The organism is Flavobacterium ammonificans (genome assembly GCF_020886115.1).
Lineage (GTDB): Bacteria > Bacteroidota > Bacteroidia > Flavobacteriales > Flavobacteriaceae > Flavobacterium > Flavobacterium ammonificans.
In genome coordinates this window covers 2,249,189-2,306,859 of sequence record NZ_AP025185.1, presented here as the reverse complement: position 1 = coordinate 2,306,859, position 57,671 = coordinate 2,249,189, and the positions used below count along the sequence as shown (strand labels likewise).

At 35.0% G+C, this 57,671-nt stretch carries 58 protein-coding genes, 2 tRNA genes and 3 rRNA genes (2 of these 63 running past the window's edge); 38 read left to right on the top strand and 25 right to left on the bottom strand.

Annotated features, from left to right (window positions below; genetic code table 11):
• The 6 genes from LPC20_RS10280 to LPC20_RS10255 all read left to right on the top strand — a co-directional run.
• A protein-coding gene (locus LPC20_RS10280; protein ID WP_420827827.1) for a YfhO family protein crosses the window boundary here: on the top strand, positions 1 to 1,633 show its 3' portion. It extends 782 nt beyond the left edge of the window; only the last 1,633 of its 2,415 coding nucleotides appear in the window; the start codon falls outside the window, past its left edge; the stop codon is at positions 1,631 to 1,633.
• Positions 1,634 to 1,672: 39 nt separating this feature from the next.
• Positions 1,673 to 1,831, top strand: a complete 159-nt coding sequence (locus LPC20_RS10275) for a hypothetical protein (RefSeq protein WP_229325098.1) — start codon at positions 1,673 to 1,675, stop codon at positions 1,829 to 1,831.
• Between the two features lie 3 nt (positions 1,832 to 1,834).
• Positions 1,835 to 2,299: a hypothetical protein gene (locus LPC20_RS10270; protein WP_229325096.1), complete on the top strand. Its 465-nt coding sequence runs from the start codon at positions 1,835 to 1,837 to the stop codon at positions 2,297 to 2,299.
• Between the two features lie 4 nt (positions 2,300 to 2,303).
• On the top strand, positions 2,304 to 3,599 hold the full coding sequence (locus LPC20_RS10265; RefSeq protein WP_229325094.1) for a glycosyltransferase family 4 protein: 1,296 nt from the start codon (positions 2,304 to 2,306) through the stop codon (positions 3,597 to 3,599).
• A gap of 15 nt (positions 3,600 to 3,614) precedes the next feature.
• Entirely contained in the window at positions 3,615 to 5,078 is a 1,464-nt protein-coding gene (locus LPC20_RS10260; protein ID WP_229325092.1) for a lipopolysaccharide biosynthesis protein, read from the top strand.
• A 106-nt stretch (positions 5,079 to 5,184) separates the two neighbouring features.
• The gene (locus tag LPC20_RS10255) at positions 5,185 to 5,478 is read left to right on the top strand and encodes a hypothetical protein (protein WP_229325090.1); all 294 of its coding nucleotides are present in this window, start codon (positions 5,185 to 5,187) and stop codon (positions 5,476 to 5,478) included.
• Between the two features lie 9 nt (positions 5,479 to 5,487).
• Here the strand turns inward: LPC20_RS10255 and uvrA are convergent, their stop codons facing one another.
• On the bottom strand, positions 5,488 to 8,271 hold the full coding sequence (gene uvrA / locus LPC20_RS10250) for an excinuclease ABC subunit UvrA (protein WP_229325088.1): 2,784 nt from the start codon (positions 8,269 to 8,271) through the stop codon (positions 5,488 to 5,490).
• Positions 8,272 to 8,549: 278 nt separating this feature from the next.
• Between uvrA and LPC20_RS10245 the strand changes: the two genes are divergently transcribed.
• The gene (locus tag LPC20_RS10245) at positions 8,550 to 9,134 is read left to right on the top strand and encodes a sigma-70 family RNA polymerase sigma factor (RefSeq protein WP_229325087.1); all 585 of its coding nucleotides are present in this window, start codon (positions 8,550 to 8,552) and stop codon (positions 9,132 to 9,134) included.
• A 50-nt stretch (positions 9,135 to 9,184) separates the two neighbouring features.
• Positions 9,185 to 9,328 carry a hypothetical protein gene (locus LPC20_RS10240; RefSeq protein WP_229325085.1) on the top strand — a complete coding sequence of 48 codons (144 nt, stop codon included), beginning with the start codon at positions 9,185 to 9,187 and terminating at the stop codon, positions 9,326 to 9,328.
• A gap of 39 nt (positions 9,329 to 9,367) precedes the next feature.
• Here LPC20_RS10240 and LPC20_RS10235 read toward each other — a convergent pair whose 3' ends face one another.
• Entirely contained in the window at positions 9,368 to 10,009 is a 642-nt protein-coding gene (locus tag LPC20_RS10235; protein ID WP_229325083.1) for an endonuclease III domain-containing protein, read from the bottom strand.
• A 58-nt stretch (positions 10,010 to 10,067) separates the two neighbouring features.
• Between LPC20_RS10235 and bcp the strand changes: the two genes are divergently transcribed.
• Positions 10,068 to 10,520 (top strand): thioredoxin-dependent thiol peroxidase, encoded by a 453-nt coding sequence (gene bcp / locus LPC20_RS10230; protein WP_229325081.1) that lies wholly within the window; start codon positions 10,068 to 10,070, stop codon positions 10,518 to 10,520.
• Between the two features lie 46 nt (positions 10,521 to 10,566).
• Here the strand turns inward: bcp and LPC20_RS10225 are convergent, their stop codons facing one another.
• The 9 genes from LPC20_RS10225 to LPC20_RS10185 form a co-directional block, all read right to left on the bottom strand.
• Entirely contained in the window at positions 10,567 to 11,355 is a 789-nt protein-coding gene (locus LPC20_RS10225; RefSeq protein ID WP_229325079.1) for a PhzF family phenazine biosynthesis protein, read from the bottom strand.
• 80 nt (positions 11,356 to 11,435) lie between these two features.
• Positions 11,436 to 12,389, bottom strand: a complete 954-nt coding sequence (locus tag LPC20_RS10220) for a transketolase family protein (protein ID WP_229325077.1) — start codon at positions 12,387 to 12,389, stop codon at positions 11,436 to 11,438.
• Between the two features lie 14 nt (positions 12,390 to 12,403).
• Complete coding sequence (locus tag LPC20_RS10215; protein ID WP_229325074.1) at positions 12,404 to 13,252, bottom strand: transketolase; 849 nt, start codon at positions 13,250 to 13,252, stop codon at positions 12,404 to 12,406.
• Between the two features lie 184 nt (positions 13,253 to 13,436).
• Complete coding sequence (locus LPC20_RS10210; protein WP_229325072.1) at positions 13,437 to 13,751, bottom strand: rhodanese-like domain-containing protein; 315 nt, start codon at positions 13,749 to 13,751, stop codon at positions 13,437 to 13,439.
• A 5-nt stretch (positions 13,752 to 13,756) separates the two neighbouring features.
• Positions 13,757 to 14,035, bottom strand: a complete 279-nt coding sequence (locus tag LPC20_RS10205; protein WP_229325070.1) for a rhodanese-like domain-containing protein — start codon at positions 14,033 to 14,035, stop codon at positions 13,757 to 13,759.
• A 156-nt stretch (positions 14,036 to 14,191) separates the two neighbouring features.
• A complete protein-coding gene (locus tag LPC20_RS10200; RefSeq protein ID WP_229325068.1) occupies positions 14,192 to 14,890 on the bottom strand; it encodes an SGNH/GDSL hydrolase family protein in 699 nt (232 codons plus the stop codon).
• Between the two features lie 13 nt (positions 14,891 to 14,903).
• On the bottom strand, positions 14,904 to 15,791 hold the full coding sequence (gene cysM, locus LPC20_RS10195) for a cysteine synthase CysM (protein ID WP_229325066.1): 888 nt from the start codon (positions 15,789 to 15,791) through the stop codon (positions 14,904 to 14,906).
• A gap of 1 nt (position 15,792) precedes the next feature.
• A complete protein-coding gene (gene epsC, locus LPC20_RS10190) occupies positions 15,793 to 16,548 on the bottom strand; it encodes a serine O-acetyltransferase EpsC (RefSeq protein ID WP_420827826.1) in 756 nt (251 codons plus the stop codon).
• 197 nt (positions 16,549 to 16,745) lie between these two features.
• Entirely contained in the window at positions 16,746 to 17,009 is a 264-nt protein-coding gene (locus LPC20_RS10185) for a DUF2752 domain-containing protein (protein ID WP_229325063.1), read from the bottom strand.
• Between the two features lie 118 nt (positions 17,010 to 17,127).
• Here LPC20_RS10185 and LPC20_RS10180 point away from each other — a divergent pair, with 118 nt between their 5' ends.
• Both LPC20_RS10180 and LPC20_RS10175 read left to right on the top strand, forming a co-directional pair.
• On the top strand, positions 17,128 to 17,316 hold the full coding sequence (locus LPC20_RS10180) for a hypothetical protein (RefSeq protein ID WP_229325061.1): 189 nt from the start codon (positions 17,128 to 17,130) through the stop codon (positions 17,314 to 17,316).
• Positions 17,306 to 17,860: a Smr/MutS family protein gene (locus LPC20_RS10175; RefSeq protein WP_229325059.1), complete on the top strand. Its 555-nt coding sequence runs from the start codon at positions 17,306 to 17,308 to the stop codon at positions 17,858 to 17,860. The genes LPC20_RS10180 and LPC20_RS10175 overlap by 11 nt, the downstream gene beginning before the upstream one ends.
• 98 nt (positions 17,861 to 17,958) lie before the next feature.
• On the opposite strand, the gene LPC20_RS10170 is transcribed toward LPC20_RS10175, so the two are convergent.
• Positions 17,959 to 18,921 (bottom strand): hypothetical protein, encoded by a 963-nt coding sequence (locus LPC20_RS10170; RefSeq protein ID WP_229325057.1) that lies wholly within the window; start codon positions 18,919 to 18,921, stop codon positions 17,959 to 17,961.
• Positions 18,922 to 19,013: 92 nt separating this feature from the next.
• Between LPC20_RS10170 and LPC20_RS10165 the strand changes: the two genes are divergently transcribed.
• The 6 genes from LPC20_RS10165 to rrf all read left to right on the top strand — a co-directional run bounded on the left by LPC20_RS10165 (position 19,014) and on the right by rrf (position 26,330).
• Positions 19,014 to 20,138 (top strand): cysteine desulfurase family protein, encoded by a 1,125-nt coding sequence (locus tag LPC20_RS10165; protein ID WP_229325055.1) that lies wholly within the window; start codon positions 19,014 to 19,016, stop codon positions 20,136 to 20,138.
• Between the two features lie 944 nt (positions 20,139 to 21,082).
• A 16S ribosomal RNA gene (locus tag LPC20_RS10160) occupies positions 21,083 to 22,596 on the top strand.
• A gap of 129 nt (positions 22,597 to 22,725) precedes the next feature.
• Positions 22,726 to 22,799: transfer RNA gene (locus LPC20_RS10155), tRNA-Ile, on the top strand.
• Between the two features lie 103 nt (positions 22,800 to 22,902).
• Positions 22,903 to 22,976, top strand: a tRNA-Ala gene (locus tag LPC20_RS10150).
• A 187-nt stretch (positions 22,977 to 23,163) separates the two neighbouring features.
• Positions 23,164 to 26,044, top strand: a 23S ribosomal RNA gene (locus LPC20_RS10145).
• Positions 26,045 to 26,220: 176 nt separating this feature from the next.
• A 5S ribosomal RNA gene (gene rrf / locus LPC20_RS10140) occupies positions 26,221 to 26,330 on the top strand.
• The 16S, 23S and 5S rRNA genes sit together here with 2 tRNA genes alongside, the layout of an rRNA operon.
• A 512-nt stretch (positions 26,331 to 26,842) precedes the next feature.
• Here rrf and LPC20_RS10135 read toward each other — a convergent pair.
• Complete coding sequence (locus LPC20_RS10135; protein WP_229325053.1) at positions 26,843 to 30,010, bottom strand: type ISP restriction/modification enzyme; 3,168 nt, start codon at positions 30,008 to 30,010, stop codon at positions 26,843 to 26,845.
• Positions 30,011 to 30,398: 388 nt separating this feature from the next.
• On the opposite strand from LPC20_RS10135, the gene LPC20_RS10130 reads away from it, so the two are divergent.
• The 3 genes from LPC20_RS10130 to LPC20_RS10120 are packed head-to-tail and all read left to right on the top strand — an operon-like array spanning position 30,399 to position 31,596.
• The gene (locus tag LPC20_RS10130) at positions 30,399 to 30,710 is read left to right on the top strand and encodes a hypothetical protein (RefSeq protein WP_229325051.1); all 312 of its coding nucleotides are present in this window, start codon (positions 30,399 to 30,401) and stop codon (positions 30,708 to 30,710) included.
• A complete protein-coding gene (locus LPC20_RS10125; protein WP_229325049.1) occupies positions 30,707 to 31,144 on the top strand; it encodes a helix-turn-helix domain-containing protein in 438 nt (145 codons plus the stop codon). The genes LPC20_RS10130 and LPC20_RS10125 overlap by 4 nt, the downstream gene beginning before the upstream one ends.
• Positions 31,145 to 31,146: 2 nt before the next feature.
• Positions 31,147 to 31,596 (top strand): hypothetical protein, encoded by a 450-nt coding sequence (locus LPC20_RS10120; protein WP_229325046.1) that lies wholly within the window; start codon positions 31,147 to 31,149, stop codon positions 31,594 to 31,596.
• Positions 31,597 to 31,913: 317 nt separating this feature from the next.
• Here the strand turns inward: LPC20_RS10120 and LPC20_RS10115 are convergent, their stop codons facing one another.
• From LPC20_RS10115 to LPC20_RS10080, 8 genes are all read right to left on the bottom strand, one after another.
• Positions 31,914 to 32,213 carry a helix-turn-helix domain-containing protein gene (locus tag LPC20_RS10115; protein ID WP_229325044.1) on the bottom strand — a complete coding sequence of 100 codons (300 nt, stop codon included), beginning with the start codon at positions 32,211 to 32,213 and terminating at the stop codon, positions 31,914 to 31,916.
• Positions 32,200 to 32,544, bottom strand: a complete 345-nt coding sequence (locus LPC20_RS10110; protein WP_229325042.1) for a type II toxin-antitoxin system RelE/ParE family toxin — start codon at positions 32,542 to 32,544, stop codon at positions 32,200 to 32,202. The genes LPC20_RS10115 and LPC20_RS10110 overlap by 14 nt, the downstream gene beginning before the upstream one ends.
• Positions 32,545 to 32,977: 433 nt before the next feature.
• A complete protein-coding gene (secA, locus tag LPC20_RS10105; RefSeq protein ID WP_229325040.1) occupies positions 32,978 to 36,322 on the bottom strand; it encodes a preprotein translocase subunit SecA in 3,345 nt (1,114 codons plus the stop codon).
• An 88-nt stretch (positions 36,323 to 36,410) separates the two neighbouring features.
• A complete protein-coding gene (locus LPC20_RS10100) occupies positions 36,411 to 36,632 on the bottom strand; it encodes a DUF2795 domain-containing protein (protein WP_007138072.1) in 222 nt (73 codons plus the stop codon).
• A 148-nt stretch (positions 36,633 to 36,780) separates the two neighbouring features.
• Positions 36,781 to 37,350: a cob(I)yrinic acid a,c-diamide adenosyltransferase gene (locus LPC20_RS10095; protein ID WP_229325038.1), complete on the bottom strand. Its 570-nt coding sequence runs from the start codon at positions 37,348 to 37,350 to the stop codon at positions 36,781 to 36,783.
• Positions 37,351 to 37,365: 15 nt separating this feature from the next.
• Positions 37,366 to 38,052 (bottom strand): ABC transporter ATP-binding protein, encoded by a 687-nt coding sequence (locus LPC20_RS10090; protein WP_229325036.1) that lies wholly within the window; start codon positions 38,050 to 38,052, stop codon positions 37,366 to 37,368.
• A gap of 109 nt (positions 38,053 to 38,161) precedes the next feature.
• Complete coding sequence (locus tag LPC20_RS10085; protein ID WP_229325034.1) at positions 38,162 to 38,713, bottom strand: hypothetical protein; 552 nt, start codon at positions 38,711 to 38,713, stop codon at positions 38,162 to 38,164.
• Positions 38,714 to 38,725: 12 nt separating this feature from the next.
• On the bottom strand, positions 38,726 to 40,588 hold the full coding sequence (locus LPC20_RS10080) for an ABC-F family ATP-binding cassette domain-containing protein (protein ID WP_229327157.1): 1,863 nt from the start codon (positions 40,586 to 40,588) through the stop codon (positions 38,726 to 38,728).
• A gap of 177 nt (positions 40,589 to 40,765) precedes the next feature.
• Here LPC20_RS10080 and LPC20_RS10075 point away from each other — a divergent pair, with 177 nt between their 5' ends.
• From LPC20_RS10075 to LPC20_RS10020, 12 genes are all read left to right on the top strand, one after another.
• Entirely contained in the window at positions 40,766 to 42,061 is a 1,296-nt protein-coding gene (locus LPC20_RS10075) for a dihydrolipoamide acetyltransferase family protein (protein WP_229325032.1), read from the top strand.
• A gap of 112 nt (positions 42,062 to 42,173) precedes the next feature.
• Entirely contained in the window at positions 42,174 to 42,944 is a 771-nt protein-coding gene (locus LPC20_RS10070) for a 3'-5' exonuclease (RefSeq protein WP_229325030.1), read from the top strand.
• Positions 42,945 to 42,962: 18 nt separating this feature from the next.
• Positions 42,963 to 43,574, top strand: a complete 612-nt coding sequence (locus LPC20_RS10065; protein ID WP_229325028.1) for a fumarylacetoacetate hydrolase family protein — start codon at positions 42,963 to 42,965, stop codon at positions 43,572 to 43,574.
• On the top strand, positions 43,574 to 43,918 hold the full coding sequence (locus tag LPC20_RS10060; RefSeq protein ID WP_229325026.1) for an Hpt domain-containing protein: 345 nt from the start codon (positions 43,574 to 43,576) through the stop codon (positions 43,916 to 43,918). The genes LPC20_RS10065 and LPC20_RS10060 overlap by 1 nt, the downstream gene beginning before the upstream one ends.
• A gap of 12 nt (positions 43,919 to 43,930) precedes the next feature.
• Complete coding sequence (locus LPC20_RS10055; protein WP_229325024.1) at positions 43,931 to 45,184, top strand: CinA family nicotinamide mononucleotide deamidase-related protein; 1,254 nt, start codon at positions 43,931 to 43,933, stop codon at positions 45,182 to 45,184.
• A 73-nt stretch (positions 45,185 to 45,257) separates the two neighbouring features.
• Positions 45,258 to 45,494, top strand: coding sequence for a 50S ribosomal protein L28 (gene rpmB / locus LPC20_RS10050; protein WP_229325022.1), 237 nt, complete (start codon positions 45,258 to 45,260; stop codon positions 45,492 to 45,494).
• 27 nt (positions 45,495 to 45,521) lie between these two features.
• The gene (rpmG, locus tag LPC20_RS10045) at positions 45,522 to 45,704 is read left to right on the top strand and encodes a 50S ribosomal protein L33 (RefSeq protein ID WP_007805817.1); all 183 of its coding nucleotides are present in this window, start codon (positions 45,522 to 45,524) and stop codon (positions 45,702 to 45,704) included.
• A gap of 71 nt (positions 45,705 to 45,775) precedes the next feature.
• The gene (locus tag LPC20_RS10040; RefSeq protein WP_066310049.1) at positions 45,776 to 45,928 is read left to right on the top strand and encodes a DUF4295 domain-containing protein; all 153 of its coding nucleotides are present in this window, start codon (positions 45,776 to 45,778) and stop codon (positions 45,926 to 45,928) included.
• A 128-nt stretch (positions 45,929 to 46,056) separates the two neighbouring features.
• Positions 46,057 to 47,037, top strand: a complete 981-nt coding sequence (gene ftsY, locus LPC20_RS10035) for a signal recognition particle-docking protein FtsY (RefSeq protein WP_229325020.1) — start codon at positions 46,057 to 46,059, stop codon at positions 47,035 to 47,037.
• Positions 47,038 to 47,043: 6 nt separating this feature from the next.
• Positions 47,044 to 47,220 (top strand): hypothetical protein, encoded by a 177-nt coding sequence (locus tag LPC20_RS10030; protein ID WP_229325018.1) that lies wholly within the window; start codon positions 47,044 to 47,046, stop codon positions 47,218 to 47,220.
• A 1-nt stretch (position 47,221) separates the two neighbouring features.
• Entirely contained in the window at positions 47,222 to 47,665 is a 444-nt protein-coding gene (locus LPC20_RS10025) for a lipocalin family protein (RefSeq protein WP_229325016.1), read from the top strand.
• Positions 47,646 to 47,942 carry a DciA family protein gene (locus LPC20_RS10020; RefSeq protein WP_229325014.1) on the top strand — a complete coding sequence of 99 codons (297 nt, stop codon included), beginning with the start codon at positions 47,646 to 47,648 and terminating at the stop codon, positions 47,940 to 47,942. The genes LPC20_RS10025 and LPC20_RS10020 overlap by 20 nt, the downstream gene beginning before the upstream one ends.
• A gap of 162 nt (positions 47,943 to 48,104) precedes the next feature.
• Here the strand turns inward: LPC20_RS10020 and LPC20_RS10015 are convergent, their stop codons facing one another.
• The 4 genes from LPC20_RS10015 to bshC form a co-directional block, all read right to left on the bottom strand.
• Positions 48,105 to 48,524 (bottom strand): nucleoside-diphosphate kinase, encoded by a 420-nt coding sequence (locus LPC20_RS10015; protein WP_229325012.1) that lies wholly within the window; start codon positions 48,522 to 48,524, stop codon positions 48,105 to 48,107.
• A 99-nt stretch (positions 48,525 to 48,623) separates the two neighbouring features.
• Positions 48,624 to 49,304 (bottom strand): ABC transporter ATP-binding protein, encoded by a 681-nt coding sequence (locus LPC20_RS10010; RefSeq protein ID WP_229325011.1) that lies wholly within the window; start codon positions 49,302 to 49,304, stop codon positions 48,624 to 48,626.
• Positions 49,301 to 50,218: an ABC transporter permease gene (locus LPC20_RS10005; RefSeq protein WP_229325009.1), complete on the bottom strand. Its 918-nt coding sequence runs from the start codon at positions 50,216 to 50,218 to the stop codon at positions 49,301 to 49,303. Before LPC20_RS10005 ends, LPC20_RS10010 begins: the two co-directional genes overlap by 4 nt.
• An 84-nt stretch (positions 50,219 to 50,302) precedes the next feature.
• Entirely contained in the window at positions 50,303 to 51,892 is a 1,590-nt protein-coding gene (gene bshC, locus LPC20_RS10000; RefSeq protein WP_229325007.1) for a bacillithiol biosynthesis cysteine-adding enzyme BshC, read from the bottom strand.
• A 114-nt stretch (positions 51,893 to 52,006) separates the two neighbouring features.
• Between bshC and LPC20_RS09995 the strand changes: the two genes are divergently transcribed.
• The 6 genes from LPC20_RS09995 to accC all read left to right on the top strand — a co-directional run.
• Entirely contained in the window at positions 52,007 to 53,284 is a 1,278-nt protein-coding gene (locus LPC20_RS09995; RefSeq protein WP_229325005.1) for an MFS transporter, read from the top strand.
• Positions 53,285 to 53,362: 78 nt separating this feature from the next.
• Positions 53,363 to 53,617, top strand: coding sequence for an autorepressor SdpR family transcription factor (locus tag LPC20_RS09990; RefSeq protein WP_229325003.1), 255 nt, complete (start codon positions 53,363 to 53,365; stop codon positions 53,615 to 53,617).
• Positions 53,618 to 53,621: 4 nt separating this feature from the next.
• Positions 53,622 to 54,278 carry an SdpI family protein gene (locus LPC20_RS09985; RefSeq protein WP_229325001.1) on the top strand — a complete coding sequence of 219 codons (657 nt, stop codon included), beginning with the start codon at positions 53,622 to 53,624 and terminating at the stop codon, positions 54,276 to 54,278.
• 61 nt (positions 54,279 to 54,339) lie between these two features.
• Positions 54,340 to 56,538 (top strand): B12-binding domain-containing radical SAM protein, encoded by a 2,199-nt coding sequence (locus tag LPC20_RS09980; protein WP_229324999.1) that lies wholly within the window; start codon positions 54,340 to 54,342, stop codon positions 56,536 to 56,538.
• A gap of 110 nt (positions 56,539 to 56,648) precedes the next feature.
• Positions 56,649 to 57,134, top strand: a complete 486-nt coding sequence (locus LPC20_RS09975) for an acyl-CoA carboxylase biotin carboxyl carrier protein subunit (RefSeq protein WP_229324997.1) — start codon at positions 56,649 to 56,651, stop codon at positions 57,132 to 57,134.
• Positions 57,135 to 57,137: 3 nt separating this feature from the next.
• A protein-coding gene (accC, locus tag LPC20_RS09970; protein WP_229324995.1) for an acetyl-CoA carboxylase biotin carboxylase subunit crosses the window boundary here: on the top strand, positions 57,138 to 57,671 show its 5' end (the start). The gene runs 909 nt beyond the window's last position; 534 of the gene's 1,443 nt are visible here — the first part of the coding sequence; its start codon is at positions 57,138 to 57,140; its stop codon lies beyond the right edge, outside the window.

Below are 57,671 nucleotides of genomic sequence, written 5' to 3'. Positions count from 1 at the left end.
GGATGGTTCCAAATTAACTGAAAACACTGCATTATCTAGAGACTATATTACGGAATACAGTTATGGTATAGCTGAAAGTTTCAATTTAGTTGCGCCAAGACTTTTTGGAGGTTCTAATAATGAAACTTTAGGAACTGAAAGTAGCATGTACCAATTCATGATTAGTCAAGGAGTGCCGGCAACTCAAGCAGAGGATTACGTACAAGGAATGCCGACGTATTGGGGCAACCAACCCATAGTTGCTGCTCCAGCATATATTGGAGCTGTTGTTTTCTTTTTGGCTTTTTTGGCATTATTGATAGACAAAAGAAGAATAAAATATGTGTTTTTTGGAGGTGCTATGATTGCTTTAGTGCTTTCTTGGGGAAAGAATCTTCCAACAGTTACTAACTTCTTTATTGATTATATTCCTTTGTATGATAAATTTAGAGCAGTTTCCTCAATACAAGTCCTATTAGAATTGTGTTTTCCAGTATTGGCAGTAATGGGATTGCAATCTTTTTTTCAACTGGATCAAATTCAACAAAAGAAAGCCTTGTTACAATCTACTTTGTTTGGAGTAGGAGTCATGTTAATTTTATTTTTGTTTAAAGGAACTTTTAACTTTTCGGCTGCTAGTGATGACTATTTTATTAAAAACTATGGTCCTGCTTTTGTGGATGCATTGAAATCAGATAGAAAAACAATGTACAGCGCTGATTTATTACGTTCAGCTTTCTTTATTCTTATTGTAGCAGGGGCTTTATGGTTATATATCAAAAATAAATTCGCCCAAAATACTACGATCATTCTGATTGGTTTAGTAATGATTTTTGACTTATTCTTAGTAGATAAAAAATACGTCTCAGCTAAAGATTTTGTAAGTAAAAGAGAGATTGAAGTCCCTTTTCAGGCAACTCCAGTTGATTTACAAATTTTGCAAGACAGTAGTAATTATCGAGTTTTCGAAATCAATGGTAATTTATCGAGTGCAAGAGCTTCATTCTTTCATAAATCAATTGGGGGTTATCATGCGGCTAAACCAAGACGTATGCAACAACTGTTTGATTATCAAATTGCCAAAAATAATTTAGAACCTTTGAATTTTTTAAATGTAAAATATTTAATTCAAACCGATAAAGAAGGCAAAGAATTCCCAATTGCCAATCCAGAAGCGAATGGAAATGCTTGGTTTGTAAATCAAATACAATTAGTTAGTACCGCTGATGAAGAGATGAAAGCCCTAGATAAACTTGATTCTAAAAAAGTAGCGGTAATTAATTCGAAAGAATTTAAGTTTAGAAAAACCGCTTTTGTGAAAGATAGTTTGGCTTCAATAACTTTAGATTTGTATCAACCCAATCATTTGAAATACACATCCACAAATACAAGTGATGGTTTGGCAGTTTTTTCTGAAATGTATTATAATAATGGTTGGAATGCCTATGTTGACGGCAATAAAGTAGAACATCTTCGAGCTAATTATGTATTAAGAGCGCTACCAATACCTGCAGGAAAACATACAATTGAATTTAAGTTTGAACCCAAAGTTGTTAAAACCGGAAGTACTATTGCATTACTAAGCTCCATTGGAATGGTATTGTTGTTAGTAGCTGGAATTTATTTTGAGAGAAAGAAAGAAACCCAATTGTAGCAATTAATTTGTAAATTTGATTGTAAATTGATGTAAGTAATGAATGAATCAAAATTAAATCATGACCACCCTTCCAAAATGGAAGCCCGTTACATTAATGAAGTCAAAAAAATGACTCCACAGCAACGTTATGAAAAATTGATGGCAATAATTCAGCTTTCCTATATTTTAAAAAAGGCCAAACAGAAATCTATTTAATGTATGGATAGTCAAATAATAGAAATCTGGAAGTACCTCGCTTTGAATAATGTAAAGTATTTGACTATTGGAGGGTTTGCTGTAAGTATATATGGTTATGGAAGAAATACAGGCGATATAGATATATTTATTGAAGACTCAATTGAAAATAGAGTAAATTTAAGGGAAGCATTAAAACAACTTGGGATTGGCGATTTTGAAGCAATTAATACAATGCAATTTATTCCAGGCTGGACAGATATTACTTTAAATTTTAATTTACGATTGGATATTATGACCTCTGTTAAAGGTTTAGAAAATAGTTCTTTTAACCAACTTTTTGAACAAGCTTATGTTGTTGAGATTAGCGAAACACCCGTCTATTTTTTAGATTATAATAGTTTAATTAAAGCTAAGAAGGCATCAAATCGTCCAAAAGATATTTTAGATATTGAGGAATTAGAAAAAATCAATTCTAAAATCAATTAATATTTTGAAATTAAATCACAAAAAACTTTTAATCATTACCTATTATTGGCCGCCAGCAGGTGGGCCAGGGGTACAACGTTGGTTGAAGTTCGTGAAGTATTTACCAGATTTTGATGTACAACCTATAGTCTATGTACCTGAAAATCCAACTTATCCAATTATTGACCAACATTTAGAAAGTGAGGTTTCAGATAGAGCCATTATTCTAAAAAATCCAATATTTGAACCGTATCAATTGGCTTCTTTTTTATCGAAAAATAAGACCAAAAAAATCAGTTCTGGAATTATTCCGAATCAGAAAAAGCAGTCCTTTTTAGAAAAGGTTATGCTTTGGGTACGCGGTAATTTATTTATTCCTGATGCACGTGTTTTTTGGGTAAAACCTTCCGTTTCCTATTTGGAGAAATACATTCGAGAGAATGAAATTGATACTATTGTAACTTCAGGGCCACCTCATAGTTTGCACTTAATTGGATTGGAGTTAAAGCAAAAAATGAATTTAAAGTGGTTAGCTGATTTTCGTGATCCTTGGACAACGATTGGTTATCACAAATCATTACGACTGTCGGATTACGCTGCAAAAAAGCATAAAAAACTGGAGAGTCAAGTTTTAAATTCGGCAGACACCATTATTGTTACAAGTAAGACAACTAAAGCTGAGTTTCAAGCTTTAACTAATAAACCTATTGCGGTAATTACGAATGGATTTGATGTTGAGAAAGTAGAAAAGCAAACGTTAGATACCAAATTTAGTCTAGCGCACATCGGTTCCTTTTTGTCTGAACGAAATCCTAGAATTTTATGGGAATGTTTGGTTGAACTTTGTTCAGAAATACCGGAATTTAAATCGCATTTAGAAATTAAATTAATTGGTGCAGTAAGTCAAGAAGTATTGGGAACAATCTCAGCATTTGGATTGAATTCCTATTTGAATAATCTAGGATATGTTTCACATGCAGAAGCAGTTGCACATCAACGAAAATCTCAAATTTTATTGTTAATTGAAATAAATTCTGAGGATACCAAAAGTATTCTCCCTGGGAAATTGTTTGAATACCTGGTTTCAGAGCGACCTATTATAGCTATTGGTCCAAAAGACTCTGATTTTGAGGAGATTATTACGAATACTAATACAGGTGTATTTTTTGACTATTCTGAAAAAGTGAAATTAAAGAATACCATTCAAAATTATTATGACCTATTTTTGGAAGGGAAGTTGCAATCTCAAGGAGTAGGGCTTCAACAATATTCTCGAAAAAATCTAACTCAACAACTCGTTGAATTGCTTGATCAACATTAATATTCAAATTTACCTATGGGAATTGTTTTAAATCAGTCTTTGAAAAATACTATCATTACCTACATTGGTTTTGGAATTGGTGGTATTAGTACGATTTTTTTATTCCCTTCCATTTTAGGAAAAACCTATTATGGTTTATCTAATTATATTTTGTCTTGCGCTAATGTTATTATGCCCTTGTTTGCTATTGGTATGCAAAATTCGTTGGTTAAATTTTATTCGCAATGTAAAACCGAGAAAGAACAAAATCAATTTCTTTCTTTTTCAGTAATTTTTCCATTAGTATTTACAATTCCGATTTTACTTTTAGGTTTGTTTTTTTATGATGAAATTAGTTTTTTCGTTACTAAGAAAAATCCAATTGTTAAAGAGTTTATTTATTTAATTCCGTTTATTGGATTATGTATGGCCTACTTTGAAATCTTTTATGCTTGGGCAAGAGTACATATGCATTCAGTGTTTGGAAATTTTATTAAAGAAGTAGGACTGCGTTTGTTTTCACTAGTAGCTTTAGTAGGAATGTATTTTGGTTGGATTACTGCGGTTGAATTTGTTTACTTAACGGCGGGTATTTATTTTTTCGCTTTGTTAATTACTATGTTGTATGCTTTCAGGGTAAAAAAGCCTGATTTTCAACTTTCACTTCCACACAATGTCAAGGGAATCTTAGAATATACTTTTTATATCATTTTATCTGGAAGTGTAGCTAATTTACTTTTAGATGGAGATAAAATAATGTTAAACCAGTATATGGATATTGGTAACATAGCGTTTTATTCTGTTGCAACTTACATTGCCTTAGTAATTTCAGTACCAAGTCGTGCTATGCATCAAATCGTATATCCCATTACAGCAAAACTAATGCACGATAACAAATACGATGAATTAAACGATTTATACAAGAAAACATCAATCAATCTTCAAATTGTTGGTGGCTTTGTGATGCTATGTATTTTTGTTAATATTAATCAATTATATGATATGTTGCCTAAAGAATATGCTGGTGGTATTTGGATTGTTTTCATCATTGGGATATCCAAATATTTTGATTTAATTCTAGGTAACAATAATGCGATTATTTTTAATTCGAAGTACTACCGTATGGTATTGTTCCTTGGTTTAATGCTCGTTTTTTTTACGATTGTACTGAATGCGATATTTATTCCTTTATATGGAATTACGGGATCAGCAATTGCAACATTATTATCAATTACTATTTACAGTGTTGCTAAATTAATGTTTGTGGTTAAACGCATGCATTTGTATCCTTTTACCATTCAAACAGTATATTCAATTGCTATTACAGCTTTTTTGTTTGTCTTGTTTTATTTTTGGGAGTTCCCTTTTCATCCAATGATTGGAATAGTATTGAAATCATTTCTAGTTTCAATTTCTTATTTGTATTTAAATTATAGGTTTGCTATTTCAAAAGAAATAAATCAAATTATTACTAAATATGTAGTGAAAATAATTAAATAGTTCATCAAAGTGATATTTTTAGTTCAAAATCACTAAATGTTGGTATTGTAGGAATTAGTTATTAGGTTTAATTTTGTTAAACATAAACCTCAGATCCCAATATCGTATGAATAATAATTATGTAATTACTGAAAAAAGTCTTCAAGATTTTTACAACAGAATAAGTAGCCGAATTCGCTCAGGATTTATAGTCAAAGAAAAAAATGACAAGCTTCCATTTGCTATTTTAACAAGAGAACCTAAAATAGTGAATCACTCCTTTAACTTAGTTTTATGTTGCCTCACTTTTGGTTTGTGGTCCATCATTTGGATTTATCAAACCCTTTCTTATGGAAGAGAAAAACGAATCCTAATTTCTATTGACGAAGATGGTAAAACATTTGAAGAAACATGCTACTAATTATTCGTTTTATAATTTCTCTTGTAAGTAGGTTGCTGTACTAGATTTTTTCATTTTCACCAAGTCTTCAGGTGTTCCTGCACCAAGTAACTTTCCACCATTTTCACCACCCTCTGGCCCCAAATCAATTACCCAATCTGCGCATTTGATAAGGTCTAAGTTGTGTTCTATAACAATAATTGAATGTCCTTTTTCGATTAAAGCGTCGAAAGAAGCTAATAATTTTTTGATATCGTGAAAATGCAAACCAGTTGTAGGTTCGTCAAATACAAACAGCGCTTTGTCTTTAGTAGCTCCCTTAACTAAGAATGAGGCCAACTTAATTCGCTGTGCTTCACCACCAGAGAGAGTGGAAGAAGACTGTCCTAACTGAACGTATCCCAATCCAACATCTTGTAAGGGTTGTAATTTTTGATTGATTTTATTCTGATTGTATTTTGCAAAAAAGGCAATGGCATCATCAATTGTCATTGTTAAAATATCGTGGATGTTTTTGCCTTCAAAAGCCACTTCCAATACTTCTTTTTTGAAACGTTTTCCGTTACAAGTTTCACAATGCAATTGTACATCGGCCATAAAAACCATTTCTACATTAATTGTACCTTCTCCTTTACAAGTTTCACAACGACCCCCATCTACATTGAAAGAAAAATGTTTGGCTTGGTATCCTCTAACTTTAGAAAGTTTTTCTTTGGCATACAAATCCCGAATATCATCATAAGCCTTGATATAAGTCACAGGATTCGAACGCGAACTTCTTCCTATGGGATTTTGATCTACATATTCAATATGTTTGATATGCGAAAACGAACCTGTCATTTCGGTAAATTGCCCAGCTTTTTCACCAATATTATCTAGCTTCTTTTGCATTGCAGGAAACAAAATCTTTTTAACCAAAGTACTTTTGCCACTACCAGAAACACCTGTAATTACAGTTAATACGTCAAGTGGTAAAGTAACATCTATATTTTGTAAATTATTTTCACGGGCGCCTTTGATTTCGATGAAATTCTTAAAAGGTCTGCGTTTTTTGGGAACCGAAATTTCTAAATTTCCATTCAAATATTGAGAAGTTAAAGAATCCGATTGTAGAATTTCATTATACGTTCCTTGTGCTACTAAATTTCCTCCATGTGTTCCAGCTTCAGGTCCGATATCGATTATCATATCTGCAGCTTTCATTATATCTTCATCATGTTCTACCACAATTACAGTATTGCCTAAATCTCGTAACGACAACAGAACTTTAATTAGGCGTTCAGTGTCTTTAGGATGTAAACCAATACTTGGCTCATCTAATATATACATTGATCCTACCAAACTACTTCCTAGTGAAGTTGCTAAATTAATACGCTGTGATTCTCCACCAGAAAGGGTTGCTGAATTTCTATTTAGCGTTAGATAATCCAAACCAACTTCAGTTAAAAAAGACAAACGATTATTGATTTCGATTAAAAGTCGTTTGGCAATTTGTTTTTCGTATTCGTTGAGTTCGATGTTTTTAAAGAATTCAACCAAATGGCGAATAGGTAAATCGACTAAATCTGAAACAGTCTTACCATTAATTTTAACATAGGAGGCTTCAATTCGTAAACGTTTTCCTTTACAAGAATTACATTTGGTTTTTCCTCTATAACGTGACAACATCACGCGATTTTGAATCTTATAATTTTTCTCTTCTAATTCTTTAAAAAAGTCATTAAGTCCCTGAAAATATTGATTTCCTGTCCAAACTACTTCTTTTTGCTCTTCGGTCAATTCGAAAAAAGGTTTGTGGATTGGAAAGTCAAATTTGTACGCATTTTTGACTAATTCATCTCTGAACCAACTCATACTTTCGCCTCGCCAAGGAAAAATAGCATTTTCAAAAATAGAAAGACTAGTATTGGGTACAACCAATTCAGAGTCAATACCAATGATGTTTCCATAACCTTCGCATACCGGACAAGCTCCGTAAGGGTTATTAAAGCTAAACAAATGCACATTGGGTTCTAAAAAAGAAATGCCGTCTAGCTCAAAATTATTGGAATAGGTAAAACGTTTATCTGAGTTTAATTCTTGCAAATAGCATTCGCCTTTACCTTCAAAGAATGCCGTTTGAACCGCATCGGCTAATCGGTTATAAAACTCTTCTTCGTCTTTAACTACAATTCGATCAATTATAAGAAAAAGTTCTTTTTTGTTCAAACCTTTTGGTAAATCGTCTAAACGAACCATTTCGCCATCGACTAAAATTCGAGAAAAACCTTGCTGTAACAAGACGTTCAGTTTGTCTTCTAGTTTTCGGCCTTTTTCTAAATGAATAGGAGCAAGGAGTAACCATTTGCTATCTAAATCAAATTGTTTGACATCTGAAACAACATCAGTTACCGAATTTTTTTTGACTTCATTTCCAGATATTGGAGAAAAAGTTCGCCCTACACGTGCATATAATAATTTGATGTAATCGTAAATTTCCGTAGAGGTCCCAACAGTAGAACGGGCATTAGTTGTGTTAACTTTTTGTTCGATAGCAATAGCGGGTGCAATTCCTTTAATATATTCAACTTTAGGTTTGTCCAATCGACCAAGAAATTGACGTGCATAAGAAGATAAACTTTCTACATAACGACGTTGTCCTTCTGCATACAAAGTATCAAATGCTAAACTTGATTTTCCAGATCCGGAAAGCCCTGTTATTACTACTAATTTGTTTCGTGGAATAGCAACATCTACATTTTTGAGATTATGTACTTGTGCTCCTTTTATGATGATATTTTTCTTTGGATCTAGTTTGGCAATGTCAATTGGCATACGACTTTAAATTTTAACAAAAGTAAGCATTTTTCAACTTAGTAATACTACTTCCACTAGAGCTAATTAGCTATTTTTATGAGCAATAATGCAATAGTTTTCTCAGATCTAAACGCCTTCATGGAAAGCTACTTTTTAAATTATCACCTTTTATTTGGATATTCTGACAAAAATAAATTAAATTTGAAAATTAAATCATTGATAAAACAAAACGCCTATTTAACAATTTTACTTTTTAGAACATTTTTTAAAATTACAAACCCTCTAAAAGGTAAAATATGGCTATTCCCACTATTGATGATGCTGCATTGGTTAATTCCTACATTTCTGGCAATGAAGCTGCTTTAGAAACACTAATTAAAAGACACCAATCTCGAATTTTTGGTTTTATCTATTCCAAAGTTGGAGATCGAGACTTAGCTGACGACATTTTTCAAGATACATTTATTAAAGTGATTCGAACTTTGAAATCGAATGCTTACAACGAAGAAGGTAAATTTCTTCCTTGGGTGATGCGAATTGCTCACAATTTGATTGTAGATCATTTTCGTCATAATAAAAAAATGCCGTTGTATAGAGAGACCGAAGAGTTTTCTATTTTTTCAGTAATGACAGACGATTCATTAACAATAGAGAATAAGTTGATTTCAGATCAGGTTACAAAAGATTTACGTCAAATAGTAAAGGAATTACCCGATGATCAAAAAGAAGTTTTGATGATGCGTTTGTACCAAGATATGAGTTTTAAGGAAATTTCAGAAGCCACTGGAGTGAGTATTAATACCGCTTTAGGAAGAATGCGGTATGCAGTAATTAATTTGCGAAAAGTCATCGATAAACATCAAATAATTTTAACTAACTAAATACTATTTTGTAGTTTTTGTCGTTATATTTTAAATTGTAAATGTAAACTATGGCAAAAATCTACTCTAAAAAAACATTTGTTGCTCCAAAAATGAAACCAAAGAAAGAAGTTATTTCTTTCTTGTTGAACTACTCAAAAGCTTTAAAAGTTATCCAAACGGAGCAGCTTGCTTTTGAAATTATAGCTAACTAAATTAAAAACACTTTTACGAATACAATAGTAAAAGTGTTTTTACTTTTTACTAAATACGGATTTACGTCCAATAGTTTTAGTAATGATATCTTTTTCGATATCCCAACCTCTTGCAGGCGAATATTCTCTTCCGTACCAAATAATCTGTAAATGCAAATCATTCCATAATTCCTCAGGGAAAATACGTTTGGCATCTTTCTCCGTTTGTACTACATTTTTTCCGGTGGTTAAATTCCAACGGTACATCAAGCGATGAATGTGTGTGTCCACAGGAAATGCTGGTACACCAAAAGCTTGAGACATCACTACACTAGCTGTTTTGTGTCCAACAGCTGGGAGCTCTTCTAAATCTTCAAAACTTTGAGGAACTTCTCCATTGTACTTTTCAATTAGTATTTGCGATAAGCCATAAATGCCTTTAGATTTCATAGGCGATAAGCCGCAAGGACGAATGATTTCTTTAATCTCTTCTACAGTTAATTTCACCATATCGTAAGGATTATCTGCTTTTGCAAATAAAAGAGGCGTGATTTGGTTTACCCGAACATCTGTACATTGTGCTGAAAGTAAAACGGCTATTAATAAAGTGTAAGGATCTTTATGATCTAGCGGAATTGGAATTGTTGGATATAATTCTTTTAACGTATTTATAACAAATGTTACCCGTTCCTGTTTGTTCATTTTTGTACTTTTATTCCTGTAAAAATAACACAATTTGAATTATTCAACACAATTAAATATGACAACATTAAAGATTGGAGATCAAGCACCACAATTTTCTGGTGTAGATCAAGATGGGAAATCACATCAATTAACAGATTATAAAGGTAAAAAATTAGTAGTTTTCTTTTATCCAAAAGCCAATACACCAGGTTGTACAGCTGAAGCTTGTGATTTGAGAGATAATTTTGAACGTTTTCAAGCCAATAATTATGCTCTTTTGGGAGTTAGTGCTGATGCTCAGAAAGCACAGGCTAAATTCAAAGAAAAATATGATTTTCAATTTCCGCTTTTAGCTGATGAAGATAAATCAGTAATTCAAGCTTTTGGAGTTTGGGGTCCAAAGAAATTCATGGGTAAAGAATATGATGGAATTCACAGAACTACATTTGTTATTGATGAAAATGGTATTATCGAAGATGTAATTTCTGAGGTTAAAACCAAAGCACATGCTGCTCAAATATTGAAGTAAATACTTAAAGATAAAAAGGCTAAGAGTAATAATCTTAGCCTTTTTATTAGTCTATCCAGAAATGGCCCACAGAATACGTCTTGGCTTGACCGCTTATTTTTACTCGATTTCCATGGTATTCGCAATACAAATGTCCAACCCGATCTGATAGTTGGAATGCTTCTAAATTTGTTTTATTCAATTCTTTAGCCCAATAAGGTATTAAACTACAATGTGCCGATCCCGTTACTGGATCCTCAAAATGTGTAGATTGTGGTGTAAAAAATCGTGATACAAAATCAGAATTTGTCCCTTTTGCAGTTATAATTAATCCTCCTGGATCCAAGTTAATTTGGTCAATAATGGAACGATTGATATGGATGTTTTTAATATCCTCTTCCGACTCAAACACTAATACATAATCTCTTGATTTTAAAACTTCCTTAGGTTGTATACTCAATGATTGAGAAATGATTTGTGGTAATTCATCAGGTATAGGCATTCTGGAGGGGAAATCTAAGGTGTAAAACTCTCCTTCAACCGTTACTGTTAAGTCTCCACTTAATGTCTCAAATACAATGCTATTCTCTTTATGATTTAAAATAGTTTTCAATGCATGGGCAGTTGCCAAAGTAGCGTGTCCACACAAATCCATTTCGATATCAGGAGTAAACCAACGTAATTGAAATTGGTTGTCTTTCGGAATAAAAAAAGCAGTTTCAGCCACCGCATTCTCTTTTGCAATTTGCAACAAAACGGCATCAGGTAACCATTCTTGTAAGGGGACTACACAGGCTGGATTTCCACCGAAAATTTGATTGGTAAAAGCATCTATTTGGTAAAGTTCGAGTTTCATTTTAAAATTATTTGTAATTAAAAATACAAAAAAAATCCCTAGTTGATTTAACTAGGGATTTAAATATAAATAGGATTGATTTATTTTCTCTTGATCACTTTCTCAACAGCAGCAACAATAGCTTGATTGTTTAGCTTGTATTTTTCCATTAATTGCTCAGGAGTTCCTGATTCTCCAAAACTATCATTTACTGCAACAAATTCTTGAGGAGCAGGGTGGTGTAAGGCTAAGACTCTAGAAACACTTTCGCCTAAACCTCCTAAAATATTATGCTCTTCAGCAGTAACGATACATTTTGTTTTTGCCAATGATTTCAAAATCGCTTCTTCATCTAATGGTTTAATTGTATGAATGTTGATTACTTCGGCAGAAATTCCTTTAGCTTCTAAAGCCTCAGCTGCAACTAATGCTTCCCAAACTAAGTGACCTGTTGCAACAATAGTTACATCTGTACCTTCATTTAAAAGTATAGCTTTGCCAATAACAAATGGTTCGTCAGCAGGAGTAAAATTAGGTACTACTGGACGTCCAAAACGCAAGTAAGCAGGACCATGATGATCGGCTAAAGCTAATGTAGCTGCTTTCGTTTGGTTGTAATCACAAGTGTTGATTACGGTCATTCCAGGCAACATTTTCATTAATCCAATATCTTCTAATATTTGGTGAGTTGCACCATCTTCCCCAAGAGTTAATCCAGCATGTGAAGCACAAATTTTCACATTTTTATCTGCATACGCTACTGATTGACGAATTTGATCGTAAACACGTCCTGTAGAGAAACTAGCGAAAGTTCCTGTAAAAGGAATTTTACCTCCAATGGTTAATCCCGCTGCAATTCCAATCATATTGGCTTCTGCAATTCCAATTTGGAAAAAACGTTCTGGATGATTCTTTTTGAAATCGTCAAATTTTAATGATCCAATTAAGTCAGCACAAAGTGCCACAACATTTTCATTTTTTTGACCTAGTTCAGTCATTCCCGCTCCAAAACCTGAACGAGTATCTTTACTTCCTGTATTTGTATATTTCTTCATTTGTTGTGTAGTTATTAGTAATCAGCTAGTGTTGAAGTATTTTGAGCTAATGCTTGCTCTAATTGGGCATCATTTGGAGCTTTTCCATGCCAAGCATGTGTATGCATCATAAAATCAACGCCATTCCCCATTTCGGTATGCAATAAAACACAAACTGGTTTTCCTTTTCCAGTTCTAGATTTTGCATCATTCATACCCGCAATAATTGCTTCTAGATTATTTCCTTCTTTGATTTCTAGTACATCCCAATCAAAAGCTTCAAATTTAGCTTTCAAACTACCCATACACAACACTTCGTCAGTAGTACCGTCAATCTGTTTTCCATTAACGTCAATGGTAGCAATAAGGTTATCTACTTTTTTAGCAGAAGCATACATGATTGCCTCCCAGTTTTGGCCTTCTTGTAATTCACCATCTCCGTGCAGTGTGTAAACAAGATGTTTGTCATTGTTAAGTTTTTTGGCCTGAGCCGCACCAATACCAACTGATAATCCTTGTCCAAGAGAGCCAGATGCCATGCGAATACCAGGTAAGCCATCATGAGTGGTTGGGTGACCTTGCAATCTGCAATTGATTAAACGGAAAGTAGCTAATTCAGCTACAGGGAAATATCCACTTCTAGCTAAAACGCTATAAAAAACAGGAGAAATATGTCCGTTAGAAAGGAAGAAAAGATCTTCTCCAATTCCGTCCATATTAAAACCTTCTTTTCGTTCCATTAAATTTTGGTACAAGGCTACTAAAAATTCAGTACAACCTAAAGATCCTCCAGGATGACCTGAATTGACAGCGTGTACCATTCGAAGAATATCTCTTCTAACTTGGATAGTTAAATCGTTTAATTGTTGTGTGTTAGGCTTCATTTTAAGTGTAAAAGTTAAACTATTGCAAATGTAATTTTAATTTAGGGTTGCTACAAACGTTTTTATGAATTGTTCACCTTGTTTTATCAAGAATAATGGTTAATTATCAACAAAAATCTAATTGTATATTAAAAACAAAAAAAGCCTCCCAATTTGGAAAGCTTTAATTTTTGAAAAGTAGGGGTTACAATTTAGATTGTAAACTAGACCAACCGCCACCGTTATGAACCGATGTAAATCCGTTCGACTTTAAAATGCTTTTTGCAGATGCACTTCTCATACCAGAAGCACAACAGGTGATAATCGTTTTGTTTTTGTCTTTCAATTGACCTAGTTGATTGCTCAAAACATTTACTGGAATATTGATTGCACCTTTAATATGTCCGCCTGTAAACTCAGCTTTTGAACGTACGTCTATAATAATAGCACCTTGTTGTACCAACTCAGCATAATTTACAGTTGGTCCTAATCCGAAAATCTTTTTTAATAATGAGATCATATTTCTTATTTTGATTGATAGTAATTTACTTCGAGCCAAGAACCTCCATTATGGCAATCTAGCCCATGTTGAGAAAGAAAATATTGCGCTTGACCACTTCTGTTTCCTGAGGCACAACATAGTACTAAAGGAGCATTTAAACCTTTCAATTCTTCGATTCGTGCCGGTATCGTTTGTAACGGAATGTTGATTGAATTAGCAACATGTCCACCCATAAATTCTTCGTGAGAGCGCACATCTACAATAGTGCAATTCGTCTCTTTAATGATTTTCTCCAAAGTCATGCTATTAAACTTAAATAAAGTAATTTTAATTTTAATGCAAATATAGAATTTGTTGTAAACAGCTACAGTAACATTTGTTACACAAGGTTCGAATAAAGAAAAAAGCGAAACTTTAAAATTTCGCTTTTTTAATATAAATTTAATATTATACTGAAATTAACTTTTTAAAACATCATTTATTGCTTTTTCTAACAAAGGCGACATCGTTTGGTAGCCCTTCAAATTAGGATGAACACCATCCTCAGAATATTCTTTTGGAAGGCCATTTTGAGTGTCAGCCATAATGGTATGGTAATCAACATAAGGAATAGTATTTGTATTGGCATAATTAGCAATAAGCTGGTTCAATTCCACTATGGTTTGTGCCGCTTTGTCATTAGGTCTCCAATTAAAATTAGCTGCAGGTAAAACAGAACAAAGGATTACTTTTATTTTATTGGCATGAGCTAATTCAATCATCGAAATAATATTTCCCACAATTTTTTCATTGGTTGTAGGTCCTGTATTTCCAGCAATATCATTTACCCCAGCTAAGATTACCACCACATCGGGTTGTAAATTGATGACATCTTGCCTAAAACGAACCAACATCTGCGGTGTAGTTTGTCCACTAATACCTCTACCAATATAATAAGGTTTGTTACTAAAAAAATCAGACTGAATTTTCAACCAAAATTCTGTAATTGAATCCCCCATCAGAACAATCCTTTTTTCTCCAGATTTCTTTGGTTGTAAACTTTTGTTTTCTGATTCGTATTTGGATAAGTTGGCCCAATCTTGAGCGATTGATTTTTCTGTCATACCAATTAGTAATAAAAGAAGTAAATAATGTGAAACTAATTTTTTAATTTTCATTTGCTTTCAAAAGTTAATCAAATAAATCGGATGATAAATAACGATCGCCACGGTCACAAATTATTGCTACTACAACACCGGATTCTAATTGATTGGCAATTTTAATTGCTGTAGCAACAGATCCTCCGCTACTCATTCCTGCAAAAATACCTTCTTCTTTGGCAAGACGTTGAGTCATTTCTCGGGCTTCCAATTCGCTTACTTCCATTATGGTATCCACTTTTGAGGCGTCATAAATTTTTGGTAAATACTCTTGCGGCCACTTTCTAATACCGGGAATTTGCGAACCTTCACTTGGCTGAACACCAATAATTTGAATGTTGTTATTTTGTTCTTTTAAATAAGTTGAAGTACCCATAATGGTTCCGGTGGTTCCCATTGTAGCTACAAAATGAGTTACGGTTTTATTAGTATCTCTCCAAATTTCTGGACCAGTCGTTTTATAATGTGCTTTCCAATTGTCGTCATTGGCAAACTGATTGAGCATAACATAGCCACCTTCTTCCATTTTTTTTAGTGCGTAATCTCGCGAACCAATGATTCCAGTACTAGCGGGTGTTTGAGTCACTTTAGCCCCGTAAGCTAACATGGTTTGAGTGCGCTCTTTAGTCGAATTCTCAGGTAAAACCAATTCGATTTCTATGTCAAAAAGTTGAGCAATCATAGCTAAGGCAATTCCCGTATTACCACTAGTTGCTTCGATTAATTTGTCTCCTTTTTTTATTTCACCACGCTCTATTGCCGAAGCTATCATATTGTAGGCAGCGCGATCTTTTACACTCCCGCCAGGATTATTTCCTTCAAGTTTTAATAGTAACTGTACATTGGGATTTTGGATCAAATTTCTACTAATAACTAAAGGAGTGTTACCAATTAATTCGATAAGTTGCTTTGGTTCCATATTATTTTTTCTCTTTAACTTTAACTTCTGTGGTAGTGGTATTGGTCACAATTGAATTTGCTGGAATAGACTTGGTTACCCATGAATTTCCTCCAATGATACTCCCTTTTCCAATAATTGTAGTACCGCCTAAAATAGTGGCATTAGCATAAATGCAAACGTCTTCTTCGACAGTAGGATGTCGCTTTGAATTTTTCATTTCTTTCGTTATGCTCAATGCACCAAGTGTTACTCCTTGGTAAATCTTAACATTTTTTTCAATTACTGTGGTTTCTCCAATCACAATTCCAGTTGCATGATCTATAAAGAAAGGCGATGCTATTGTCGCGCCTGCATGAATATCAGTTCCTGTAATTCGGTGTGCATATTCACTCATTAAGCGCGAAAACAATAGTAAGTCTAATGCATACAATTCATGACTTAATCTATAAATTGCAATAGCATAAAAGCCTGGATAGGCCAAATATACTTCTTCCAAACTATTTGAAGCAGGATCATTTTCCAAAATATAGCGCGCATCTTGATTCAACTTTTCAAGAACAGATGGCAAGGTTGCAAGGTATTTTTCCCAAATGCTATCACACAAATCATTTGGTTTATGACAAGCTATTGAAGAGATTTCTTTGAATAGAATTTCAAGTTCAGCAATACTTTCTTCAAGCGAAGCGTTGCCATCAAACAAGGTGTAAAATAGCTTTTCTGTGAAAATCTCTGTTTTCGTTTTAATACTATAGCTAGTTGAAAAATCATTTTTCAACAGCTGTATGTTTTGTATAATCTGATTGTGTATCACAACTAATAATGGATTCTGTTATTGTGATGTAAAAGTAGTTGTTTTACTAAAGAATATTGAATAATTTCTACTGCTTTATTGGAGTAATTGTGATTTTTTATGGATTAGTTCTAAAATTGATTTAGAGTTTAGTTGGCAAAACGTAATTTTTAGTAACGTTATTAATAAAAGTGCTTGTAGTAATAACCTCCAATCATAAATAGAATAGTTATTATAGCAAATGTTAGTAGTACTGATTTATAATTTCTCTTTGTATCAATGTAGTGTAATCCAATTAAGAATATAAGAATAAGTGAAGAGTAAATAGCTGGATACATTTCAAATGCCGCTCTATAATTTCCTTGAACAAGAAGTAATAGTCCACGCTGAAAACCACAGCCCAAACACTCTATTCCAAAGAGTGTTTTACTGATACACGGAATCATTAAATTTTCTATATCCAAAGCAAATTTGTTTTTACAATTTTACAAAAAAAAACACAATGCTTGAGGAAATAATTTGATGCTATTTTAAATTGTTTACTTTTGAATAGCCAAATTATTTATGATGAAGAAAATTATTATTCCGATGATGCTTGTTGCCATTTTGATTGCCTTTTTTGAGCAACAAAAGACAGATGGAAATGTCTATATTATGGCTGGAGCCATCGTTATTTTTATGTATGGGATGATGCGTGTGAGTGCTAAAACGCCAAGTAAAAGTCAAGATAAAAACGAAGAAAATGTTCAGTAAAGGAGATGAAGTTTCAGTTTTAGACGAAGCTGTAAATGGAGTAGTGTTGTCAGTCAATGGGGGTCAAGTTACTATTGAATCTACAGACGGATTTGTGATGACATTTTTTGTCAATGAATTAATTAAGATAAACAATTCCAGTAACTTAATGAATTCTATTAGAAGTTTTAATTCAGGTGAGATAAAAAAAGAAAAAGAGATACCAAAACCACGAAGTTTTGTAAAAGAGCGTAAAGAAAAACGAGAAGTTGGCGTTCCGGAATTCGATTTACACATCGAAAAATTGGTTCCTAATAAACGCGGAATGTCTAATTATGACATCTTAACGTTGCAATCAGAAACTGCCAAGCGACATCTTGAATTTGCTATTCGAAATAGAATACCAAAAATCGTTTTTATACATGGTGTAGGTGAAGGAGTTTTGAAAGCAGAATTGGATTTTTTGTTAGGGCGATATGATAACATTTTGTTCCAAGATGCCAATTATCAAAAATATGGTTTGGGTGCAACAGAGGTGTATATAAAACAAAATACGAAACAATAATCTAAGGTTTTTAGTTTTCAATTACTAACGAAAAACGCCTGTATTTTGATTAAAATACAGGCGTTTTTTTTATGTTACTTTAGATGTATATAAAGGTCTTAATTGGTGGTAATTAATTCTCCTAATAGGTGGCTGTCGCCAAGGGTAAAATTATTACGTCCTTTTACAAGAGTTGCTTTCTTTAAAACGATACGATGGGTGAAAGAATTTAATACATTGGTAGTTGTCACCTCTATTATTCCTTTCACATTGGCAACGCCAGCCTCTGCAATCCATTCTTGACTAATAGCCGGAACTGTTGGTAGAGTGGGTGTACAAAAATAGCTTGGGGTTAATACTCCGTTAGTATATAAACGATAGGTTAGTTTATTGTTTGTGGTTCCAAGAAGTGCAGTTCGCGGACTGTTAAGTGGAGTAATTTGATTTTGAATCAAATTAGAGTCTATATTATCAAGTGTAATGGCTTCTCCGCTATTATAATTGTAGATTTGTTTTGTAGTTGTGCATTGTTCTAGAGTTTCATCGAAACCTATAGTCAATGGACTTATTACCTGGCCGTAATCTCCAAACGCAAAAGTTTCATAAACTTGGGTCCCGTTTTGTTTGGCAAATGTGATGTTTTTAAATACTATATTATGGTTGTAACCAGTAATTGATGTTCGACCTGTAGTGGCATTGGTAGTTTTTACAGCGGTAGTAGTTATATGGATTTTTCCTGCAGTAGCAATCCATTCGTCACTAACTGTTGGGGAAGAAGGTGGAATTGTTTCGCAAAACATACTACTTGAAATAGCGCCATTATAAAAGCGGTATACCACACGATTTGTACTATTGATATCTATAATTGTTGGGCTTCCTGTCGCAGTAGGTTCATTTGTGAAAGAGGTAGATGGAATTTGAATCAATAAAGCCTCTTGTCCTTTTATTTTGTATATAATTCCATTATTTGTACAACTCTGAGTCGCAACAGAATCAAAACTAATTACCTCTTGAGATAAATCTCCATCGCTGCAATTACTAAACAGAAGAGCGATTAAAATCCCAGACCATATTTTTTTCATTATTCAAAAATTTGGTTCAAAATTAGTCAAAAAATCGATATTTAATGATTGCCTTCGTACTATTTATAAAGATATTTTATAAATTTGCCTTCATGAAGAAAGTATATTTAGACAACGCATCAACCACTGCAATTCGCCCCGAAGTAATTCAAGAGATTACAAGATTAATGACTGAAGATTACGGAAATCCTTCCTCAACACATAGTTTTGGGCGGAATGCCAAAAGTGCTTTGGAACTTGCTCGTAAGTCAATTGCAAAACAACTTAATGTGGTAGGTTCAGAAATCTTTTTTACATCTTCAGGAACTGAAGCCAACAACTGGATTTTACGTTCAGCGGTAAGAGATTTACAGGTTAAGCGAATTATTACCACTAAAATAGAACATCATGCAGTATTGTATCCTGTTTTGGCTTTGCAAAATGAATTTGGCATCCAAGTTGATTTTGTAAACATTAAATCGGATGGCAGCATTGATATGACGCATTTAGCCGAATTGCTTTCTCAAGAAGTAAAAACTTTAGTGAGTTTGATGCATGTGAATAATGAAGTAGGAGTGGTTTTGGATCTAGAACGAGTTGTAACTATCTGTAAAGAACACAATGCCCTTTTTCATTCGGATACCGTTCAATCTGTTGGTAAGACGGAAATTGATTTAAAAGCTTTGCCTATTGATTTTATTTCTGCTAGTGCTCATAAGTTTCATGGTCCAAAAGGAATTGGATTTGCTTTCATTCGTAAAAACTCTGGATTACAGCCCTTGCTTTTAGGTGGTGAACAAGAAAAAGGAATGCGTGGAGGTACCGAATCGGTTTACCAAATTGCGGGAATGGCAAAAGCTTTAGAGATGGCGTATGCAAGTTTAGAGGTCGAAAGAGCGGCTATTTTAGATTTAAAGCGCTATTGTGTTAGTCAATTAGCCCAAGTATTTCCTGATTCTAAAGTTATTGGTTCAGAAAATGGTTTTTATAATATTATTAATGTTGTTCTGCCGCTTCCGGAAGACAAGGCAGCTATGTTGTTGTTTCATTTAGATATGAAAGGGATAGCTGTGTCGCGCGGAAGTGCTTGTCAGTCGGGGAGTACTAGTGCTTCTCACGTCTTAACAGAAATACTTTCGTCAGATGATTTGGCAAAGCCAAGTTTGCGCATTTCTTTTAGTCATTATAATACTAAGGAAGATGTTGATTATTTGATTGAGGTTTTGGCTGCTGTTTAGTTTATTAATTCATTCACTTCAAATTAAGCTTGTCGAATTGGGGCGTTCCCTTTCAGGTCGGGCTATCCGCTGTATCTTTTTAAAAGTGGACTTCGAGTTCCTCAGTCTCCTTTTAAAAAGGATGCCGCTTCTATCCCTAACGCGGGTACAATCTCAATAACAATTTCAATTTCAAAATTCAACATTCGTTGTTCAACTTTCCAAGTTCAATAACAATATCAAATTTCACAAAACCTTATATTTCCTTACATTTCTTATATGGTTCAAAAGAAATAGCAATATCTATAACAATTTCAATATTCAATTTCCTTCATGTTCCTTAATTTCTTAATGGTTCACAAACTTCTATGACTTATATGGTTAAAAAACCTGCGAATCTTGGGTAAATTTCAATAATACCACTTTACAACAATTGAATTCAAAAAAAATTTACTATTTACAAAACTTTAAATCAGCGAGTTAAGAAAAAGAACAAAAATAAAGTATAGAAAAGCTTGTGAGAGCGGATTTAGGTTGTACTTTTGCCCCCGCAATAAAGCAGACGTTCTTACTTCAATATTGAAAAGCAAACCAAACAAGATAAAAGAAATTTTACTTTAAAAAATTTGCTAGAGATAAAAAAGTAATTATCTTTGCCTCCCGATTAATTCGGGGCCCGAAAAGGGGACAAGTTCTTGAATATATTGAGTAAGTAAAACCAAAGTAATTTTTCTTTAAAAAACTTTTAATAATACTTGCGAGATAAAAAAGAAGTTGTACTTTTGCACCCGCTTTGAGAGATAAGCGACAAAAATTAAGACACGTTCCTAGACATATTGAATTGACAGCCGTTTTGAAAGAGATTTCAAAACAAATTAAAGAGTAATAGAATCGTAAGATTCGAAAAAGACCATTAGATCATTGTCATAATACATAGAAGTAAATTTATTTGCTTCGCATAATATACGATGAAGAGTTTGATCCTGGCTCAGGATGAACGCTAGCGGCAGGCTTAACACATGCAAGTCGAGGGGTATAGTTCTTCGGAACTAGAGACCGGCGCACGGGTGCGTAACGCGTATGCAATCTACCTTTTACAGAGGGATAGCCCAGAGAAATTTGGATTAATACCTCATAGTATGTGAGAATCGCATGGTTTTCACATTAAAGTTCCAACGGTAAAAGATGAGCATGCGTCCCATTAGCTAGATGGTAAGGTAACGGCTTACCATGGCGACGATGGGTAGGGGTCCTGAGAGGGAGATCCCCCACACTGGTACTGAGACACGGACCAGACTCCTACGGGAGGCAGCAGTGAGGAATATTGGACAATGGGCGCAAGCCTGATCCAGCCATGCCGCGTGCAGGATGACGGTCCTATGGATTGTAAACTGCTTTTGTACAGGAAGAAACACTCCCTCGTGAGGGAGCTTGACGGTACTGTAAGAATAAGGATCGGCTAACTCCGTGCCAGCAGCCGCGGTAATACGGAGGATCCAAGCGTTATCCGGAATCATTGGGTTTAAAGGGTCCGTAGGCGGTTTAATAAGTCAGTGGTGAAAGCCCATCGCTCAACGGTGGAACGGCCATTGATACTGTTAAACTTGAATTATTAGGAAGTAACTAGAATATGTAGTGTAGCGGTGAAATGCTTAGAGATTACATGGAATACCAATTGCGAAGGCAGGTTACTACTAATGGATTGACGCTGATGGACGAAAGCGTGGGTAGCGAACAGGATTAGATACCCTGGTAGTCCACGCCGTAAACGATGGATACTAGCTGTTGGGAGCAATCTCAGTGGCTAAGCGAAAGTGATAAGTATCCCACCTGGGGAGTACGTTCGCAAGAATGAAACTCAAAGGAATTGACGGGGGCCCGCACAAGCGGTGGAGCATGTGGTTTAATTCGATGATACGCGAGGAACCTTACCAAGGCTTAAATGTAGTTTGACCGTTTTGGAAACAGAACTTTCGCAAGACAAATTACAAGGTGCTGCATGGTTGTCGTCAGCTCGTGCCGTGAGGTGTCAGGTTAAGTCCTATAACGAGCGCAACCCCTGTTGTTAGTTGCCAGCGAGTCATGTCGGGAACTCTAACAAGACTGCCAGTGTAAACTGTGAGGAAGGTGGGGATGACGTCAAATCATCACGGCCCTTACGCCTTGGGCTACACACGTGCTACAATGGCCGGTACAGAGAGCAGCCACTGGGCGACCAGGAGCGAATCTACAAAACCGGTCACAGTTCGGATCGGAGTCTGCAACTCGACTCCGTGAAGCTGGAATCGCTAGTAATCGGATATCAGCCATGATCCGGTGAATACGTTCCCGGGCCTTGTACACACCGCCCGTCAAGCCATGGAAGCTGGGGGTGCCTGAAGTCGGTGACCGCAAGGAGCTGCCTAGGGTAAAACTGGTAACTAGGGCTAAGTCGTAACAAGGTAGCCGTACCGGAAGGTGCGGCTGGAACACCTCCTTTCTAGAGCTTGAATGTTAGTTGCCTTGGTAACACTTTCAAGAAAGAAGACGATAGATCGACATGGGATTGAATTTCATGATAATATTACTCTTGCTGTTAGTTCAAATAATACAAATAAGTAAAAAACAGAGTCTCGTAGCTCAGCTGGTTAGAGTACTACACTGATAATGTAGGGGTCCCCAGTTCGAGTCTGGGCGGGACTACTATTTTTTAACTTATGGAAATTTTAGAAGTTGAGTCATCCGATGGATGTTGTCTTTATCATTATACTGTCAACAGACGACTGATAACTGACAACTAAAACACGGGGGATTAGCTCAGCTGGCTAGAGCGCCTGCCTTGCACGCAGGAGGTCAACGGTTCGACTCCGTTATTCTCCACAAAAACAGTGGACAGTCCACAGGACTTAGTTATCAGTAGTAACTGAATACTAAAATCTGAATACTGCACACTAGTTTAACGTTCATTGACATATTGAGATAAGAAAATAATAAAGTAGAAAACATTTTTGCTTGTTTATCATTAGACAAGTAAAAGAAACGGCTTATTTTAATTAATAAGTTGGTACAATAAGCAAAATAAGGGCGTATGGGGGATGCCTAGGCTCTCAGAGGCGATGAAAGGCGTGATAAGCTGCGAAAAGTTACGGGGATTGGCACACACGATACGATCCGTAAATACCTGAATGGGGCAACCCACTATGTTGAAGACATAGTACACCGATAGGTGGGCAAACCCGCTGAACTGAAACATCTAAGTAGGCGGAGGAGAAGAAAACAAAAGTGATTCCGTAAGTAGTGGCGAGCGAACGCGGATTAGCCCAAACCAATGTTGTTACGGCAATGTTGGGGTTGTAGGACCACGAGATTTCTTGCACAAAGAACTAGAATCTACTGGAAAGTAGGACCGTAGAGGGTGATAGTCCCGTATAGGTAATGAGTGTAAAGGATAGTGGTATCCTGAGTAGGGCGGGGCACGTGAAACCCTGTCTGAATTTGGCGGGACCATCCGCTAAGGCTAAATACTCCTGAGAGACCGATAGTGAACCAGTACCGTGAGGGAAAGGTGAAAAGAACCGTGAATAACGGAGTGAAATAGATCCTGAAACCATACGCTTACAAGCGGTCGGAGCCCTTTCGTGGGGTGACGGCGTGCCTTTTGCATAATGAGCCTACGAGTTAACGTTGCTGGCAAGGATAAGTGGTTAAGTCACGGATCCGTAGCGAAAGCGAGTCTGAATAGGGCGCTTTAGTCAGTAGTGTTAGACGCGAAACCGTGTGATCTACCCATGGGCAGGATGAAGCTGTGGTAACACATAGTGGAGGTCCGAACCGGTTGACGTTGAAAAGTCTTCGGATGACCTGTGGGTAGGGGTGAAAGGCCAATCAAACTCGGAAATAGCTCGTACTCCCCGAAATGCATTTAGGTGCAGCGCTGGATTTAAGTTATATAGAGGTAGAGCTACTGATTGGATGCGGGGGCTTCACCGCCTACCAATTCCTGACAAACTCCGAATGCTATATAATGTTTACCAGCAGTGAGGGCTTGGGTGCTAAGGTCCAAGTCCGAGAGGGAAAGAACCCAGACCATCAGCTAAGGTCCCCAAATCTATACTAAGTTGAAAGAACGAGGTTTGTCTGCCCAGACAGCTAGGATGTTGGCTTGGAAGCAGCCATTCATTTAAAGAGTGCGTAACAGCTCACTAGTCGAGCGGACGAGCATGGATAATAATCGGGCATAAGTATAGTACCGAAGCTATGGATTTGTATTATATACAAGTGGTAGGGGAGCATTCCAGCAGGGTTGAAGGTGTATCGTAAGGTATGCTGGACTGGCTGGAAAAGAAAATGTAGGCATAAGTAACGATAATGCGGGCGAGAAACCCGCACACCGAAAGACTAAGGTTTCCACAGCTATGCTAATCAGCTGTGGGTTAGTCGGGACCTAAGGCGAACCCGAAAGGGACAGTCGATGGACAACGGGTTAATATTCCCGTACTACTTATTACTGTGATGGGGTGACGGAGTGATGAAAGCGCCGCGAACTGACGGAATAGTTCGTTGAAGTACCTACCTATAAGATCTGCAGGCAAATCCACAGATCTTGGGGAAATACGATAGTACTCGGAGACTTCGGTCAAAGAGATAGTGCGCCTAAGGGCTTCCAAGAAAAACCTCTAAACTTCAGGTAATAAGTACCCGTACCGCAAACCGACACAGGTAGTCGAGGAGAGAATCCTAAGGTGCTCGAGAGATTCATGGCTAAGGAATTAGGCAAAATAGACCTGTAACTTCGGGAGAAAGGTCGCCAGCGCAAGCTGGCCGCAGTGAAGAGGTCCAGGCGACTGTTTATCAAAAACACAGGGCTCTGCAAAATCGTAAGATGAAGTATAGGGCCTGACACCTGCCCGGTGCTGGAAGGTTAAGAGGAGATGTTATCTTCGGAGAAGCATTGAATTGAAGCCCCAGTAAACGGCGGCCGTAACTATAACGGTCCTAAGGTAGCGAAATTCCTTGTCGGGTAAGTTCCGACCTGCACGAATGGTGTAACGATCTGGACACTGTCTCAGCCATGAGCTCGGTGAAATTGTAGTAACGGTGAAGATGCCGTTTACCCGCAGTGGGACGAAAAGACCCTGTGCACCTTTACTATAGCTTAGTATTGACCTTGGATAAATGATGTGTAGGATAGGTTGGAGACTATGAAGTGGCGTCGCCAGGCGTTGTGGAGTCATTGTTGAAATACAACCCTTTGTTTATCTGAGGCCTAACCCCGCTTAAGCGGGGGACATTGCTTGGTGGGTAGTTTGACTGGGGTGGTCGCCTCCAAAAGAGTAACGGAGGCTTCTAAAGGTTCCCTCAGTACGCTTGGTAACCGTGCGTAGAGTGCAATGGCATAAGGGAGCTTGACTGAGAGACATACAGGTCGATCAGGTACGAAAGTAGAGCATAGTGATCCGGTGGTTCCGCATGGAAGGGCCATCGCTCAAAGGATAAAAGGTACGCCGGGGATAACAGGCTGATCTCCCCCAAGAGCTCATATCGACGGGGGGGTTTGGCACCTCGATGTCGGCTCGTCACATCCTGGGGCTGGAGAAGGTCCCAAGGGTTGGGCTGTTCGCCCATTAAAGTGGCACGCGAGCTGGGTTCAGAACGTCGTGAGACAGTTCGGTCTCTATCTACTGTGGGCGCAAGAAATTTGAGTGGATCTGATTCTAGTACGAGAGGACCGAATTGGACAAACCTCTAGTGTATCTGTTGTCCCGCCAGGGGCACCGCAGAGTAGCTACGTTTGGAAGGGATAAGCGCTGAAAGCATATAAGCGCGAAACCCACCACAAGATGAGATTTCTTTTAAGGGTCGTGGGAGATGACCACGTTGATAGGCTATAGATGTAAAGGCAGTAATGTCATAGTCGAGTAGTACTAATAACCCGTAAGCTTATGTACGTTTTCCCTCCTCCCTTCGAGTCACCTCAGGGGAAGGAGGGGAGAAATTTTCTAATTACTTTTCTTTATCTCAGTATGTTAAGATATTTGCAGCGAAGCTGCGTTTGAAGTTCAATGTTTAAAGTTCAAGGTTACAACCTTAAACTAAAAAAACTTGAAACCTTAAACAATAATCTTAAGGTGGTTATTGCGGCGGGGCTCACCTCTTCCCATCCCGAACAGAGTAGTTAAGCCCGCCTGCGCAGATGGTACTGCAGTTATGTGGGAGAGTATGTCGTCGCCTTTCTTTATGAAACTCCAACTTGAAAAAGTTGGAGTTTTTTTGTTTATAGGATCGACGTGTTCGCCCTAAAGGGCTCGGTTCGTCGCTTTTCTTTAATCTGAACTTGTTTCAGATTCTTTAAAAACCCTGTTTCTAACGAAACGGGGTTTTTTGTTTATACCTGAAGCCCACCGGGCTTCCTCCTCTTAATCTCAAATCTACGGGATTAATAGGAATCAAGATCAAAAGTTTTTTACCAAAATTTCATCCCTACGGGATTTAAGTCAGGTTTACCACTATTGAATCTCTTCGTAATAGGTTGATGCTATACTATCTTTTTATTAACTCCGCTAGGAGTTGCATTTTGGTAAAAACCCATAGAAAATAAAGAGAAGAAGTCCCGTAGGGACGGTATTATAGTTTGTTGAATTTTTTAAGTTACTTAACGTACGAACAAAGTAATCGTCTTATGTAAGCAATAAAAAAGTGGTAATTTCCATAGTGGAACTTACCACTTTTTTCATCTCTTGATGTATTTACTCTATCTCAATGGTATCAATCTCCTTCATCAATCGATCTGTTTCAGATAAGGCGACAATGATCTTTTGATAGTGTAAAATATCGTCAAACTCTAATTTACGGTCTTTTCTGTCTTTGAGCCATTTTTGAGCCGGTTGATAACCGCCTATGTAGAAATTCCATGCTACCTCTGGGACATTTGAAAAGTATTGAGTGTCGTTGATGTATACGCTGCCTGTCACTGCGAGGCACGAAGCAGTCTCATTTGTTGGGATTGCTTCACTATCGTTCGCAATGACAAAGCGGGGTTTTACAACTACGTTATCACCATCTTCGGGATAGCCTGTGATGTATTTTTCTACAATTGGGCTTTCTAATAAATGGATTTGTCTAATTTGCTCCCCTAGTTTGACTAGTTGCCAAAACGTGGCGGTATCTTTTGGATACGGCACTCTTGGAAAATCTATTTTTAAAAACTCTTTGTATTTTTCTCTATAGGTTGGAGAGTGTAAAACCGCATAGATGTAATCTAATAGGTCTAAAGGAGTAAAAACTGTCTCGTCACCCTGAACTCGTTTCAGGGTCTGTTGAGATGCTGAAACAAGTTCAGCATGACAAAGCTCGTGGTCTGGCACAAAATTCAATCCCAATTGCGCTGCTATTTGCTTGACAATTTCAGGGTTTAAATTGGGCGTTCGTTCTGTGGTTTGGTCAATGGTTTGTTGTCCTTTATTATCTGGGTATATGTAAAGAGGTAATATTGCGGACTGTGTCGTTCTTTCTCCACATTTAGTTTCCATTAAATTGTTTGAAATATAAAAATGATCACAGGTATTTGATTTATTACTTCTAGCAGTTACTAAACCAAAATTATTACCTTCAAGAAAATGTTTCATCACTTTATATCTTGCTCTTTCAATAATTTTCACATCATAATAAATGAATTTACTATCAAATGGTCTGTAAGAAATTTTTTTTATTAAATTAATATCTGCATTTATTGAGTAATATTCACTAACATTTTTTATTAGTTCCTCTTTTGAACTATTAATTAAAATCTCATCTTTTGAAGTGACAATTCCAATACTGTTTATTGTAAATAATTCAGATACAGAAATTCCTTTTTCATAAATATTTTGTTTTTTAATATTTCTTGAAACGAAAAAATAATTTGGTTTTGAAATATCAAGTTGATTAAAAACAATATCCTTTAATGTATTTTCAGTAAGAAAATCATATTTCATTTCTCTTTTACCATATAAATCAAAATGAAATACTTTACCTAATTCATTAACTTTTTTCTTTCCAGTCTTAATAAACAAATTTATTGAAACACCTTGCTGTATATCAAAAACGTTTACATCTACACTTCCATCAGGTGATTTCTCTTGTTTATTACTGTTACCGTGTAAATCTATGGTATAAATTTTATCGTAGGTTTTTAGCAAGTTCCAACGCATTCCACGAAAAGTAGGATTGTCTAAAAATCCGTGTGGGTTAATAAAAGCTAAAACACCACTGCCATTTTTCTCTATAAAATGCTGTCCGTAACGCAAAAACTTAACATAGTCATCGTTTATCCATTTTGGATTTCTTTCTTTTAGTTTTTCTATACCTCCAGGTTCTTTTTTGTAATCTTCCATCAGGTTCATAATCCATTTACCATTATTGGAACTTTCTCCACTATACGGCGGGTTCCCAATAATACACATCACTGGCGAATCTCTTTTGATGTGATTGGCCTCGTTGGCTTCGCTACTGAGCCAATTGGCAAACAAGGTTCCTGTATCGGGGTGGCTTTCTTCTAAACTGTTGGTTAGGTACACTCTTAATCGTTGGTTGCTGGTGGGTTTGAAACCGGTTTCGGTTAAAAGCAAATCCAATTTTAAATGTGCCATGGCATAACTTGCCATGAGTAACTCAAAACCATTAAGGCGAGGCAATAAATGGGTTTCTACATAATTGCTCCAAATGCCTTGTTGTCCTTCAAATTTTTTATGTATGTGTTTGATGGTTTCGGCTAGGAAGGTGCCTGTTCCTGTGGCTGGATCCAAAATTTGGACTTTGTGCACTTCTTGTTCTACTTTTTTGCCTTGTAGATCCACTTTGATTTTGGTTTTGCTGGTGTCAGCCAAACCTTGCGGCAAATCAAATTCGGTTTTTAAAATGTCGTCCACAGCACGAACGATAAAATTAACAACAGGTGCCGGTGTGTACCAAACGCCACGCGCTTTTCGCAATTTTGGGTCGTATTCGCTCAGGAAAGTTTCATAAAAATGGATGATCGGATCTTCCATTTTGGTGGACTTTCCGTAGTTCTTTAAAATTTCCTCTACATTGCACGCCAAGAAAATATCGACCAAACTGTCTACAATCCATTTGATACGGTCGTCAATATCGGGTCCCGCAATGTAGCCAAAGAGTTTGCGTAAAAACGGATTGGATTTCGGAATTAATTCTGCCGCTTCTTGTCGGCTAAAAGTAGGCAAAGTAGCATCATGCAAACGCGCTGCAAACATTCCGTAAGCAATGGTTTGTGCATAGACGTCTGCAAATCCTTTGGGCGTAATGTCGTGAATTAGGATTTCTTTGAAAGCTACCATTTGATCCTTTAAGGTGCTATCTTCCTGATTGCTTACATCAGTGGTCAATGCTTTTTCAATTACATCGGATAACAGTCGGGCTTTGCCCGCCATCATTTCGGCTAATTTTTTACTGCTTTTGATGGTTTGCCCAAGGTGTGAAGCAAAGTCCTTAATCAGATTGGTAAAGGTGGCAAAGTTTTCAGGCAATGGAACGATAGCTCCGTTATGTATGGAAGCAATGGCAATTTTAGTAATAAAAACACCGTCAATATATAAATGAAAATCTAAATAGTCGGTAAAAATTAAGTTGTTCAGCGACGCTTTGTAGCGGTCAAACTGTTCTTTGTTGCCTGTTTTTTTGGCTCCTTCCAAGTCTTTGTCGCCAATGTCTTTTGCTTCAATAAAACCAACAGGAATATCTCCTTTAGTCAGAATATAATCGGGTGCACCGCAGGATTGTCTTTTGGGTTCGTTCGTCGCTCTAATGTCAGGCACTAAGCTTTCTAAAAGTTGCTGCAAGTCGCCACGAAAAGTATGCTCAGTCGCATTACCCAATTGGTAGCGTTTATTGATGTTGTCGATATACTGTTCTAAAGTCATTTATGCTGGTGTCAAAGTGTACCATCCAAAGTTAGTTTTTTCTGTTGAGTTTTGGAAGGTGTGTTGGGGTTTTTGTGTTTGTCTAACATGTCGCAGCTACAAGAAGTTGGCCATGAACCAAGACCAAGCCTTTACAAATATAACTAAAACTTTAAATTAAAAAACCTTTCCTATTTCTGATAAATCCCTTGCCTCGCCATTTCTTGAAACCGCTGTTGGTGGCAGTTTTTGTTAAAATTAACCTATTGCTTAATTATTGTTTGTTAATTCAAAATGTTTGTTTTACTTTTGCGCTTTACTAATAAGTTAAGTCTTGGAGAATTTTTATATAATTTGTGAATGTCACCAGAATAGATTCAGAGTTTATCTAAATCATAGTAATTCTGATTTGACTAAGAAATTCACTGAAATTAATAGAAATGAAAAATTGACAAGAAAATTTGTATTAGTTATAGAAGCTGTTAAAAATAAAACTGAAAATAAAACTCAATATAATTGGGAAGCAGATTTTACATTTGGTTCAGTTTATGCAATAAAAGTAGATTCGCATAGATTTTACACTCTTCAAGCTATAAATAATGGTTATCGGGAGCTTTTTATTTATAGATATGGTAAAAAAGAAAGTCAAGAAAACACAAAAAAATTGACAACAACGATAAATACAATTGAAAACATACAAATCGAAAAAATAAACTTATGAACGAAGTAACAAAAAGATTTTCTATTCAGTCTTATGTAGATAATAATAGAGAGAAAATTGATGAGTCTTTAGTTAGCTTACGAGTAATGAAAGAGGTTGATAAATTCTTAGATTATGAAAAATTAAGTAATAAAGATTTAGCAACAAAGTTAGGATATTCAGAGTCTTACGTTAGTCAATTAATGTCTGGCGTAAAAAATATGAATGTTTCATTCATAAATAAGTTTGAAAAGTGCTTTGATGCAAAATTTGATTTCAAAATTTATATAAAAAAAGAAGATGTTTATCTTCATAAATTGGATGAAAGAGTTCAATTTAATTTAACTATTAACTTAAATATGTTTTATGTAAATGAGAATCAATCTAATTTTTCATTTACAAAAAATAGTAAATCAATGTTCAACGTTACAGACGTTGAGTATGAATCATTATAGTCATGGTAGATAATAAAGAAAAAGAAATTCAGTTTCAAATGCGAATATCTTCAATAAATGTACTGAGATTTTCTCAGTACGATATTGGAGAATTTGACACTAATAAAATTGATGTGATTGAGTATCAATCAGATTTTAATGTTAAAGTTTTAGAAGAATCAAGTGAACTCGCTGTTGAAACAACAGTAAAACTTAAAGTACAGGAGTTGGATAGTTATTTTGGAGAGTTAAAAGTTTTGATGAAATTTCATATTACACCTTTTGAAACTGTAATAAAAAAAGAAAGAAGCGGATTTCAGGTTCCAGATGCATTAATGTTAAATTTATTAAATATTGTTGCAGGAACAATTCGAGGAATATTACACGAAAAATTACGTGGAACTATTCTTCAAAATGAGATATTTCCATTGATTGATACTAGAGATTTTATGAAAGCTAAAGAGGTAAAATAATACCTAATTTCTATTTTATAAAAATTGCGTTAGATTCTTAGGCTGCGGTAAAATTGCCACTAACTTTTATATATACGCAAGTTCCCTATATAAATGGTTACTAACATTCACAAAGGATTACAATTAATAAAATTTCTGTAAAGGGAAAACGATTTGGGGTCGAGTGCAGTTACAGGGTTTTCAAATGTAGGAAATTTTTATAATGTAACAAATATACAATTTGAAAATTGTTCAATTTGAAAATTTGAAAAGGAATCAATGTAGTAATTGGTGCATGGATCCAATCCGTTTAATCTTTGGAATCAGTGGCTTATCAATTACAATTTAATGTTCAATTCTAATTTTCCACCCAATCCGCATTCCACAATTTTTTGAAGGGTAGAGAAGCGAACTTCTTTGATGTTATTTTCAATTTTGGAAATATAAGATTTGGTTGTGCCACATTTCTCAGCCAATTGTTCTTGGGTTAATCCTTTTTCAATTCGGGCTTCATGAATTAAAGCGCCTAATTTGAATTCTTGATAGCCTTTTTCTATGGCTGTGCGTTTTTCAGTTCCTATTTTTCCATAGAAATCGTCTTTAAATTCAGAAAGTGTTTGTAGCTTATTTGTTTTCATATTCGGCTTTAATTTGTAATGCTTTTTCAATTTCCTTTTTAGGTGTTTTTTGTGTTTTCTTTTGAAAACCGTTGGCTATAACAATCAGTTTTCCTTTATCAAAAAAACAAAAAAGTCTAAAAATATCGTTTCCTTGTTGTATTCTAATTTCATATAGACCATCAGTATTTTCAAGATGTTTTAAATAGGTTTCAGTGACTTTAGCTAATTCTTGAATGAGCTCTAAAGTCCAAATGATTTTCTTTTGTACCTTTTCTCGTTGATTACTAAAAAATGCTTTAAAGTAGTCTTTATAGAATACTACAGTTCTGATTTTGGGATTTGTATTCATTGCAAATGTACAACAAGTTGTCCTTTAGTGAAACTTATTAGTTAAATTAATTCTCTATTGAGCCAATTTTTTTTAATAAAATTAAAAAGCCAGTCTGTAAAGGGAAAACGATTTGGGGTCGAGTGCAGTTACAGGGTACTTCAAATGTAGGAAAATTTGTTTGTAATCCAAATATAAGTTTTGAAAAATAAAAGGGTATGCTAGCCCCGATAGAAGCGGCATCCTTTTTAGGCTTCCAGCCTTTTAAAGGCTGGAAGCCTAAAAAGATACAGCGGATAGCGGGACAAGTCGTGTTCAGGAAGTAGAATAGCTGCTACTAAAAAGTAAAGTAAAAAAAAAAGTGTCTAAAAAGTTATTTATAGCTGCTGAAACAAGTTCAGCATGACAAATAAAAACTTTTTAGACACCCAGTATGTATAGAACAGTGAAACGATTAGTCGTTCACAATGACCCATTGACCTGAAGTTACTAAACTTTCGGCTTTTTTGTACTTCATGGTTTCTGTTTTTCCAGTAGCGACTTCCTGAATCGTTACGGTATCGTTACGATTGATTTTTGGCATGTCTCTCACGATGGTTTCGGTTACTTGACGTTGTTGCGTGTCCGCCGCCTCGTGGTTTAGGTTTTCACTGTTTGGAATTTCGTCTTTACTTAATTTATAGTTTTCTTTTTGACGAACTTCTTTGGCTTCTTCAATCTTTGGTGCTTGTTGCGCTGGTATATCGCCTTTGAATAAAAACGAAATCACGTCTTTATTCACATTGTCAAGCATGGCTCTGAACAAGTTGAAGGCTTCTAATTTGTAAATTAGCAACGGATCTTTTTGTTCGTGAACCGCTAATTGAACGGATTGTTTCAATTCGTCCATTTTACGCAAGTGTTTTTTCCAAGCTTCATCCACAATAGATAAAGTGATGTTCTTTTCAAAATCAGCCACTAATTGCGCTCCTTGTGTCTCGTAGGCTTTCTTCAAGTCGGTTACTACGTTCAAGGTTTTGATTCCGTCTGTAAAAGGCACTACGATGCGCTCAAACTGATTGTTTTTGTCTTCGTAAACTCCTTTGATAATAGGGAAGGCTTCTCTGGCACTTCGTTCTGTTTTCTCCGTATAGAATTCTAAAGTGGCTTTGTAAATTTTACCCGTTAATTCGACGTCTGATAATTTAGCAAACTCCGCTTCAGTTACTGGTGATGTAATCGAGAAATAACGAATTAATTCGAATTCAAAGTTTTTGAAATCATTAACGACTTTGTTTTCGGATACAATTAGTTCGCAAGTATCATAAAGCATATTGGCAATGTCTAATTTTAGACGTTCTCCAAACAAGGCATGGCGACGACGTTTGTACACGACTTCACGTTGTGCGTTCATGACATCATCATATTCCAATAAACGTTTACGCACTCCAAAGTTGTTTTCTTCTACTTTTTTCTGCGCACGTTCAATGGATTTGGTCATCATTGAATGTTGAATCACTTCTCCTTCTTCTAATCCCATTCTGTCCATTACTTTGGCTACTCTTTCGGAACCAAATAAACGCATCAAGTTGTCTTCTAACGAAACGTAGAATTGAGAACTTCCTGGATCTCCTTGACGTCCTGCACGACCTCTTAACTGACGGTCTACACGACGTGAATCATGACGCTCTGTACCTACGATGGCCAAACCACCTGCAGCTTTTACTTCAGGAGATAATTTAATATCTGTTCCACGACCTGCCATATTGGTAGCAATAGTTACTACTCCTGGTTTACCTGCTTCTTCAACGATTTGCGCTTCTTGCTTGTGCATTTTAGCATTCAACACATTGTGTGTGATGCCTCTCATTTTCAACATTCGGCTTAATAATTCGGAGATTTCAACTGAGGTAGTTCCAATTAAAACGGGTCTTCCAGCTTTTGATAATTCCGTTACATCTTCGATAACCGCGTTGAATTTTTCACGAGTAGTTTTATAGATGAAATCATCTTTATCAATTCTTGCTATTCCTCTATTAGTCGGAATTTCAACTACGTCTAATTTATAAATTTGCCAAAGTTCGCCCGCTTCAGTCACCGCAGTTCCTGTCATACCACTCAGTTTGTTGTACATTCTGAAGTAGTTTTGTAAGGTAACGGTAGCAAAAGTTTGCGTTGCCGCTTCAATTTTTACATTTTCTTTCGCTTCAATGGCTTGGTGCAATCCGTCAGAATAACGACGTCCGTCCATAATACGACCTGTTTGTTCATCTACAATCAGGATTTTGTTATCCATAATCACATATTCTACATCTTTTTCGAATAAAGTGTAGGCTTTTAAAAGCTGAGTTAAGGTATGGATACGTTCGCTTTTTACTCCGAAATCTTGGAACAAACGTTCTTTAGCTTCCGCTTCTGCATCGGCGTCTAATTTTTGTTTTTCGATAGCAGCAATTTCAGTTCCAATATCTGGAAGGACAAAGAAATCAGCATCAGTATCTCCAGATAAGAATTGGATTCCGTTATCGGTCAATTCTACTTGGTTGTTTTTTTCTTCAATTACAAAATACAAAGCTTCGTCAACCAAATGCATTTCGCGTTTGTTGTCTTGAATGTATTGGTTTTCGGTTTTTTGAAGCAATTGTTTTACGCCTTCTTCAGAAAGGAATTTGATTAAAGCTTTGTTCTTTGGTAAACTTCTGTAGGCTCTCAATAATTGGAATCCTCCGTCTTTAGTGTTTCCTTCTTTGATTAATTTTTTGGCTTCTGCCAAAAATCCGTTGGCTAATTGACGTTGTAAACTAACTAAGTTCTCAATTTTTGGTTTTAACTCATTGAATTCGTGACGGTCTCCTTGCGGAACTGGTCCTGATATAATCAATGGTGTTCTAGCATCATCAATCAAAACAGAATCCACCTCATCGACAATCGCATAGTTGTGTTTGCGTTGTACCAAATCTTCTGGCGAATGCGCCATATTATCTCTTAGGTAGTCAAAACCAAATTCGTTATTGGTTCCGTACGTAATATCAGCATCGTAGGCTCTTTTTCTTTCTTCTGAACTTGGTTGGTAATTGTCAATACATTCCACTGTCATTCCGTGGAATTCAAACAATGGCGCTTTCCAGGTACTATCACGTTTTGCCAAGTAATCATTTACCGTTACTAAGTGCACACCGTTTCCAGTTAAGGCATTCAAGTAAATAGGAAGGGTAGCAACTAATGTTTTTCCTTCTCCTGTTTGCATTTCGGCTACTTTTCCTTCGTGCAACACCATTCCACCAATCAACTGTACGTCGTAGTGAATCATGTCCCAAGTAATTTGTTTACCAGCGGCATTCCATGAATTAGCCCAAACGGCTTTTTCTCCTTCTATGGTAACGTAGGTTTTGGTAGCAGAGAACTCTCTGTCTTTTGGAGTGGCAGTAACTTCAATTTGCGTATTGTCTTTGAAACGTCTTGCTGTTTCTTTTACTACTGCAAAAGCTTCAGGCAAAATTTCCATTAAAGTTTTCTCCGAAATATCGTAAGCTTCTTTTTCCAAAGCATCAATAGCCACATAGATATCTTCTCTTTGATCGATGTCTTGAATAGTTTCTACTTCTTGTTGTAGGGATGCAATTTTAGCATCTTTATCAGCGCGTGCTTGCTTGATTCTATCTTTAAAATAAGTGGTACGAGCTCTTAATTCGTCGTTCGATAATGTCATTAAGCTACTCTCGAATCCTTTGATTTTCGTCAGATAAGGTTGTAATGCTTTAACGTCATTTTGGGATTTATCACCAACAAAGATTTTAATAATGCTATTTATGAAACTCATAATATTGTTTGTATTTCGGTATTTTTTGTAAAAGTCTAATTTAACCAAAAAAAAAGCCTCTTTTGAGACTTTTTCTTTGGTTTATTTTTTAATATTCATCCTCATTCCAAAGGTAATCTTCGTCTGTAGGATAATCTGGCCAAATTTCTTCCATTGATTCATATATTTCACCTTCGTCTTCAATAGATTGAAGGTTTTCTACTACTTCTAATGGAGCTCCTGCTCTAATAGCGTAGTCAATAAGTTCGTCTTTGTTAGCAGGCCACGGCGCATCGCTTAAATAAGATGCTAATTCTAATGTCCAATACATCTTTTGTCGATTTAGTTTAGTGCAAAAATAAATTTTTTACTGAAAAAGGCAAGTAAAAAATGATTTATTTTTATTAAAAGTTAAGAACGTTTTTTTGTCTGTTTTGTTAATTTATTTTGACCAAGAAAAAATAACAGAATCTAAGGGGTTATTTCCTAGGAATCCATTGTATTTCCTCAGCGTTTAAATCTTTAGACAACTTTCGTGCCAAGACAAAAAGATAGTCAGAAAGTCGGTTTAAATATTGGATTGCAATTTCAGAAACGGGCTCGTTGTGGCTTAAATGCACCGCAAGACGTTCGGCTCTTCGGCAAATACATCGCGCAATATGACAATGTGACACGGTAGGATGCCCCCCAGGTAAAATAAAATGTGTCATTGGCGGAAGCGATTCTTCCATACTGTCAATTTCATTTTCTAAGAATTCAATATCTGTAGCAACTATACCTAAATTTTTCAATCGAAGCTCTCCATTTTTGAGCACTTCTTTTTCAGGCGGAGTCGCTAAAATAGCACCCACAGTAAATAACCTATCTTGTATTTCAATCAAGATGGTTTTGTAATGTGCATCAATTTCTTGATCTCTGATTAAACCAATGTAAGAGTTTAATTCGTCTACAGTCCCGTAGCTTTCAATTCTTGCATGGTCTTTTGGAACTCTTGTTCCTCCAAAAAGCGCTGTAATTCCTCCGTCTCCTGTCTTCGTATATATCTTCATTAGCGTTATTGTAATTTATTTTGAGGTGTCGCTTTCAATTAATCCGTCTCTCAAACGAATGATTCGATTGGCATAAGCGGCAATTTCTTCTTCGTGTGTAACTAAAATAACGGTATTACCACTGGCGTGAATGTCGCCAAACAATTTCATAATCTCCACAGACGTTTTACTGTCTAAGTTTCCTGTTGGTTCATCAGCCAAAATTATCGAAGGTTTGTTAACCAATGCTCTTGCTACGGCAACACGTTGTCTTTGACCTCCCGAAAGTTGGTTGGGTTGGTGGTCCATTCTATCGGCAAGATTGACTTGTTTCAATACTTCGGTTGCTCTTTCGTTTCGTTCTGATTTGGAATAGCCAGCGTAAATCATAGGCAAGGCTACATTATCTAAAGCAGTTGTTCTTGGTAAAAGGTTGAACGTTTGAAAAACAAAACCGATTTCTTTATTGCGAATTTCGGCTAATTCATCGTCCTGCATTTGGCTAACATCTTTTCCATTCAAAATATAAGTTCCAGAAGTAGGCGTGTCCAAACAGCCTAAAAGATTCATTAAGGTAGATTTTCCTGAACCTGAAGGTCCCATTAACGCTACATATTCTCCTTTATTGATTTGTAAATCAATGCCTTTTAAAACATAAACAATTTCGTTACCAAGAACGAAATCACGTTTGATGTTAGTTATTTTAATTAATGGATTTGCCATTGTTGCTGTTGGAATTAAAAATTCGTTGAATTCGGATTTAAAAGTACGAAAGACTTTTGAATAAATCCATAAGTAGTAGGAAAATGAATTTTGTTACATACAAATGTAATTAAGCTCTAATGATGAAATGCTCTTTGGCTTGTTCTCTTCTAAAAAAGACCAAACCAAAATGATAAGTATCGATGGTTACAGTTACTTTCGGATTTTGTTTTAGGGTTTGCCAAAGTGCTTCTGCAGCAGGATTTGCGTGAATGTCTTCTAAAATCCAAAAACTATCATTTTCAACTGTCAATACAAGTTGTTCAACTGTTTTGTTGGTTATTGAATTTGTTGGAATGGAACTGAAATAAATACAGTTGTAAATAGCGCTTTCTATATCAATATTTGATTTTGGATTTGCTAACGCAATAACTTCTTTTTCGAAAGTAGTATCTCCCACAATCAAAATGGATTTTGGACTGAAATAGCGAACAATTTTGAACAGAAATCGACTCTTTTTCGAATTTACTCCTTTATAGGTAGATAAAGCGGCAACTGGTAATTTGATTTTCTTGTTATATAAACCTTGCGTCAACAAAAGAAATATAAAAGGGGAGTGGACTCCGTGTTCGTTTTTGGAGTGCCAAAGGAATTGTAAATACGATTGGATGCGGAATAACATTTTTTGCTATAATTACGATTCAATTTTGGCTGAAAGTTCAAACCAACGTTCTTCTTTTGTTTCTATTTTTTGGATGATTTCTTCCAAGTCTTTTGCTTTTTTCTCAATATCTTCATCGGCAACTTTTCCATCAGAAAACAATTGTTCGATAGCGACTTTTTGACTCTCCAACTCTTTGATTTCTTTTTCGATTTTTTGATATTCTTTTTGCTCATTAAAGCTTAAATTACCCGTTGGATTGTTTTGTTTCCAATCTTTTTTCTCGGCTTTATTTTCCTCTTTTTGAGCTACATCTGCACTGTCTTCATAGGCTCTAAAATCGGAGTAGTTACCCGGAAAATCCTCGATAACGCCATCGCCTCTAAACACAAATAAATGGTCTACAATTTTGTCCATAAAATACCTGTCGTGCGAAACTACTAGCAAACAACCCGGATAGTCCAAGAGAAAACTTTCCAATACATTTAAGGTAACGATATCCAAGTCATTGGTAGGCTCATCCAAAATCAAAAAGTTCGGATTTTGAATCAAAAGGGTACATAAATACAAACGCTTCAATTCGCCACCGCTCAATTTCTCTACATAATCGTGCTGCTTTTTTCTGTCGAAAAGGAAACGTTCCAATAATTGTCCTGCCGAAATGATTTTCCCTTTTGCAAGTGGAATGTATTCGCCATATTCTTTGATGATGTCAATTACTTTCTGACCCGGTTTTGGATTGATACCACTTTGGGTGTAATACCCTATTTTGATGGTATCTCCTTTAATTACTTTTCCGCTATCCAAAGGCAAAGTACCTGTCAATAGATTCAGAAAAGTCGATTTTCCAGTTCCGTTTTTACCAATAATCCCAATGCGCTCTCCACGTTGAAAATCGAAACTGAAATTGTCTAAGATAACGTGATCTTTGAATTTTTTAGAGATTTTGTGCAGTTCGATAATCTTACTACCCATTCGCTCCATATTGATTTCGAGTTCCACTTTATTTTCTCGACGTCTATTTTGCGCTTTTTCTTTGATGACGTAAAAATCATCTTGACGCGATTTGGATTTGGTCGTTCTTGCTTTGGGCTGGCGGCGCATCCATTCCAATTCTTTTACGAATAAATTTTGTGCTTTGTCTACACTAGCGTTTTCAGACGCAATTCGTTCTTCTTTTTTCTCTAAATAATAGGAATAATTTCCTTTGTATTGGTATAATTTACCATTATCTAATTCAATGATTTCGTTGCAAACACGTTCCAAAAAGAAACGGTCGTGCGTTACCATAAATAAGGTAATATTTTCTTTAGCAAAATAACTTTCCAACCATTCAATCATTTCTAAATCCAAGTGATTGGTAGGTTCGTCCAGAATCAATAAATCGGGACGATTAATTAAAATAATGGCTAACGACAAACGTTTTTTCTGCCCTCCTGAAAGGTTTTTTACTTTCAGTTTGAAGTCTTCTAATTTTAATTTGAATAGAATTTGTTTGTATTGGGTTTCAAAATCCCAAGCATTATGTTGATCCATTTTATCGAATGCTTTTTGATAGGCTTCTTCGTTTTCTGGATTTTCTAGGGCTTTTTCGTATTCTTCAATAACTTTGAGAATTTCATTGTCTGATGCAAAAATACTTTCTTCAATAGTCAATTCATCTTGTAAATTATGATCTTGTGACAAAAACGCCATTTTGATTTCTTTTCGCAGAATAACCTGCCCAGAATCCGGTTCGTCTTCGCCATTGATTATTTTCATAATGCAAGTTTTTCCAGAACCGTTTTTAGCAATAAAAGCGATTTTTTGGTCTTTGTTGATGCCAAAAGAAATATTTTCAAAAAGGGTGCGTTCTCCAAAAGATTTGGAGATATTTTCAACAGATAAATAATTCACAACTATAGTTTTTTGCAAAAGTACTCTTTTGAAATGAAACAATCATTTTCAATTTGATTTTAGAGGACATAAAAAACGTTTTCGTAAACATGGAATTTTGATTTAATCGTATCAAAAACTAAAAATATTTCCTAATTTTGCAATCATAAAATCAAAATCACGTTTTACGTTAAGATTATGGCAAGATTTGAATTAAAACTTCCAAAGATGGGAGAGAGTGTAGCTGAGGCAACTATAACTAATTGGTTAAAGCAAGTTGGAGATACAATCGAAATAGATGACGCAGTTCTTGAAATTGCAACAGATAAAGTAGATAGCGAAGTCCCAAGTGAAGTTGCAGGTGTTTTGGTCGAACAATTATTTGGCAAAGACGATTTAGTTCAAGTAGGACAAACTATTGCTATTATTGAAACTGATTCCTCATCAGATAATACAACTACGACAACAGAAGATGTGGCAATTCCTGAAGCTGTTGTTGAAATAGAAAAATCAGTTGAAGTAGCCCAAGCTATTGTTGCTCCGGCGGTAGATTTTAAAGTGACTGAAAAATTCCTTTCCCCATTGGTTAAAAATATTGCCAAACAAGAAGGAGTTTCTGTTGCTGAATTAGAAAGTATTTCTGGCTCAGGTAAAGAAGGTCGTGTGACTAAAGAAGATATTTTAGCCTATGTGGCAGGAAGACAAAAATCGCCTGTTGCCAATACATCTGCACCAACTCCAATAAGTAATACTAGTACTCAAGCAGTACCGGTATCGGTTAATGGCGAAGATGAAATTGTAGAGATGGATCGAATGCGAAAGTTGATTTCGGGTTATATGACGGCTTCTTTGCAAACTTCAGCTCATGTGCAGTCTTTCATAGAGGTTGATGTAACCAATATTGTTAAGTGGAGAGACAAAGTAAAAAATACTTTTGAAAAACGAGAAGGAGAGAAATTGACTTTTACTCCAATATTTATGCAAGCTGTAGCTAAGGCTTTGAAAGATTTTCCGGGAATGAATATTTCTGTTGAGGGTGAATATATTATAAAAAAGAGAAATATTAATTTAGGTATGGCAGCCGCTTTGCCTAACGGAAATTTAATTGTTCCAGTGATTAAAAACGCGGATCAATTAAATCTAGTCGGAATGGCTAAAGCTGTAAATGATTTAGGTAACCGAGCTAAAAATGGCAAATTAAAACCAGATGATACTCAAGGTGGTACATATACAGTAACTAATGTGGGGACTTTTGGAAGTGTTTTCGGAACCCCAATTATTAACCAACCTCAAGTCGGAATATTAGCTTTAGGTGCTATTCGAAAAGTGCCTGCAGTAATCGAAACACCAGAAGGCGATTTTATTGGTATTCGCCAAAAAATGTTTCTATCTCACAGCTACGATCATAGAGTTGTAGATGGCGCTCTTGGGGGTAGTTTTGTTAAACGAGTAGCCGATTATTTAGAGGCTTTTGATATCAATACGGATATTTAATCCAATTTGTAAATAGATGATTAACCCTTTCAAAGTTTGACTTTGAAAGGGTTTTCTTTTTTAAAGCTCATTCATTACAAATTGATATATTTGTAATCTTATAAATTAATAGATGGAACTTAAACTTAATAGACCAATTTGCTTTTTTGACCTTGAAACTACCGGAATCGATATAGGCAAGGACCGAATTGTTGAAATTTCAATTTTTAAAGTATTCCCAAATGGGAATAAAGAAAGCAAAACCTGGTTAGTAAATCCTACTATTCCAATTCCTCCACAAACAACCGCGGTTCATGGAATTGATGATGCTAAAGTAGCTAATGAACCGACCTTTGCGCAATTGGCAAGTCAAATTCAAAACATGATTAAGGATAGCGATTTGGCAGGATACAATTCGGATCGTTTTGATATTCCGTTGTTGGCGGAAGAGATGTTGCGTGCTGGCGTTGATTTTGATATGAAAAACAGAGTCTCGGTTGATGTGCAAACGGTTTTCCATAAAATGGAAGAAAGAACATTGAGCGCTGCCCTTAAATTTTATTGTGGTAAAAATTTAGAAAACGCTCATTCAGCTGAAGCAGATACTATGGCAACCTATGAGATATTAAAAGCGCAGTTGGACCGATATCCTGAATTGGAAAACGATATGAAAGCGCTTTCTGAATTTACCACTCGAAAAAAGATTGCTGATTTTGCAGGAATGATAGCATTTGACAAAGACGGAGAAGAAATTTTTACTTTTGGAAAACACAAAGGAGCTAAAGTGGAAAAGGTATTGGAAACGGAGCCAGGTTATTTCAGTTGGATTCAAAATGCTGATTTCCCTTTGTATACTAAAAAAGTATTGACTGCAATTAAATTGAGAAAATTAAATACTAAATAAAGTAATTACTTTAAGGAAATGAAAATAATTTGTATCGGTAGAAATTATACCAACCATATAGCGGAATTAAAAAACGAACGCCCGACTGAGCCGGTAGTTTTTATGAAACCGGATTCGGCGGTGTTGTTGAAGCAGCATCCTTTTGTACTTCCTGAGTTTTCAAATGATGTGCATCATGAAATTGAATTGATTGTAAAAATTAATAAGGTAGGAAAGTACATCGAACCTAAATTTGCACATAAATACTACGACGAAATTAGTGTTGGAATCGACTTTACTGCTCGCGATTTACAAGATCAATTGAAAGCAAAAGGATTGCCTTGGGAAAAAGCAAAAGCTTTTGACGGTTCGGCAGTAATAGGCGAATTTATTCCCAAAGATCAATTTGCTTCGTTAGAAGATGTTAATTTTGAATTGCTCAAAAACGGTGAAATTGCTCAAAAAGGAAATTCCAGTTTGATGTTGTGGAAAATAGACGAATTGGTGGCATATGTTTCTCAGTTTTTTACTTTGAAAATAGGAGATATTATATTTACTGGTACACCTGAAGGAGTAGCTGCGGTAAATCCAAATGATGTGTTAGAAGGATACTTAGAAGGACAACAACTATTTAGAATACAAGTAAAATAATGGCACTACACTATAATTTATCTAAAGTGTACCAACTTTCAGATAACGATTCTGAATTTGTAAATCAAATTCTAGTTTTATTTGTAAATGAAATTCCAAAGGATTTATTAGAAATAAAGACTGGAATCTATTCAGAATTACATAAAGAAGTATTTGCTTATGCTCATAAAATCAAACCTACACTTGATTTGTTAGGAATGCATGTGGCATTTGAAGAAATGGTGTTGATAGAGGCTTGGGCAAAAGCTGAAGGAAATACAAAAAACATTAAAGAAACCTATAAGAGCGTTAAATCGCAGGTGAAAGATGCGATAAAAGAAATTAAAAAAGATTTCAATTTGTAATTCAAAACTATAATGAAAGCAGCTGTTGTTACTATCGGAGACGAAATATTAATTGGTCAAATCGTAGATACTAATTCGGGTTTTATAGCCAAGTCGTTGGATAAAATTGGAATTGAAACTCGCGAGATGCTGTCTATCTCAGATGATAAACAACATATTTTAGATACGTTTGCATCGCTTCAAAATAAAGTAGAAGTAGTACTTATTACCGGAGGTTTAGGACCAACAAAAGACGATATTACCAAACATACATTGTGTGAATATTTTGGAGATACTTTGGTTAGAAACGCTGAAGTTGAACTTCATGTCATTGCACTAATTGAGCGTGCCTTGGGTAAATCAGCTTCTCAAATTAATAAAGACCAAGCCTTAGTTCCTTCAAAGTGTACGGTGCTTCACAATCAAGTGGGTACTGCGCCTGGGATGTGGATTAAAAAAGAAAATACTGTTTTTATCTCGCTTCCAGGTGTGCCATACGAAATGAAGTATTTGATAGAAAATCAAGTCATTCCTAAATTGGTTCACGAATACCAAAGACCTTATATAGTTCATAAAACCATTTTGACCTACGGTCAAGGAGAAAGTCATGTTGCAGAACGAATTGAAGATTGGGAAAACCAATTACCCGAATGCATTAAGTTGGCTTATTTGCCAAGTCCAGGTCGTGTACGTTTGCGTTTAACGGCTAGAGGAAAAGATAAACAACTATTAGAAGAAGCGATTGCAGCCAATGTCAAATCATTGGATATCATCATTCACGATATTATAGTAGGATTTGAAGAAGAAGATACAATTGAAGTGGTTCTTGGTCGAATTTTAAAGAATAAACAGCTTACACTGGCTACTGCAGAAAGTTGTACAGGTGGTAAAATAGCACAACTACTTACTTCTGTTCCTGGTGCTTCGGCTTATTTTAAAGGAAGTGTTGTTTCATACGCTACTGAAGCCAAAATCAATGTCTTGGGCGTATCTAAAGAATTGATTGATGCTTGCACAGTGGTTAGTAAAGAAGTCGCTTCAGCTATGGTTATGAATGTTCAAAAAATGATGCAAACCGATTATGCTATTGCGACTACGGGAAATGCTGGTCCAACGAAAGGAGAAGCTGATGCTGAAGTAGGAACTGTATGTATTGCTTTAGCAACACCAAAAGGTATTGTGGTTGAGGAGTTTAATTTTGGACAACCCCGAGAAAAAGTCATTGATAGAGCGGTGATTAAGAGTTTAGAAATGCTTCAAAAAGAAATTTTAAAAAATGTGCTTTAATTTTTTTGTTTGATCCGTTTATTTTTCTTTTCTTTGCACCCTGATTTTGAATAACGATAAAAGATAAAGAATAATGTCAAGAGTTTGTGTCCTTACAGGTAAAAGAGCGATGGTAGGAAATAACGTTTCTCACGCTATGAACAAGACTAAGAGAAAATTTTCTGTGAACTTAGTTAAAAAGCGTTTTTATCTTCCAGAAGAAGATAGATGGATTACTCTTAGAGTAGCTGCATCTACAGTAAAAACAATTAATAAAAATGGGATTGCTGCTGTTTTGAAAAAAGCACAAGCGCAAGGATTTATCAAATAATCGTTTCCTAAATAAATAGATAGCAAGATGGCAAAGAAAGGTAACAGAATCCAAGTGATTTTAGAATGTACTGAGCACAAAACAACTGGTGTTGCAGGTACTTCAAGATATATTACAACTAAGAACAAAAAAAATACTCCAGATAGATTAGAAATTAAAAAATTTAATCCAATCTTGAAGAGAGTAACAGTTCACAAAGAAATTAAATAATAATTAGAAATTTAATTAACCTCTGATGTATCCATTTGTAGGTTGTATTAATTTCAAATAACATTTGAATCATGGCAAAGAAAACCGTAGCATCGTTACAAACCGCTTCTAAAAGATTATCAAAAGCCATTAAAATGGTGAAATCTCCAAAAACTGGCGCATATACATTCGTAGAATCTATTATGGCTCCTGAAGCAGTTGATGAGTTCTTGAAAAAGAAATAATTTACTCTAAACAGTATATAGAAAAGCTACTTTCAGTCGGAAGTAGCTTTTTTATTTTCTATATTTACCATTATAAAAGTGAATTAGTTTTCTTAGACTACAACATTCGTATTTAATACTTTAACACTATGAGTTTTTTTAAAAGAATATTTTCTTCGGATAAAAAAGACGAAAGTCTAAACGAACAGGAGAAACAATCCTTGGACAAAGGCCTAGAAAAATCAAAGACAACTTTTTTTTCCAAGTTATCCAAAGCGGTGGCTGGAAAATCAAAAGTAGATGATGAAGTTCTAGATAATTTAGAAGACATTCTTATTTCTTCTGATGTAGGGGTGAACACCACATTAAAAATTATACAACGTATCGAAGCGCGTGTGGCATCTGATAAGTATTTAGGCGTGGGCGAATTGAATCAGATTCTTCGTGAAGAAATAGCAAGTTTACTTTCTGAGACCAATTCAGGTGAGGCAACAGAATTTGTGGCACCAGTACAAACCAAGCCTTATGTTTTAATGGTGGTAGGTGTGAATGGAGTAGGAAAAACAACCACAATTGGAAAATTGGCATACCAATTTAAAAAAGCGGGACACAAAGTAGTTTTGGGTGCAGCAGATACTTTTCGTGCAGCGGCTATTGATCAATTGCAAATATGGGCCGATCGAGTTGGAGTCCCTATTGTAAAACAAAATATGGGAAGCGACCCTGCTTCAGTGGCGTTTGATACCTTGCAATCAGCAGTGGCACAAGATGCCGATATCGTAATTATTGATACAGCAGGACGTTTGCATAACAAAGTCAATTTGATGAACGAATTGACCAAAGTAAAACGCGTAATGCAAAAAGTAGTAGGAGACGCTCCACACGATGTTTTATTAGTTTTGGACGGATCTACAGGTCAAAATGCTTTTGAACAAGCCAAGCAGTTTACAGCAGCTACAGAGGTGACTTCGTTGGCTGTAACTAAATTAGACGGAACTGCCAAAGGCGGTGTGGTAATTGGAATCTCAGATCAGTTTCAAATTCCAGTTAAATATATCGGAGTAGGAGAAGGAATTGAAGATTTACAAGTGTTCAATAAATTGGAGTTTGTAGACAGTTTTTTTAAATAATATACTATGAGTTCTTTTGGAAAATTAAGCCCGATGGCTTTTTATTTTATAAGTGTAATTTGTTTTGTTTTGGCAAATGTGATTCGGGAACAAAATTTGACGATCTATTATATAGCTGTAGTAGTAGGTTTGGTTTTTTTCTTCTTAGGATTGTATAAAAGAGTGAAAACTAAAAAAGAGTAATATGAAGAACTTGATTACTATTGTACTGCTTTCTATGCTTTTTACTAGTTGTAAACAGCAAATCAAACCTGCTGACATTGCTAAAATTAACGGCTATTGGGAAATTGAAAAAGTAGTTTTTGATGAAGGTGAAGATAAAGAATATGGAGCCAATCAAAATTATGATTACTTTCAAATTGAGTCCGACAATAAAGGAATTCGAAAAAAAGTAGCGCCTCAGTTAAACGGAACTTTTTTGGTAAACGACACTTATGAGAATGTTAGTGTTCGTTTTCAAGACGAAAAAGTGTATTTAGATTATTCCACATCTTATATGAAGTATTCGGAAGAAGTAATTGAATTGACCGCTGACGAATTAGTCATAACTAATGCGCAAAATAAAGAGTTCCATTACAAAAAAGCTACGGCTATAAATATTTTGGGCGATGGCAAAAAGACTAAGTAATCAAAGTACGGTTGGCGATGTTTTAAAGCAAATTATTCAAGTCAACAAATTGCAACCAGGAATGGATCAGATTGATGTGAAAGAGGCTTGGAAAAATCTTATGGGTAATGGAGTTAATAGTTATACTAAAAATGTTGTATTGCGAGGTAGTACTTTGTATGTGGAGTTAAGTTCATCCGTTTTACGAGAAGAATTAAGTCACGGAAAATCAAAGATTATAGCCATGATTAACGAAGAATTGCAACGGGAGGTAATTAAGGATGTAGTTTTGCGATAAACATTTAGATTTTTAGATTTCTAGATTGTTAGATTGTTAGATTTTTTTAGAAAGTTAGAAAGTTAGAGATAAAAAGAAACCCATTTCAATCGAAATGGGTTTCTTTTTAAAAATTTAGAAATCTAAGAAATCTAAGAAGTCTAATAAATCTAACTATCTAGATTAAAATTGCTCTCTTCCTGCAAAGTGAAAAGCACCTTCAATTGCGGCATTTTCATCACTATCTGAACCATGAACTGCATTTTCCCCTAAAGAAGTAGCGTATAATTTACGAATGGTACCTTCTGCAGCTTCAGCTGGGTTGGTAGCACCAATCAAAGTTCTGAAATCGTTTACTGCATTCTCTTTCTCTAAAATAGCAGCAACAATCGGCCCACTTGACATAAATTCAACTAATTCTCCGTAAAAAGGACGTGCGCTGTGTACTGCATAAAAAGCCTGTGCATCAGCCACTGTTAATTGTGTAAGTTTTAAAGAAACAATTTTGAAACCAGCATTGTTAATCATTGCAAGTATGTTTCCAATATGACCATTTTTAACCGCATCGGGTTTAATCATAGTAAAAGTTCTGTTTGTTGCCATTTTTTTGTGTAATTATAAATTTAGAATGCAAAAATACTGCTTTATTTGATATTTCATTAATGAAATAGAATAAAATCGATAATTTTATAAAGCGTTAAATTATTTTAGATTTAATTTTGAAATTCTGTTTCCAATCGAAAATTCCTTCAATTCATTTTCTAAGATACCAAATTCATCTTTTTTAACTCGCATATTAATTGTTTTGTTTTTCAAAAGAAAAATTTCATCGCATGTTTCGTTTAAAGTTGAAAAAATATGGGAAGAAATGAGAATAGTTTTTTCTAATCGTTTAAGTTGTTGAATGATTTCTGTAATAATCATGTTACTATGAATATCAACTCCGTTAAATGGTTCGTCTAAAATGAAAAATTTATTTTCTTGAAGAAGTAAAGCAGTAATCGCTAACTTTTTTTTCATACCAGTAGAATAGTTATTAGCATATTCGTTTAAAGGCAAATCAAATATGTTTTTTTCTACACTATTTATTGGTTGAATATTTCTAGCGTTACATAATAAACTCAAATATTCCATACCGGTTATTTTTGAAAAATAATAGGGCTCAGTTTGTAAATAGCCAAGACTTATTTTAGGATTTCCATATTCGCAACTAATTGTTCCGCTATGTTTTTCTAATCCTGAAATACAGTTGAATAAAGTAGTTTTACCCGCGCCATTTTCGCCAACAATTCCATATACTTTACCTTTTTTGAGATTCAATGTTATATTTTCTAATACAATTTTATCTCCATATGATTTGGATAAATTTTCAATAGTAATCATTGTAATATCTCTTTTAATTTTTTAGTAGACTCGATATATAGATATGGAATTATTAAAATTAGGATTGGAGGAAGCCATATAGTTAAGGCTATTACAATTCCAAATCGAATATTTAATTTCTCAGGATAAATCGAATATTTTGCAAGCATAGTCATATAGATAAACAAATATCCAAGACATTGTATGCCTAAAATAATGTCAATTTTATTGGAATAGAATATGGATAAACTAATGAGTATTGGTGAGCATAAAATGGTTGTATATAGCACAATCATTTTTGTTTTAGTATAAAGAAATTCTTTTGGATTTAATGAATATATCCAAATATAAAATTTGTTTTCAGAATTTGTAAAATAGGCTGCACAACCCATTATAGTTACTATTAAAGAAAACACACCTAAGTTAAAATTAGAAACAACGATGGACATAATTGTCAAGAAATAAGCAAATATATAGAGGATAAAATTAGTTCTAAAACCTATTGTAAATTCAAAAGGATATTTGAAGAAAGGAGTGGGGAGGTAAAAATTAGATTTACTTTTCAGAACAAACAATACAGAAAACCCACAAAAAACTAATAATGAAATAGCAAATAAATAATTTTCTTTATAAACTAAAAATATAACAAACGGCGAGGAGATAATCCAATTTTCAATAATTCGCAGTTTTAAATAATCAATAGTAGAATAGGTCAGTTTAAGAAAATTATTTCGTACTACTTCATTTGATTTTATTATTTGACTAAATGCAATCCCAATATAGATAACATCTGCATATTTTGTTTTATTAAATAATTGAAAAGACAGTATGCTAAATATAAATAAACCTAAAGTATAACCTACTATAGGTTCAATTCCCCACTCGGCTAGTTGTCTGTTCAATATTTTAAATTGTAGGGTAAAATACTTTTTCATTTTATATACTAATCAATTATATATGTATCCATAAGAAATAATTAGTCTTAAATTGAATAAAATGTTACTCTAATCTAAAAATAACTATAATTGAACTATTTCAAAACGTTGCTCCAAAGGTTGTAGTTTTTCTATTAACGTTTGAATTAACAACTCTCCATTTTCTTCATAAAACTCAGAGAAATTATTTTGTCGTTCTTGTAAACTTTGATTCGGAAACAATTCGTTTTGCAAATGAATAATCCGGTTTAAAACATCTCGCAAATTTCTTTTTTGCGCTTTGAGTAATCGTTTTTCCAAGTGATCGATTCCTTTGATTTGTTTGATTTCTTGCGCTTTTAGAGCGCCAATAAAGGAATTGTCAGTTTGATTTGCAATGCTATACAATTCCTCAAACTGTTTATTTAGTTGCATTTTTAGATTTGACAAATCCAAATTGATTTCAGAAAGCGCTTTAGTTTTGTTGTTGACTAAATCTTTTTGCTTGCTAAACAAATCAGCCCAAGAAAGCTGTAAAGCGTCTGCTTTTTTGATTTGCTTTTCAGTGGTCAATACAACGGAGTTACGAATCAATAACATTGGAAAACTTACTTTTGCTGCATTGAAAAAAGACTGTAATTCTAACCAATAGGCAATTTCGCCACCGCCACCAATGTAGCATAGATTTGGCAAAAGCACCTCTTGGTACAAAGGACGTAGCATAACGTTTGGACTGAACTTTTCTGGATTGGTTTCTGCCAATCGAAATAGATCTTCCTTAGAAAAAGATAAGTTGGTATGGTTTACTTTATAAGTTCCACTTTCAAAAATAATTCGCTCTCTTAAGTTGTTTTCTATGTAAAATAAATTGATTTCACGTGGGTTAACTTGAATAGTGTAGTCGTTTAGTTTTTCAATAGTTGCAGCAACTTCCTTGAACGAAGTTTGGTTTTCTAGTTCGTCTTTGATGTACGGAATAAAAGTTAGTTTTAGTTCTGCAGAATCGGCATCTAATATTACTAAACCGTAATGACCAAAAAGTTCATTCGCTAAAAATCGAGTGGCTTCTGCCAAATTGGAGTGTTCTAAATACGATTTTTGGAATAATTCTTTGATTTTTTGAGCGTTTGTACTAGAGCTTAATTCATTTGCAAAAACCTCAAAAACAGCATCCAATCCATCAGTAGATAATCGACCAACCGGCCCTGTACTTTCTTTGTTCCAACGAAATTTTTTGCCTTTGAAATTGAAATAATTGATTTCTTCAAAATCGTGGTCCTCTGTTGCCATCCAATAAATGGGTACAAAGTTCGACTTAGGATACTTCGTTTTTAACTCGGAAGCTAAATTGATAGTAGAAATGATTTTGTATAAAAAATACAAGGGTCCGCTAAACAAATTCAATTGATGTCCCGTTGTAATAGTAAACGTATTGGCTTGTTCTAAAGCTAAAATATTATTTTCAGTAGCTTCAGAAATAGTGCTATTTTGATATTGTTTTTGCAAAGCAGTAACCAATAGTTTTCGATTCTCCTGATTGTAGTTGGCTGCTTTTTCAGTGATTTGCGCTTCAAAGTTTTCAATGGTTGGAAACCGATTGTATAGGGAATTTAGACTGGATTTTTGATCTAAATAGTCTACGATTAAAGAAGAGAAATAGCCTGAATTTTGATAGCGTATACAGTCAGTTGGCATATTGGGTTTTGTTTGGAGTAAAAATACTAAAAAAATATTGGAACTAAATAGTTGTGGCTTTCGAAAAATAATAGCATTTTTATACTCAATTGATACAACAACAAACCAAAGTATATGAGCTCAAAAGTACCAACACAAAATTCGTTACGCCACGTTCTTTTCGGAAGTTTAATTGGAACTACGATTGAGTTTTTTGATTTTTATATCTATGCGAATGCAGCCGTATTGGTTTTTCCTCAATTATTTTTTCCTGGAACGGATAGTACCACATCCGTTTTACAATCTTTAGCAACTTTTTCTATTGCTTTTTTTGCACGTCCAATAGGTTCGGCAGTTTTTGGGCATTATGGAGATAAAATCGGTCGTAAAACCACATTAGTTGTGGCTTTACTGACGATGGGTATTTCAACGGTTTGTATTGGTTTTTTACCTAGTTATACAAGTATTGGGATTGCGGCGCCTATCTTGTTGATGTTGTGCCGTTTTGGTCAAGGTGTTGGCCTTGGAGGCGAATGGGGAGGAGCGGTACTATTAGCTATTGAAAATGCACCGCCTCATAAGCGTGCTTGGTACGGAATGTTTCCGCAGTTAGGAGCGCCAATCGGTTTAATTCTTTCTGGAGGTACCTTTTTGTTATTGACTAATTGTATGAATTCCCAAGATTTTTTAGACTATGGTTGGCGAATACCTTTTATTGCTAGTTCGTTATTGGTTTTGGTAGGTTTTTATATCCGTTTAAAAATAACCGAAACATCAGCATTTGAAAATGCTAAAAAAGAGCAAGAAGAAGTGAAGCTGCCATTTGTTACTTTATTAAAGTCCTATCGAAAAGAATTGTTTTTCGGAACTTTTGCCGCAGTAACTACATTTGTAATTTTCTATTTGATGACCGTTTTTATGTTGAATTGGAATACGAACGAGCTGCAACTTTCAAACCAAGAAGCACTTTTGATTCAGTTGTTTTCGGTTTTGTTTTTTGCAGGTTTTATTCCGATTTCAGCTTTAATTGCAGATAAAATAGGACGAAGAAAAATGTTAATTTATGCCTCATTGACAATTGCAGTTTTCGGTTTGTTTTTTGCTCCATTTTTAAATTCCGGAAGCAGTATTCAAGTTACTTTCTTTTTGTGCATTGGTATGACTTTAATTGGATTTACTTATGGTCCTTTAGGTACTTTTCTTTCAGAGTTGTTTCCAACAACAGTTCGGTATTCAGGAGCATCATTGACTTTTAATCTAGCGGGTATTATTGGGGCTGCATTTGCTCCCATGATTGCTATATGGATTGCCACTAACTATGGTTTGAACTTTGTAGGATATTATCTTTCTGCTGCTGCCGTTATTTCAGTAATTTCTCTTTTGGTAATTAGTAAAAAAGAACATCAGTTTTAATATTTATATAAATTATTTCCTTTTCAATTTGTTTATTTAAAAAGTATTTAGATATTTGTCTAAATATATAAATGAATTATGAATTCCATTTTCAAAGCATTGAATGATGAAACTAGAAGGGAGATTCTGGATCTTTTGAAAGTTAAAGATTTATCTGCTGGTGAAATTGCAGATTATTTTAATATTTCGAAACCTAGTATTTCACATCATTTGGATATTTTGAAACGTGCCGATTTAATTTCTTCCGAAAAAAAAGGGCAATTTATTATTTACTCTTTAAACACTACTATTATGGAGGACGTTTTACAATGGATTTTAACTTTTAAAAAATAAAATAATGAATGAAACTTTAAAAAAAGAACTTCCAATTATTGGATTTGTGTTATTACCTTTTATTTATTTGGCTTATTTGTGGAATAGTTTACCAGAAAAAGTTCCAATTCATTGGAATTTTAAAGGAGAAATTGACGATTGGGGTTCTAAAAACTCTTTAATTGGAATCCTCTTTTTATTGCCTGTTCTGACTTATGTTTTAATGCTTGTTATACCAAAAATTGATCCCATAAAGCGAATCGAATTAATGGGAGGGAAGTATTACCAAATTAAATTTTTTTTGGTTGGTTTTATGTCGGTTTTGGCAATTTATATAATACATTCTTCTAACAGTCTAACGCTTTCAAGCCCGAGTATTGTTTTAGTTCTGATAGGATTATTATTTATGGCTTTGGGTAATTACTTTAAAGTTATAAAGCAAAATTATTTTCTTGGAATAAAAACTCCTTGGACATTAGAGAGTGAAGAAGTTTGGAAACTAACCCATATTTTAGCAGGGAAATTATGGATTGTTGGTGGGTTATTAATTGTAATTTTTAGTTTAGTTGTTCCAGAGGATATCAATTTTTACTTGTTTATAACCACTACAGCAATCATTACAATTGTACCGATTGTTTATTCTTATCTTATTTTTAAAAAATTGAAAAAATCAAATCAATAGTTTTTTAAGATAAAAACGATAAAGTTATTTTTTGCAGTTATTTTTGCATAAAACTATCCTTTTGAAAACAAAACTATTCCTTGTAACGCCACCATTTACTCAACTGAATACTCCGTATCCAGCAACGGCTTATATTAAAGGGTTTTTGAATACCAAAAATAGAAGTTCGGTACAAGCTGATCTGGGGATAGAAGTTATTTTAGCTTTGTTTTCAAAAAAAGGATTGCAAAATTTGTTTGAATTTTCTAGTTCCAAATTTCCAAAGGAGGAACTTTTAGAGAATGCCCAACGAATTTTTGCATTACAAGACGAATACATCAAAACCATTGATTCCGTTATAGCTTTCTTGCAAGGAAAAAATCCTACTTTGGCACTCCAAATTTGTCAAGAAGATTTCTTGCCAGAAGCCTCACGATTTGCACAGTTAGAAGAGTTGGATTGGGCATTTGGAACTATGGGAACCCAAGATAAGGCGAAGCATTTGGCGACTTTGTATCTTGAAGATATTTCAGATTTTATTGTAGAATGCGTGGATCCTAATTTTGGATTCAGTCGTTATGCTGAACGTTTAGGACGATCTGCCAATTCGTTTGATGGGTTGTACGAAGCCTTGCAAAAGCAACCTACTTATATTGATACTATTTTATTTTCAATACTGAAAGATAAAATAGAAATCATTCAACCTACTATTTTTTTAATTTCAGTCCCTTTTCCTGGGAATTTATATGCTGCCTTTCGCTCTGCGCAATGGTTGAAAAAGTACCATCCCGAAATCAAAATTTTGATGGGAGGCGGGTTTGCGAATACGGAATTACGTTCCCTTTCAGACGAACGGGTTTTTGAGTTTTTTGATTTTATTAGTTTGGATGATGGCGAATTGCCACTTGAATTAATTATTGAAAATATTGAATCAGGAATAAATGCGGAATTCAAGCGTACTTTTTTGTTGGAGAATGGCAAAGTAGTCTATAAAAATAACTCTTCTCGCCACGACTACAAACAAGCTCAAGTAGGAACGCCCGATTATTCAGATTTACTTTTGGATAAATACATTTCAGTAATTGAAATTGTGAATCCAATGCACCGTATGTGGAGTGATGGTCGATGGAATAAGTTAACTATGGCCCACGGTTGTTATTGGGGGAAATGTACTTTTTGCGATATTTCGTTAGATTACATTAAAATCTACGAACCCATTGCTGCCGGAATTTTGTGCGACCGAATGGAAGAAATGATAGCTCAAACTGGCGAAACTGGCTTTCATTTTGTAGACGAAGCCGCTCCACCAGCTTTGATGCGTGAACTGGCGTTAGAAATTTCACGCAGAAAATTAGCTGTTACGTGGTGGACGAATATTCGTTTTGAAAAAAGCTTTACCAAAGATTTGTGTTTGTTGTTAAAAGCTTCAGGTTGTATTGCCGTTTCAGGCGGACTAGAAGTAGCTTCTGACCGATTATTACGATTGATTGACAAAGGAGTCACGGTAGAACAAGTAGCCAAAGTAACGCGCAATTTTACTGAAGCAGGAGTTATGGTACACGCTTATTTAATGTATGGTTATCCTACGCAAACTATTCAAGAAACGGTAGATAGTTTAGAAATGGTACGCCAATTGTTTGAAGCTGGCGTGTTACAATCTGGATTTTGGCACCAATTTGCAATGACGGCACACAGCCCAGTGGGAATGTATCCGGAAAAATTTGGTGTAACTAAAGAAACAGATATAGTTGGTACTTTTGCAAATAATGACCTCAATTATATAGACAGTACAGGAATTGATCACGAACAATTTAGTTTTGGTCTAAAAAAATCCTTATTCAACTTTATGCACGGAATTTGTTTGGATTACGATTTGCAAGAATGGTTCGATTTTAAGATACCAAAAACAACGATTCGTCCCGATTTTATTTTTGATGCACTTGAAGAGGAAACTAATTTTAGTAGTAAACCGAATGCTAAAGTAGTTTGGCTAGGCGGTAAGCCAACAGTAAGAAGTTTTACTAAAACTAAAAAAGGAAATTCTTGGGAAATGATGGAATTAACGTTTCATGATAAAAAAGAAAAAGTTGTCATTCAAGCCAATCAAAAAGAAGGAGAATGGCTTGTTAAAACCCTAGATATAATTTCTGTTTCCAATTCAAAAACAACCCAGTTTCAAGAACTGAAAGCTGATTTTGAAAGCGAAATGGAAGATTTTGAATTGTTTTGGTATTCAAAATCGATGAAAATGTTAAAAGATTTCGGTCTTTTAGTTTTGTAGAATTGTTATTTTTTTGATAAAAAGTATAGTAATTTAGCAAATATACACCTCGTTTTTCATTTTAAATTTAGATTAATAAATACATTTACTACCAATTAAAAAATACACCTATGAGTATTGGTTATAAAGTAAATGTAAACGACACCTTCCATTTTGATATGGATTCGCAAAGTGTTTTGCAACTCGATGCTGTTCGTGCAGAATTGAATCAGTTTCATATTTTACACGAAAACACTTCTTTCAAAGCAGCTATTGTTGAGGCTGATTTTAATCAAAAAAAGTATACTGTCTTAGTTAATGGGAATAGTTATACCGTTGCTATTTCAAATCCTTTAGATATTTTAATTAAAGAAATGGGATTTGAAACCGGTTTGGCTAAACAAGTTAATGCTATCAAGGCACCTATGCCAGGATTAATTCTAGAAATTAGTGTAGTAGTAGGGCAGGAAGTTAAAGAAAACGACAATTTAATTATTCTTGGTGCCATGAAAATGGAAAACAGTTTTTTATCGCCTCGTGATGGCGTAATTAAGTCTATTTCGGTAGCGGTTGGAGACGCTGTAGACAAAGGACAATTATTAATTGAATTCGAGTAAATTATGAAGAAGATAGTAGTTGCCAATAGAGGCGAAATAGCCATACGAGTAATGAAAACGGCTCGAAAAATGGGAATAAAGACAGTTGCGTTGTATTCTACAATTGACAGGAATGCCCCACATGTAAAATTTGCAGATGAAGCAGTTTGTATTGGTGAAGCACCTTCAAACCAGTCCTATTTACTGGGAAGTAAAATCATTGAAGTGGCTAAATCATTAGGAGCAGATGCGATTCATCCAGGTTATGGTTTCTTAAGTGAAAATGCCGATTTTGCTGAGGAAGCTGAACGTAACGGGATTATATTTATTGGACCAAAATCGAAAGCAATCCGCATTATGGGAAGTAAATTAGCCGCTAAAGATGCGGTTAAAGACTACAATATCCCTATGGTTCCTGGTTACGATCAAGCGATTACAGATGTAAAAAAAGCAAAAGAAGTGGCTACTTCAATAGGTTTTCCAATTTTAATTAAAGCCTCTGCCGGAGGTGGAGGTAAAGGAATGCGTGTGGTAGAGAAAGAGGCTGATTTTGAATCG

Excerpts from the sequence above, each read along its gene's own strand:
- LPC20_RS10275 (WP_229325098.1), top strand. The coding sequence starts at position 1,673 with ATGAATGAATCAAAATTAAATCATGACCACCCTTCCAAAATGGAAGCC.
- LPC20_RS10270 (WP_229325096.1), top strand. The coding sequence starts at position 1,835 with ATGGATAGTCAAATAATAGAAATCTGGAAGTACCTCGCTTTGAATAAT.
- LPC20_RS10260 (WP_229325092.1), top strand. The coding sequence starts at position 3,615 with ATGGGAATTGTTTTAAATCAGTCTTTGAAAAATACTATCATTACCTAC.
- LPC20_RS10255 (WP_229325090.1), top strand. The coding sequence starts at position 5,185 with ATGAATAATAATTATGTAATTACTGAAAAAAGTCTTCAAGATTTTTAC.
- uvrA (WP_229325088.1), bottom strand. The coding sequence starts at position 8,271 with ATGCCAATTGACATTGCCAAACTAGATCCAAAGAAAAATATCATCATA.
- LPC20_RS10245 (WP_229325087.1), top strand. The coding sequence starts at position 8,550 with ATGGCTATTCCCACTATTGATGATGCTGCATTGGTTAATTCCTACATT.
- LPC20_RS10240 (WP_229325085.1), top strand. The coding sequence starts at position 9,185 with ATGGCAAAAATCTACTCTAAAAAAACATTTGTTGCTCCAAAAATGAAA.
- LPC20_RS10235 (WP_229325083.1), bottom strand. The coding sequence starts at position 10,009 with ATGAACAAACAGGAACGGGTAACATTTGTTATAAATACGTTAAAAGAA.
- bcp (WP_229325081.1), top strand. The coding sequence starts at position 10,068 with ATGACAACATTAAAGATTGGAGATCAAGCACCACAATTTTCTGGTGTA.
- LPC20_RS10225 (WP_229325079.1), bottom strand. The coding sequence starts at position 11,355 with ATGAAACTCGAACTTTACCAAATAGATGCTTTTACCAATCAAATTTTC.
- LPC20_RS10220 (WP_229325077.1), bottom strand. The coding sequence starts at position 12,389 with ATGAAGAAATATACAAATACAGGAAGTAAAGATACTCGTTCAGGTTTT.
- LPC20_RS10215 (WP_229325074.1), bottom strand. The coding sequence starts at position 13,252 with ATGAAGCCTAACACACAACAATTAAACGATTTAACTATCCAAGTTAGA.
- LPC20_RS10210 (WP_229325072.1), bottom strand. The coding sequence starts at position 13,751 with ATGATCTCATTATTAAAAAAGATTTTCGGATTAGGACCAACTGTAAAT.
- LPC20_RS10205 (WP_229325070.1), bottom strand. The coding sequence starts at position 14,035 with ATGACTTTGGAGAAAATCATTAAAGAGACGAATTGCACTATTGTAGAT.
- LPC20_RS10200 (WP_229325068.1), bottom strand. The coding sequence starts at position 14,890 with ATGAAAATTAAAAAATTAGTTTCACATTATTTACTTCTTTTATTACTA.
- cysM (WP_229325066.1), bottom strand. The coding sequence starts at position 15,791 with ATGGAACCAAAGCAACTTATCGAATTAATTGGTAACACTCCTTTAGTT.
- LPC20_RS10185 (WP_229325063.1), bottom strand. The coding sequence starts at position 17,009 with ATGATTCCGTGTATCAGTAAAACACTCTTTGGAATAGAGTGTTTGGGC.
- LPC20_RS10180 (WP_229325061.1), top strand. The coding sequence starts at position 17,128 with ATGATGAAGAAAATTATTATTCCGATGATGCTTGTTGCCATTTTGATT.
- LPC20_RS10175 (WP_229325059.1), top strand. The coding sequence starts at position 17,306 with ATGTTCAGTAAAGGAGATGAAGTTTCAGTTTTAGACGAAGCTGTAAAT.
- LPC20_RS10170 (WP_229325057.1), bottom strand. The coding sequence starts at position 18,921 with ATGAAAAAAATATGGTCTGGGATTTTAATCGCTCTTCTGTTTAGTAAT.
- LPC20_RS10165 (WP_229325055.1), top strand. The coding sequence starts at position 19,014 with ATGAAGAAAGTATATTTAGACAACGCATCAACCACTGCAATTCGCCCC.
- LPC20_RS10135 (WP_229325053.1), bottom strand. The coding sequence starts at position 30,010 with ATGACTTTAGAACAGTATATCGACAACATCAATAAACGCTACCAATTG.
- LPC20_RS10125 (WP_229325049.1), top strand. The coding sequence starts at position 30,707 with ATGAACGAAGTAACAAAAAGATTTTCTATTCAGTCTTATGTAGATAAT.
- LPC20_RS10120 (WP_229325046.1), top strand. The coding sequence starts at position 31,147 with ATGGTAGATAATAAAGAAAAAGAAATTCAGTTTCAAATGCGAATATCT.
- LPC20_RS10115 (WP_229325044.1), bottom strand. The coding sequence starts at position 32,213 with ATGAAAACAAATAAGCTACAAACACTTTCTGAATTTAAAGACGATTTC.
- LPC20_RS10110 (WP_229325042.1), bottom strand. The coding sequence starts at position 32,544 with ATGAATACAAATCCCAAAATCAGAACTGTAGTATTCTATAAAGACTAC.
- secA (WP_229325040.1), bottom strand. The coding sequence starts at position 36,322 with ATGAGTTTCATAAATAGCATTATTAAAATCTTTGTTGGTGATAAATCC.
- LPC20_RS10100 (WP_007138072.1), bottom strand. The coding sequence starts at position 36,632 with ATGTATTGGACATTAGAATTAGCATCTTATTTAAGCGATGCGCCGTGG.
- LPC20_RS10095 (WP_229325038.1), bottom strand. The coding sequence starts at position 37,350 with ATGAAGATATATACGAAGACAGGAGACGGAGGAATTACAGCGCTTTTT.
- LPC20_RS10090 (WP_229325036.1), bottom strand. The coding sequence starts at position 38,052 with ATGGCAAATCCATTAATTAAAATAACTAACATCAAACGTGATTTCGTT.
- LPC20_RS10085 (WP_229325034.1), bottom strand. The coding sequence starts at position 38,713 with ATGTTATTCCGCATCCAATCGTATTTACAATTCCTTTGGCACTCCAAA.
- LPC20_RS10075 (WP_229325032.1), top strand. The coding sequence starts at position 40,766 with ATGGCAAGATTTGAATTAAAACTTCCAAAGATGGGAGAGAGTGTAGCT.
- LPC20_RS10070 (WP_229325030.1), top strand. The coding sequence starts at position 42,174 with ATGGAACTTAAACTTAATAGACCAATTTGCTTTTTTGACCTTGAAACT.
- LPC20_RS10065 (WP_229325028.1), top strand. The coding sequence starts at position 42,963 with ATGAAAATAATTTGTATCGGTAGAAATTATACCAACCATATAGCGGAA.
- LPC20_RS10060 (WP_229325026.1), top strand. The coding sequence starts at position 43,574 with ATGGCACTACACTATAATTTATCTAAAGTGTACCAACTTTCAGATAAC.
- LPC20_RS10055 (WP_229325024.1), top strand. The coding sequence starts at position 43,931 with ATGAAAGCAGCTGTTGTTACTATCGGAGACGAAATATTAATTGGTCAA.
- rpmB (WP_229325022.1), top strand. The coding sequence starts at position 45,258 with ATGTCAAGAGTTTGTGTCCTTACAGGTAAAAGAGCGATGGTAGGAAAT.
- rpmG (WP_007805817.1), top strand. The coding sequence starts at position 45,522 with ATGGCAAAGAAAGGTAACAGAATCCAAGTGATTTTAGAATGTACTGAG.
- LPC20_RS10040 (WP_066310049.1), top strand. The coding sequence starts at position 45,776 with ATGGCAAAGAAAACCGTAGCATCGTTACAAACCGCTTCTAAAAGATTA.
- ftsY (WP_229325020.1), top strand. The coding sequence starts at position 46,057 with ATGAGTTTTTTTAAAAGAATATTTTCTTCGGATAAAAAAGACGAAAGT.
- LPC20_RS10030 (WP_229325018.1), top strand. The coding sequence starts at position 47,044 with ATGAGTTCTTTTGGAAAATTAAGCCCGATGGCTTTTTATTTTATAAGT.
- LPC20_RS10025 (WP_229325016.1), top strand. The coding sequence starts at position 47,222 with ATGAAGAACTTGATTACTATTGTACTGCTTTCTATGCTTTTTACTAGT.
- LPC20_RS10020 (WP_229325014.1), top strand. The coding sequence starts at position 47,646 with ATGGCAAAAAGACTAAGTAATCAAAGTACGGTTGGCGATGTTTTAAAG.
- LPC20_RS10015 (WP_229325012.1), bottom strand. The coding sequence starts at position 48,524 with ATGGCAACAAACAGAACTTTTACTATGATTAAACCCGATGCGGTTAAA.
- LPC20_RS10010 (WP_229325011.1), bottom strand. The coding sequence starts at position 49,304 with ATGATTACTATTGAAAATTTATCCAAATCATATGGAGATAAAATTGTA.
- LPC20_RS10005 (WP_229325009.1), bottom strand. The coding sequence starts at position 50,218 with ATGAAAAAGTATTTTACCCTACAATTTAAAATATTGAACAGACAACTA.
- bshC (WP_229325007.1), bottom strand. The coding sequence starts at position 51,892 with ATGCCAACTGACTGTATACGCTATCAAAATTCAGGCTATTTCTCTTCT.
- LPC20_RS09995 (WP_229325005.1), top strand. The coding sequence starts at position 52,007 with ATGAGCTCAAAAGTACCAACACAAAATTCGTTACGCCACGTTCTTTTC.
- LPC20_RS09990 (WP_229325003.1), top strand. The coding sequence starts at position 53,363 with ATGAATTCCATTTTCAAAGCATTGAATGATGAAACTAGAAGGGAGATT.
- LPC20_RS09985 (WP_229325001.1), top strand. The coding sequence starts at position 53,622 with ATGAATGAAACTTTAAAAAAAGAACTTCCAATTATTGGATTTGTGTTA.
- LPC20_RS09975 (WP_229324997.1), top strand. The coding sequence starts at position 56,649 with ATGAGTATTGGTTATAAAGTAAATGTAAACGACACCTTCCATTTTGAT.